Source organism: Guptibacillus algicola, assembly GCF_020171805.1.
Classification (GTDB): domain Bacteria; phylum Bacillota; class Bacilli; order Bacillales; family Guptibacillaceae; genus Guptibacillus; species Guptibacillus algicola.
The window spans coordinates 1-57671 of record NZ_JAIVAF010000006.1 but is presented as its reverse complement, the minus strand read 5'-3'; the positions used below and the strand labels follow the sequence as shown (position 1 = coordinate 57671).

Below are 57671 nucleotides of genomic sequence, written 5' to 3'. Positions count from 1 at the left end.
TTAGTTGGATGCGTTTTGTTGAATTTCTTCTACTCCACTAACCTGTCCAGTGAGAGTAACTAGTTCATTCACAACAACGGTTAATCGTTCTTTCGCTTTGGTGTCAGCCATGTCGCCTTTCTCATCAAAACATGTAGGGTCAGCACAAAACTGGTCTGGTAGAACAAGGGCATATAAGCCACGCATCACGGTTCTCATGTTGTTTAGGGCGTTGATTCCACCTTTACCACCACCGCCTACGGATGCGAGCGCTGTAGGCTTGTGTTTGAAGTGGCTACCACCGAGAAAATCAAGCGCATTTTTTAGCGCTCCACTCATCCCGTTATGATACTCAGGGGAGCAGACGAAGAATGCGTCTGCTTTTGTTGCATATTGTACGAGGCGTTTCACCTCTTGGTGCTCAAGATCAGTTGGCTCCCCTTTAAACAGTGGGAGTTCATGAAAATTAACATCAAAAGAGAGGACATTGATTCCTTTCTCATCTAACTGATCGATAATAGTATTTGTTAAATTGCGTGTCATTGAATTTTCTCTAGGACTACCGTTGATAACAAGAATATTCACGGTCAAAACTCCTTTAATCTAAAAAAATTGTATGGCTTTGTCTCTCTACTAATAGATTATCAAAAACGTAAGTGACAAGAATCCTCAGAAGGACTGAAGTGGGTCTCAGCCTTTAGTCTTAGTTAACATCAAACCAGTTCTTTCGGGTAGCCAGTAACGCTGCTTGCGTTCGATCATGTAGACCAAGTTTTGAAAGGATACTACTAACGTGAGTTTTTACGGTTTTTTCAGTAATGTACAGCGCTGCTGCGATTTCTTTGTTGCTTTTCCCACTCGTAATTTCGCGTAATACGTCTTGTTCCCTCGGTGTAAGTATGTCGATACCTTGTTCGTCTGCTTTATCTTCCGTTTCAGACATATGTGAAATAAGTTGATTCGTTGCTTGAGGGTGAAGGTGACGGTGGCCTTTAAAGGCGGCCCGTATCGTGAATATAAGCTCATCTGGATCGATATCTTTTAGTTGATAGCCTTCTGCTCCTGCTCGTATAGCAGGCAAAACGTGTTCTTGGTCTGAAAAACTTGTTAGAATGATGATTTTAGTTGTTGGTAGATTCTGTTTTACTTTCTTAGTAGCTTCAATTCCATCCATTTCAGGCATGATGAGGTCCATTAAGATCACGTCTGGCTTTAGTTCTACAGCTAAGTCAATAGCTTCCTGCCCAGTTGATGCTTCACCAACAATTTCAATATCTTTCTGTGTTTGTAGGAAGAGGCGGAGCCCCTTCCGGACCATTAAATGATCATCTACTAGAAGAAGTTTAATGTTCATATCTATCCCTTTCTACTTCATGATCGGTAGCACAACGTTAACCGCAGTGCCTTGTTTCGGACTACTAGTAATAGTTAATGTGCCATTAAGGAGGTCCGTGCGTTCTTTCATTCCCTGGATTCCTAAAGTAAGGGTAGTGAGAGCAGGATCGAACCCCTGGCCTGAATCTTGAATCGTTAGCGAGACTTCTTCGTCATGAATTTCTAGAATGATCCTAACTTCTTTCACTTTTGCATGATTGCGTACATTGTTCAAGGCTTCTTGTCCTATTCTCCATAATGCTTCTTCTACAAACCTAGGTAGTTCTTTAATTCCTATACTGTCGCATTGTGGCTCCAAGCCTAGTCCAATCGCATAGGATTTCAATGAGGTCAGAAGTCCAGCTTCCATCCCTGATGGTCTAAGCTGCCAAATCAATGTTCTCATTTCGCGCATCGCGTCCTGAGCTAACTGCTGTATGTCTTTTAGTGCATCTGTTAGGACAGGATTCTCCTCCTGTTGAGTACTACGTGCACCTTTCGCTGTCATAGATAATGAGAAAAGTTTTTGGCTAACTGAATCATGAAGGTCTCGAGCTAGCCTGTTCCGTTCATCAGAGAGAAGCAGTTCTTGTTTTTTGTAATTGATTTTTACGTGTTCGATCGCAAGCGCCATATGGTCAGCGATCGCCTTAGTCACTTCGATTTCACTCTTTTCAAATGCACTTTCTTTTTTGGAGGCGACTAAAACCCCAATATGCTCATCCCTTACTGATACTGGGAGTGAGAGTGTTGAAGTAGCATCTGGATACGGGATAAACTTATTCGAGGTTTCGTTGCTTTCCTGCTCGTGTAGTGCTTGTTTAATCATAGGAAGGTCTCTTTCAGTATATCGTTCCTTCGAATTCTTCACTTCACCATTTATAAAATGTTTGGATAACATAATGTCATTACCTTCATTAATGAAAAAGCCGACAAATGGCCATTCGTAACAATTGCCAGTGCTTTTCACAACGATGTCGATGATATGATCTACGCGTTCCATGTTCCAGAGTTCTCTAGTAATCGTTTCGAGTTTCGAGAAATTCTGACCACGCTTTTGCTCGCTTTGAAACAATCGTGTTCGTTTGATAGCGGTACCGATCTGAAAGGCAACGGATTCAAGTAACGTTAATTCCTCATCAGAAAATTGCTCTTTGCCTGGAGACCCTACGTTAAGTACCCCAAACGATTCACCAGCTGCAGTAAGAGGAACAGTAGCATGATGAGTAAGCCCTTCAGTATCTCCTATTTTCAGATTGGTAGCATCCTCAAGTCGTTTACATTCGATGATATTCACTGCCTGTTTCAATCTTCCGTCCCAATATCGATTTAAGCACCAGCAAGACCCATGACACATTAACTGTTTATCGTTTTGTGATAGAGCCTGTGGTAACTTTGAGTCTGCAGCGCAAGTGAAATTCATTTTCTCGCTTGTTAGAAAGATCCATCCTGTTTTTAACCCCGTTACATTCAGCAACTCTTCTAGCACAGATTGTAGCATGACAGTAAGGTCTGTCGAACGATTTAATGTTTCAGCGATCACCTTAAGAGTTACTAATTCTTGTTCGTGCTGCTGTCTATCTTTCACAGTCTTTCCCTCCAGATAATCGTACAAATGGTAGAGTTTATTATACTATAAATGAAGAATTTTCTAAATTCTCTATGAGAACCCTCTTATAGTTTTACAGTGCTTTGATTACTTGTACGTTATGATCTCGTAACAAATATGTCGTTATGAATACGTTTTCACAGAGAGCGTTATTTTCCTATCGGATGGGGTAAATCAATACTACTTCAATCATTGAGGAGAGTGAAAAAGATGTATTCAAGAATTCTGGTAGCCTATGATCGTTCTGAAGATAGTGAGAAAGCCTTGCATCAAGCAGTTAAACTTGCAGAACTTAATCATGCTTCGATTATGCTTGTACATGTCATGAAGGACTCGAATAAGCTTTCAACTCAGGCTGCAACAAGAATTCCTTATGGAACAGGTAGCATTGGAAATGAAGGCCATGCTGGTGTTCCTTCTCCAGTGAATGAGGAAACTAATGGAATGAACATTGAAAGAAGTAAGGGAGAAGTCATGCTTCGAGAAGTGAAAGAAACGTTACGACATATGGGCGTAAACGTCAAAACGGAAGTGCGAGCAGGTGATCCTGCGAAGGAGATCGTTGATCTCGCCATTATGGATGAAGCAGAGTTAATCGTTATAGGCAGCAGAGGGTTGAGTGGAATAAGAAAATGGATGCTCGGAAGCGTAAGCCAGAAAGTAGCTCAGCAATCACCGTGTCAGGTTTTAATCGTAAAATAATTAGCTTTTCAATGTAAGAGAGCCCTTAGTCGGGCTCTCTTTTGACTTACCAGCAAAGTTTAATCGATAGTTCACTGCAATCCCTTTCAGCCCCTGTGTGAAGGTCGATGCGAATGGCGTCAGGAGTATAGCTTGTTTTGAGTGCTGATTGAACCCCTGCACTCCTGATGAGGGAATGAACGTAAGTGTGATCATTATTTTGTGCTGCATCTTTTAGTTCGTGAGCAAAGGCATGATCGTTATGCACTTTGTTCAAGAGCTTTTTTCCGTCTTCCATGAGGTGAATACATGTACCAGCTGAACCTTGAAAGCGGGTTACCTCAACAGGTGGCATAGGTCGATTGTAATTAGCGGGAAAGCTTGGAGGTGAATATGGAGGTCTGTAATGAAAGTGGTGCATCTAGCCCCCTCCTTTTTCGTTAACATAGTTATAGGTATGGTTTTTAATTGAAATGTGTCACTGACTGGTAAGTTGAGAAAAAAGATTCAGGCGGGTTACAATATTGAAGACGACGCTTTAGAAGGGGTAGGGATACTTGAAGAAAAATGTTATTTTCGCAATTAGTTTAATTTGTTTTTATTTTATATCTAATTTGGTTATCAGTTTGATCGTGAACAAAGCTTTTCAACCTGAGTGGCTAGGGGTTTGGAGTAAAGGGCAACAACTAACAGATACCATTACGTTTGGTTTATTGTATAACCCGATCGACCTGATTAGTCTAATCCTTTCACTTATCATCAGTCTAATCATTTCATCTAAATACAAAGCATCTTAACCGTGTAGAGAACACGGTTTTTTTGTTGGTTGCCCTTTCTCGATAATAGAAAGAATAGTATGATAAATTTGGAAGATTGGAAAACAAAGGGGTGACAGAAATCTTCAAAAAAAATATACCAAAACTGCTCGTCGTGCTCGTAGTATTTGCAGGCTTCCTTTTATACATGAATTGGAGTCAAAATGAGCAACCAACATTTCAAGTTAGTGAAGAGTTCCAGCAAGTTGATACAGAGAAAGAACTGATGGATGAAATAACGAGCAAACTAACTAGGTCTGAGCTTGCGACAGACTATGAATTATTTACAGACGTAGATTACGAAAAGATCTTGATGGAAGATCGTCGTGCTCTAAGGATTGAGAAAGCATGGTTTCGTCAAGGCATCCTGCAGCTTATTTATAGCATCGACTTACGTCAAGAAGACAAAAAAATATCTGACGTTCCATATCTGATGTTTGAAGATCTTACACTCAAAGCTGGCGGGAAAAACCATAAGTTAAATCTTACAAAGCAGGAGACGAATTGGCTCGTAAAGGGCAATGTACATAATTACCGCTTATTTAGAGGAGTTAACATACGCCTTACAGGTTCGGAAGGGAATTTTGAAGAAATAAAAAAAGTGATGGAAAACGATACGATCGACCAAATCGTGATCGATCAGCCCGAAATGATTCATGGTTCATATGAAAATAAGAAGACATTAGAGCCAATGGAAATCGACGTCTCTCTTTCTACAAACCCAAATGAGGAACTCGAGAGTATTGCCCTTAACCAAAGTACGACATTATCTGATGGAAGAACGATTGATTGGGAAGCATTAACCTTATCTATCGATAATACGAAGCTATCATTTCAATTAAAAAATACGGATCGTCCGTTACAAGGTTTGAAGTTACGGATTACAAAACCAAATGGCGAAGTATTCGAAGATCAAGTAAGTGTTGGAAGCTCAAAAGAGAAAGGTCATTATGAGGTGAATATAAGAGAGTTTCAAGAATTTCCACACGAATTCAGCATCGAGGTAACAGCACTAGAATTTATGGAGGAAGGGACTCCAATGACATATACCATTTCAAAGGAAACAATTGAACAGGGGTTGGCACTAGATAAGGGCAATTCTCAATCGATCGAGAAGAAGATCGGAAGCAAGAATGGAATGGGGATTTTCTTCGAAGGGTTATCTAACAACAACACGTATGGTGGGCCAAATCAGGACGTATTAGGCATTTCGGTTGGTATTGAAGACGCCGCTGACAAGCAATTTAACACATGGTTTAATTACGTCACTGAAGGAATGCAAAATTTGAAGTATAACGTCACTGGCGAGTCTGACTCTGCTGTCTATCATTACATGCGAGGCCCGCTTATTGAAATTACAGATCAAAATGGAAGTATCATAGAACCGCATGGTAGTTCCTTATCTCCTTCACCAGATAAAGAAGTTCAAAACATTCTTATCGATCGAGAGGCTTTTCGGAATGCGAGTGAAATAAACCTGAAGATCAGCCATTTTCCTCTATATGAATCTGTAGAGAGTGAAAAAGTGACTTTTACGTTAACGAAGAGTGGAGGTGAATCATGATCGACATTACGAGAGAGACGAAATCTTTTCCATTCGATCTTCTTCTTGAAGCAGATCCATCCATCGACAAGGTAAAGGGGTATTTAGGACGTGGCGATTGTTATATCGCCAAACAAAATGGAGAAGTCCTAGGAGCATATGTGTTGTTGCAGAAGGATTCCATTGTGGAAATAGTGAATATAGTTGTTGATGAGGGTTATAGAGGTAAAGGGATCGGTAAGAAGTTGCTACAAGACGCGCTTTTTAATGCGATACAAATGGGTGCAGAAACTGTTGAAATTGGGACAGGTAACTCTAGTATAGGTCAGCTTGCACTTTACCAGAAATGCGGATTTCGAATGATGGAAATCGTTCAGGGGTATTTTGAAGAATACGAAGAAGACATAATTGAAAACGGGATTGTTTGCAGAGATATGATAAGGCTGTCCTTTTCAATAAATTAAGTTGTAAAGTTCCATTTTCTTTAAGTGAAGGTGGAACTTTTTTGCATGTCCAATCGTTGAATTATTGGAAAGAAAATGAAAAGGGGGAAGAAAAAGTGAGGAATGTACATAAAACAATAGCTATCATACTATTTCTCGCACTAGCGATTACCTTGCCTCAGTATGCAAATGCTGCAGGTGGTATAGAAGTAGAATCTGAAATTGGCATCGACGGAAAAGCACAAATCGGTAAGGGGTTTCCCGTCGAGCTCACACTTAAAAACAAGGGTGAGGCTGTAGAAGGAGATTTGATTCTTTCATCGAGTAAAGGATATTCCTCTGCCCATAATCAGGTTATTCCTGTTGAACTTGGTGAAGGAGAAGAAAAAACATATCAATTAACCGTGTCAGGGTTTGGTGAGCACGTGCAGCATTCAAACAATCCAACAAAGAAAACAGAGCATATTTATTTCTTTGAAGGAGGGTTTGAGAAAGGAAAACAAGTGGAACTTTCGGGGGATCTTGATCTCACTCCGTCTTTCTTGCCTTTCGACCGTCTCGTTGTAGGCGTTCTTAGTGATGATCAGGATGCATTTAATGCTATTAAAACAGCATCCTTTAATGGTAATTCACATGAGTTAATCCAAATGGAGTCTGTTTATAATTCGTCTGAAGCACTAGACGTTTTTGATCTTATTCTAATAAACGAATACAATGCAGCAGAGTTTTCAGAAGAACAACAACAAAACATAGCCGATTGGGTGAAAAGAGGAGGAAACCTTGTTGTTGGCAGTTCATCTGGTGTCGAACAGCGTCTTTCCGGCCTCGCTGATTTGTTACCCCTAACGCCTTCTGGCACCAAAAGCTTGCAGGAGCTTTCCGTGCTTAATTCTGAAGAACCATTACCACTATCAAACGTTGATGTGGTGACAGGTAAATTAAAAGACTCAGCATCGATTGAATTTGAGCAAAACAATTTCCCGCTTGTTGTAAGTGATTCACTTGGAATGGGAAAGGTCATCCAACTTACTTACAATCCATCATCCAAAGAACTTGTGGAATGGGATGGTAACGGCAAGTGGTGGGAAAAACTAATTCAAGCAACAGTTGATAATGGGAAAAATAGGTATGGTTCAAATGAAGATATGCTTCAACAGCTGACATATGATTCAGAGATGTTTCCGGGATCTGTCATCTCCATTCCGTTGTTAGTTGTCTTATTTGTTATCTATCTTGTAGTAGTAGTTCCAGTTCTTTATGTGATATTGAAGAAAAAAGACCGACGAGAGTGGGGGTGGTGGATCATCCCTTCTCTCGCATTAATCGCGAGTATTGGTATTTATGTCGTTGGGGCGAAGGATCGCCTTAAAGGGACTCAAGTAAATGAAATGATGGTCTTTGAACTAGGTGAATCTGGAGAAGCTTCAGGATATGGAAGTTCTTCAATCCTCACCAATGGGAGCGGGAATTATAGCCTATCTTTTGAGGGCGATAATTTATCAGTTTCTCCAAAGATTGATCACTATTATGATGATGTTGACTACAGCATATTCCCTATGAAAGAACAAACAGTGGATGGAGAAAAGATTACATTCCAGGATGTAGAATATTGGTCAACAAGGTCAGCAACCGTCACTGTTCCATCGATAGAGTTAGGAAGTCTTCAAGCCGATTTGAAAGTAGACAATGGGAAGTTAACAGGTGATATTACAAGTGAATTAAAACAAGACTTAGAGAATGTATTTCTTATTAGTGGGACAAAATCTTATGATCTAGGAAGTGTAAAAGGTGGTTCCAAAACGGATATAACGGTGGATGGGGTTCAGAATACGGTGATGACTGCTCCATCATCCTATGCAGCACAAAAGGCGTTTCCAAACGCACATAATATGGGAAGCAATGAGAACTGGAAAGAGTTTTCTATTCTTGAATTTTATTTAACGAATGGGTTACTTAATTATCAAAATCCATCTCCACTATTGATCGGATATGTAGATGAATCGATTATTAAAGCGAAGATCAATGACAAAGCCCCAAAAAGAAATAGCTTAAACATGATCGTCATGCCTGTTGAGGTCGATACAACTATGTCTGGTGAGTTTTCAATTAATTTAAGTGAAATTATTCCGAAGATCACTACTCTTGAAGGAAATGGAGAGTATTATGCGGAGCCGTTAGAAAACGGTGAAAATTGGGTGGACCTTGGTAACGGTAAATTTGAATTCAGTTACCAACTCCCTGAATCTCTTAACAAAAAAGAGGTTGCTTTTCACGAGCTATCTCTGACATTTGATCAATCTAATGGAGGTTCTGAGGTTCGAATAATGGATAAGGAAGATGGCAAGGTCCTAGAACATCAGAGCGAGAAGATAACTGAGAATGTACAGAATTACGTTAATGACGGAAAGATTGTTCTTCAGATAAATAAAACGAGCGGTATGAATGGTCAATTCTATGTTCCTCGTATGAGTATAAAGGGGGAGATTACTAGTGATTGAAATCGTTAATCTTACAAAGCGTTATGGGACGTTTACAGCGCTTGATCAAATGAATGTGACGATAGAGAAAGGAACCGTTTTTGGAGTGGTTGGACCGAACGGGGCTGGGAAATCCACAACTTTTTCTATCCTTGCTACGCTACTTGCACCAACGAGCGGCACGGCATACATCGATGGAATCGACGTGACACAAAACCCGTCCAAGATTCGAGAATACATCGGGTATATGCCAGACTTTTTCGGTGTGTACGACTCCCTAAAAGCGGGTGAGTACCTGGATTTCTATGGTGCGAGCTATGGTATACATCCAAAAGAACGAGAGGCATTGATTCCTCAGCTGCTAGAACTAGTGAACTTAGCACATAAAAAAGATACGTACGTTGATTCTCTTTCTAGGGGGATGAAACAGCGTCTTTGCCTTGCTCGCTGCCTTATTCATGACCCAGAAGTCTTAATTCTTGATGAGCCAGCTTCAGGTCTAGATCCAAGAGCGAGAGTAGAAATGCGCGACATCCTGAAAGAATTAAAAGCGATGGGGAAAACTATTTTGATCTCGTCTCATATTCTTCCAGAGCTTTCTGAAATGTGTGATTCGCTCGGAGTGATTGAAAACGGTCAGCTTGTTGCCACAGGTTCTGTTAGTGCGATTCAGCAGCAGTTAAAAGCGAACAAAGTCTTGATTGTGACGGTTCAACATGAGCTTGACCGTGCTATTCAATTCTTTGAAGATCAGCCACTTGCAGTCGATATTCGAAAAACGACTGAAACTGAAATTCAGTTTGGCTTCAATGGAAGTGACGATGATCAAATCTTGCTGCTTAAAGAAGCATTACACCACCAATTGCCGATCCTAAGTTTCACAGAAGAAAAAACCGATCTTGAGGATATCTTTATGGAAATAACGAAAGGAGTGGAATAAGGTGAAATCTTTGCTCTTGAATCCAGTCCTGAATAAAGAGTTTAAATTAAGGCTTCGTTCATTTAAAAGCTACCTTGGAATTCTCATCTATTTACTTGTCCTTGGAACCATCGGAATAGGGTTCATTTTCTTAACGACGATGAACGCAAGAATGGGTTATTTTCGACCAGAAGAAAGTCGGGTCATGTTCATGGTGTTATCGATGGTGCAGCTCGCATTGATCCTGTTCATGACACCAGGACTGACAGCTGGTGTTATAAGTGGAGAACGCGAAAGACAGACGTTAAATATGCTGCTGACGACAAAGCAATCATCAGGAAGCATAATAATAGGAAAGCTATTGTCTTCATTATCGTTCCTACTTTTAATCATAGTGGCATCACTACCACTTTATAGCATTACGTTTCTCTTTGGGGGCGTAGCACCAGGAACCATTCTAGCAACTTTTGGACTGTACTTAGTTACGATTCTCACAATTGGTAGTTTGGGCGTTATGTTTTCGACACTTATTCGAAAAACAATTGTTGCTATGATTACAACCTATGGTGTAGCACTCTTTTTAACTGCCTTTACGGCATTTCTTGCAATGCTATCGATTCAGTTTCTGTCACTAGGAGGACCGAATCAAGCACAAAACCCGATTCCGTATCTCCTGTTAATGGGTAACCCTGCTGCTGTGCTCATTACCGTTTTTGAGCCTAGTATGCAGAAAGAATTATTGGATCAAAGTGGCATATCTATTCCATTATGGATCAGCTATTTATTCACATGTGCGTTACTCATTACATCGTCGTTATGGATTAGTATTGCTAAGCTTCGTCCGAATATGAAAGGTAAAAGAAGCAAGAGGCCAAAAGAATGACAGAAAGAGAATCGTTTCTCTCGTATTTAAACGTTCTTAAGCGAAAGCTACAGATTCAATCAATACAAGAGATGGCAGGCAAGGGATTGCTTTTAGCTCTAGGGATTGCGTTTCTCATCCTTTTAATCGGTCGGATAATTGCGATTCCCTATCTAATACAAGCTTCAGCGATAAGTGCTGGCTTCATTTTCTTAGTAGTCATTGTAACAGCATGGGTAAAGAAACCTGGTCTAGGTGAAGCTGCCCGCTATTTTGACAAGTTTGTAGGAGAAGATCGGGTTGAGACGGCTTTCACTTTTTTGCAAGATGACTCAAATCAAATGATCCGTATTCAGCGAAATGACACTGTTCAAAGAATGAGACGAACGATGACAGAAGTTCATGAGATGAAACTGTTTCCTATGAACAAAAAGCGACTATCATCCTTGTTAGGGACTAGTCTCTTGATTACATTGATGGTTCTCTTTCCTAACAACGTCATGGAACAAGGACTACTTATGGAAAAAGAAAATGAATTGATGGAGAAGACAAAGAAGGATATTGAGGACCTTTCAAAAGAAAAAAGTTCCTTAACAGATGAGAAAAAGGACTTAGTAAAACAGATAGAGGAAGCAAAATCACCTGAAGAGCTTTTGCAAACACTTCTAGAAAAAGAAAAAGAGCTGAATGAATTAAAGAAAGAAGCAGAGAGAGCGAAACAACAGGTAATGAATCTCTCAAAACAGAGTGAAGGGTTGAAGGGCGTCTCAGAAGCGCTCGAAAAACTCGATCAAGAAAAGCTTTCGAAAGCGATGGAAAAGTTAAAGCAAGAAGAGCTCACAGTGGAACAGAAAAACGCTTTAAAGTCATTAAATGAACAGTTGAATGGTTCTTCAGAGTCAAAAGAACTGTCTGAAGAAGAAATGAGTGAATTGATTGAAAGCCTCGAGAAATCACTTGAACAAGCTGTAGCGAGTGCAAGCAAGTTAGAGGATGTAATAGCACTTCAAACTAGCTTGCAAAGTAATGCGCAATCACTAAACTCTGAGATGCTTGCTTCTGGTATGAATGGCGTTCAATCTCTTTCCTTCGCGAATTCAAGTGCTTCATCAAGCTCTCAATCTAGCGGAAGAGAAGGTAATGGTTCTTCACAAGGCGAGAAATCTAGTTCGAACTCTGGAGAAGGACAGGGAAGTGGAAACGGTAGCGGTAGCGGAAGTGGCTCAAGCAGTGAAGGCAATGGGGCAGGCAGCGGAAATGGAAACGGCGCAGGTGCTGGTTCTGGTTCAGGCGGATCAGGAGGTGGGACTGGTCAAGGAGAAAGAGAACTAGTGACGGTTCCTAATCGAACTGGTGGAGATGGCAAGATCGAGCAAGATAGCGGTGAATTAGGAGAAGGGAGCAGTGAGATGGAAGAAGCACCAGAAGCTCCTGTTCTCCCTGGATCAGTTAGATCTTATCAAGAAGTATATGGAGATTATGAAGAAGGGTATCGCCAAAGCGTGGAACGATTGCAGTTACCGAAGCATTTAGAAACCCTCGTGAAGCAGTATTATAGCGAAATGAATCCGGAAGGAGATTAAAAGGTGATCGATTTAAAAGAACAAGAAAATAAACTAGCATACACGAGAGAGAAAATGGATGAAATCAGAGCGGAGCTCGGCAAATACATCGTAGGTCAGGAGAAGACGATCGAGCAAGTCCTGTGGACGATTTTTTCAGGTGGACACGCTTTGCTCGAAGGGTTACCTGGTCTAGGAAAAACAATGCTCGTTCGAACTCTTTCAGAAATAATGGACTTGAACTTCTCAAGAATTCAATATACGCCGGATTTAATGCCAGGTGACATTACGGGGACGATGATGATTCAACCTGACGAAAGGGGAGGTCAATCATTCTCTTTCCACAAAGGACCGATTTTCTCGAATATCGTTTTAGCAGATGAAATTAACCGTGCGACACCAAAGACACAGAGCTCGTTACTCGAAGCGATGCAAGAAAAAACGGTTACTGTGATGGGGGAAATGAAAGAACTCCCAAATCCGTTCTTTGTCTTAGCTACTCAAAACCCAATTGAACTCGAAGGAACCTACCCTTTACCTGAAGCACAAATGGATCGCTTTCTTGTCAAAATCGATGTCGAGTATCCTTCTCGGAGTGAATTGAAAGAGATTGCAATCCGTACAACGAGTGGAGAGCAATTCGAACTCAATAAGATGATCGATGGGCAATTCATCGTTGATGTTCAGAAGCTTACGAATGAAGTACTTGTTGCAGATAGTATTATGGACTTTGCCGTTTCATTAGTATTGAATACCCACCCTGATCAAGATGGTGCACCGGAAGCTATTCAACAAAATGTACGATATGGTTCTGGCCCACGTGGCCTTCAAGGGATTATTAAAGTAGCAAAGACACGAGCATTACTAGCTGGGAGAGCGAACGTGTCGATTGGGGATATAAAACAAGTGGCTATTCCTGTATTACGTCATAGAGTGTTCCTTAATTTTGAAGGAGAAGCATCAGGTGTCGTAACGGATGATCTTATTATGGAAGTGATCAAAGGATTAGAAGAAAGATGATGCTATCTCCTCGTGTCATCCAGCGATTACCTAAGCATAGAATCCAATCTACAATCCTAGCAAAAGGAACACACCGAGGAGAAAGGAAATCTACAAAGCTAGGTACATCACTTGAATTTTCAGATTATCGTCTATATTCTCCTGGTGATGATCTGAGGCAGATCGATTGGAACGCCTACGCTAGAACAAAACGACACTATATTAAGAGGTTTATGGATGAGCAAGAACTACTGATTTCAATTTATTTAGATGCGACATCTTCTGTTGTGTTGGATCAGCAGAAGCGGGACTTAGCTCAGTCTATTGCTGGAGCTTTCGGATACATGGGGCTATGTGGAGATGATCGGGTGAGCCTTCATCCAATTGGTGATAATGTGCCATCTTTTCAATTTCGTAAAGGTAGAGCATATAGTAGTAAGCTGCTAAGCTATATCGCTTCGTTAAATCATACGGGGGAAAGGGCTACTCAATCTTTTATGAAAGACGTTATCCGCAAACTCCCAAAGAAATCAGGACTGTCGATCATCATAAGTGATTTCATGGAGCCACTAGATGACATTAAGTCTTCATTGAAACGACTGCAGGCACAAAGGCAACAAGTTCGATTGATTCAAGTCCTCACAGAGGATGAGTTAAACCCTCGTTATAGTGGTGACTTGAAGTTAATCGATAGTGAGAATTTACAAGAAACAAACGTTTCGATGAACAAAAAGGTTCTTGATTCTTATCGAAAAAGACTAAGCGCTCACCAGCATGATCTTAGGCGATTTTGTTCTGAGCGTGGAATCGGAATGGTGACATGCTCTGCCTCTGATGAAATTGAAAACGTGATGTTTCGTGATTTGCGTAAGAAAGGCTGGATTTTGTGAGGTGATGAAATGGGTTTTATAGTGCCGTCTTTTTTATGGATGTTAAGTTTAACAGCTATGATCGTCGTCTTTTATTTATTTCGAAAGCAGTTCGATAAAACACAAGTCCCCTCGACTTTTTTATGGAATCAAGTTATTGAAGAGTGGCAGGCTTCTAAATGGTGGCGGAAACTTCAACAAAACCTCTTATTCTACCTGCAGCTTTTATTTGTCATCCTCATTGTCATTGCACTCGCAAGGCCGTTCGTTGTGACCGATAAGATGTCAGGAGAAACAGGGGCAGTCGTGCTCGACACGTCAGCTACGATGTCTGCAGGTAAGGACGAAACAAAGTTTGAACGCGCAAAGAAAGAAGTGCTCGATCTTATAGATGATCTTGGAGATGAGCAGAGTTTAACGATGGTCACGGCGGGAGCTGTTCCAGAACTAATTTTTGCAAACGAAACAGATAAACGAAAAATGAAATCGTTAGTTGGAGATCTTTCGGTTACATATGAAGAAGAGAATATGACTGAATCGGTTAGTCTCGCCGCATCATACATAGCAGGTCAACAGGGGAGCATCTACATTTTTTCAGATGATGTAGAGGAAAACGAGGTTAGTGACGTTCAGTCTCAAGTGGTTGTAAGGAATATTGGTGAGGAAGTAGAGAACCTTTCCTTACTAACCTTTGGTGTGAAGAACAACCAAGCAACCGCAACAGTAAAAAATAACACGCAGGAATCTTCATCAATCAGTGTTGGAATCTATTCAAATGAAAAAAAGGTGATTGAAACAAAGAAGCACGTGGTCGAGGCTGGTGAATCCTATACATTTCGATTCGATGAATTACCTGAGCACCGTTATTACAAAGCGCATATCGAGGAAGATGATGACTACGCTATCGATAATACGCAATATGCATTTTCTAATGTAGACGTTACACCTGAAATCTATTTTGCGGGTGACGTGTCACCATTTATCAAACGAGCATTTACATTACTTGGATATGATCCTATAACCCTCACATCAGAGAACGGTTCTTTTTCATACCCAGAACGTGAAGATGCTATTTATGTCTTAAGTGGAGTGAAAAAAGCAAACTGGCCTGAAAAAGGGGGAGTATTGCTGTTTTCACCTGTAGCGGAGGGAAGCACAGACTATCACGTGAAAAAGAAAATCAAACTAGAAACGAAACTTACTGGCTCAGACCGTCCCGTTTTGAAGTATGTGAACATGGAGGACGTGTATCTTCAGTCAGCTTATCCTATTTCGATCGATCTCGATCACATTGTGAAAAGTGGTGGCGTTCCAGTCTTGCTTAGTGGAGATTTTGAAGGAAAACAAATGATGGTTGCTTCATTTGATATCAATGATTCCGATTGGCCCCTTCATCCTGGTTTTCCGATTTTTGTACAAAACACGATTCAATCCCTGAGTAAGACTCAAACCACTCTTGGTACATATGTGCCTGGTCATACAATGGAATTACCGTTTTCCTCTAGCACGAAAGTTGCTGTAATAGAAGATAGTAATGGAACAACAGTGAAAGAATTAACGGATGATTGGAGTCTCGAAGTTCCTTATCAACCTGACATGTATACGATTATTGAAGAACGTTCCGATGGGTTTTCGGAACGAAACTTCGTTGTAGGTATTCCATCAAGTGAATGGTCGCCTCAAGTAAATGAATCCTTTTCTAGTGGAGAAGAATCTGGACCTGCTGCAAAATCAGGGATAGTAGAGTGGTGGCATGTATTTGCTGGAGTAGGGCTTCTCATTTTATTAATCGAATGGGAGGTGCATCGACGTGGGAATGCAATTTGAACATCCCCTTTGGCTTTTAGTGCTTCTTCTCGTGACATTCTCTCTCTTCTTGTACTGGAAGCAAATGAGATTCGTCACTGAGGAATGGGTATTGATTTCGCTTAGGTCGCTTCAATTTATTTGTTTAATCTTTGCGCTTGCTGGTCTGCAAATTGTAACACCTGTTACAGAGCTCTCAACCGTTTTTGTAGTAGACCGGTCTGATAGTCAAAAAAACCAAAGTGATGAGATGAAGAACTATATTCAGGATGCTCTCGAAGAAAGTAAAGTTGAAGATGAGTTTGGCATCGTAACTTTTGGTGCAGGAGCGAATGTGGAACGTAACCTTCGACATTATGAAGAAGAAAAAGTTGAGTTTCTTGCAGAATCGGACGGTACCGCTACTAATCTTGCTAGTGGTTTGAGCGTTGCAGGAAGTTTACTAGATTCTACTCGTCGATCGAGGGTGGTGCTTTTAACAGATGGAAATGAGACTACTCATGACGGTGTAGCACGAGCTGAAGAACTTGCTAGACAAGGAATTACCGTTGATGTAAAAGCGTTCCAACCTGATTCACAAGAAGACGCAGCAATCACGTCTTTTAGTGTGCCGAATAACGTTTACACTGGAGAAACGGCAAGTCTTGAACTAAACGTTGAAAGTAACAAAGAAATGAAAGCGAGTGTAAGGATTTACGGTGGAAACGAACAAATTATAGAGAAAGAGGTCCAACTAGAAGCCGGGGTTAATCGGTTTACATTTAATGATGAGGTTTCAGAATCTGGATTCAAAGAATACAAAGCTGAAGTGTACGCCATTACAGATGCGATCCCAGAAAATAATGAAGCCTATGGGATATCGAATATTAAAGGTACCCCGAGGATTTTAGTAGTAGAAGGTGAAAAAGGAGAGGGCGATAATGCAGTAGCAGCACTCGATTCTACTGATTTATTCGTAAAGCAAATCACTCCAGAACTTCTCCCAACATCCCTCACAGGTCTTGCTGAATATCAATCGATCCTATTTGCGAACGTTTCTGGGTCACAAGTTAGTGAAGATCAAATGACGATGATTGAGTCAGCGGTCCGTGACTTTGGAACAGGCTTTATCATGACAGGTGGAAAGAACAGCTTTGGACTTGGTGGGTATTTCAAAACGCCACTCGAAAACATCCTACCTGTCGATATGGATGTGAAAGGAAAAAAAGAAATTCCTTCTCTCGGTTTGGTTATCGTCCTTGATCGTTCAGGAAGTATGACAGGATATAAACTCGATATTGCAAAAGAAGCAGCTGCACGTTCTGTTGAATTGTTGAGAGAAAGAGATACGTTCGGATTTATTGCTTTCGATGATCAACCATGGGAAATCATCGAAACGAAGCCAATTAAGGACAAAAAGAACGTGATTGAAACCGTGACAAGCGTGACTGCAGGTGGAGGAACTGAAATCTTCTCTTCGCTCTCCCTTGCTTATCAACGGTTATCACCTCTCGAGTTGAAAAGAAAGCACATCATTTTACTTACAGATGGCCAAGCAAACAATCAACCAGATTATGAGGGGATGATGCAGGCATCAGAAAACAGTGACATCACTCTCTCGACTGTTGCGATTGGTTCAGACGCGGATCAGATCCTTCTTGAAGACCTAGCTGGGTATGGAGAAGGAAGGTTTTATAACGTGTCGGATGCTTCGACCATTCCAAGTATCTTAGCTAGAGAGACAGCTTTAACAACGAGAACGTATATTGAAGACAATCCCTTCTTTCCTGTTGTGACTGGAAGCGAAGTGCAACCGTACGTTGAAGACGGGGTTCCGCGGATGAATGCCTATATCGCGACAACACCAAAAGGGCGCGCTTCTGTACTTCTTCAAAGTGAGAAAGAAGATCCTGTACTTGCAAAATGGCAATATGGTCTTGGAAAGACGATTGCTTGGACGAGTGACCTGAGTGGTGAATGGTCTGGAGGCTGGCCATCTTGGAAGCAGTGGTCACCTTTTTGGAACAATATCGTGACATCAACACTCCCCCAATTTGAAGGAGATACCTTTGAGCTTACTTCTACGAAACAAGGTGAACAGGCAACAGTATCAATTTCTGCTTATGAAGAAGGGGGAGGAGACGTCACTGGAAAAATAATAGATTCAGCTGGTAATGAAGTGCCTTCTCAGTTTAGAATTACTGCTCCAGGAGAATATGAACTAACATTCAAAGGAGAAACAGGCGTCTATTTTGCTCAAGTTGAACAACGGGAAAATGGCGAAGTTAGCGACGCTTATCAATCTGGGTTTGTGATTCCGTATAATGAGGAGTACCGTCCAGTAGAGCTTGATCAAAAGAAGCTTGAAGCAATTGCCGAGGCGGGAAACGGACGTGTGCTGACTGAGTCTGATCAAGTGTTTCTTCGGAATATACCTGTAGGAAATGAGCGGCAGTCAATTTGGAAGATTTTATTGTTACTAACACTTTTCCTATTTATTGCGGACATCGCACTTCGTCGTTTTGGTCTCGTAAAAGTTAACTGGAAGAGTAAGGTAGCTAGAAGTGATCATGCTCAAACGAACGTAAACACACAGAAATTTGAACGATTAAAATCTGCTTCAAAAACTAGCTCTACGAAGAGACCCTTTTCAAAAGTAGATCCTCCGAAAGAGAACGTTGATAAAAAAGCCTCGCCCCCATCGGATAAGACGAATAACAGTGATCGAATGACTAGATTACTAGATGCAAAAAACAAACGAAAGTGAAGAAAGGGCCCTTGAGGAAAACTCAAGGGTCTTTTTGATTAGGAAGGGAAGAGTGATGTTACAATAAGAGAATGATAGGAAAGAGGAGTGGCTAAAGTGAACCCTGGTGAGCTTACGATCAAATGCAATATTTTGGAGAAGATTATTGATAACGCTTACGAATGGATTGTCGTTGTAAATAGAGACGGTGTGATTGATTATATGAACAAAACATACTGCGAGTTCTTGGAAGTGGAAAGTGAAGAAGTAATCGGAAAGCATGTAACGGATGTTATCGAAAATACGCGTATGCATATCGTAGCAAGAACAGGTGAGCTTGAGCTTGCTGACCTTCAATATATACGCGGAAACTATATGATCGCCAACAGAGTTCCAATCTATCATCATGATGAACTCATCGGTGCTGTTGGTACGGTGATTTTTCGGGATACTGAACAGTGGAAGCAAATGAACACCCACGTGAAGGGACTTCTTTCAGAGCTTGAATACTATCGAAGTGGGACCGCAAAAGAAAATGGTGCGAGCTATTCCCTCTCAGATATCGCTGGGGTCTCAGATTCGATTCAAACGTTAAAAGATAAGGTTAAACAGATTGCGAGCGGCAATGTCTCCGTTCTGATTCGAGGTGAGAGTGGTACTGGTAAAGAGCTGTTCGCTCACAGTATTCACCAATTGAGTGAGCGTAGCAATCGTCCTTTTGTAAAAGTAAATTGTGGTGCGATTCCAGATCAATTGTTAGAGTCAGAGCTATTTGGGTATGAAGAAGGTGCTTTTACAGGAGCGAAAAAAGGTGGGAAACCTGGGAAGTTCGAGCTTGCGAATAATGGAACGATCTTCCTAGATGAGATCGGCGATATGCCTGTGAACATGCAGGTGAAATTGTTAAGGGTCCTTCAAGATCGAGAAGTAGAACGTCTTGGTAGCCTTCAGCCGAAAAAAGTTGATGTACGCATCATTGCGGCTACGAATAGACCGCTTGAAGCCATGGTTGAAGAACGACGATTTCGCGAGGATTTGTTTTATAGGATCAATGTGATTCAATTGTTCATTCCGCCATTACGAGATCGAGTTAAGGACGTAAAGCCTCTAGCAGAACTCTTCGTAAAGAAGATCGCTATAAAAACTGGTAAACGAGTACTCGGGATAGAGAAAGCAGCACTACAATTTCTTCTTCAACATAACTGGCCAGGAAACGCTCGTGAGCTTGAGAACGCACTTGAAGCTGCCGTACACCTCACAAGAAGTGAAACACTCGATGTTGAGTCCCTTCCTGATTACTTAACAGAAGAAAAGACGATCGTAGCAGCAGGTCGAAAGTTAAAAGACGTTATGGAAGAGGCAGAGAAAGAAGCGATCAGAAAAACGCTTATAAAGTGCTCCGATAACAAAATAGAAGCTGCGAAAATCTTAGGAATAGGCAAAACAAGCTTGTACGACAAGATAAAAAAATATAATCTTTAAAAAATTCCAGAAAACCGGAATGCGTTCCGGTTTTCTGGAATTTTCTCTTTTTCTCAGTAGTGTAGAAGGTTTTATCTATTATGTAACCTACATTAAGAACGGGATTCCGAAAAACCGGAAACGTCTAGAAGAGGACGAAGGCTATAAAGCAAGCGTTTTCAGTGTTTTTTGAAAAAAGTGAGAGTTGGCATGGCACTTGCATTATATATAGTGAATGTGAAAGGAGTGGAAAGATTGAAAAAGCAATTTGGAAATGGTTATGAAGCAGTACAAAATATTAAAGATGGTAGCACGATCATGGTGGGTGGATTTGGTTTAGTTGGAATACCTGAACAAATGATCTTAGGGTTGGTTGAATCAGGTGTAAAAGACCTTACCGTTATTTCAAACAATTGTGGAGTGGATGAGTGGGGGCTTGGCCTATTATTAAAGAAAAAACAAATTAAGAAAATGATCGGCTCCTATGTAGGAGAAAACAAAGAATTTGAACGTCAGGTTCTTTCTGGAGAGTTAGAAGTCGAATTAATTCCACAGGGAACGCTCGCTGAGCGTATTCGTGCTGGAGGTGCAGGAATACCAGCATTTTATACGCCAGCAGGAGTAGGGACTGAGGTTGCGAAAGGGAAAGAAACACGTGTGTTCAATGGAAAAGAATATGTTCTTGAACAAGCACTTCATGCAGATTATAGCCTTGTTCGGGCGATCAAGGCGGATGAGATGGGTAACTTGCTATACAACAAAACAGCAAGGAATTTTAACCCTATGATCGCCGCAGCAGGAAAAGTTACTTTTGCAGAAGTAGAATGCATCGTTCCAACAGGGCAGCTTGATCCAGATCAGATTCATACACCAGGTATTTACGTACAGGCAATGTTGGAAGCTGAACAAGAGAAACGTATTGAGCGTCGTACAGTACGCGAGGGACAGGAGATGATGAAATGAGTACAACAAAAACGAATAATAGAGAGCGTATCGCTAGGAGAGCTGAACAAGAAATTGAAAGCGGTTTCTACGTCAATCTTGGAATCGGAATGCCCACTCTTGTTGCGAATCATATCTCTGAAAACAAAGTCGTTGTACTTCAATCAGAGAATGGTTTACTAGGCATAGGAGCTTATCCTGAAGAAGGAGATGTAGATCCAGATTTAATCAATGCAGGGAAAGAAACGGTTACTGCAACTACAGGTGCTTCATTTTTTGATAGCGCAGAGTCTTTTGGAATGATTCGTGGAGGTCATATTGATTTAGCTATTCTTGGAGGAATGGAAGTTTCTATGAATGGCGATTTAGCGAATTGGATGATTCCAGGAAAAATGATCAAAGGAATGGGTGGTGCGATGGACCTTGTACATGGTGCTAAGAAAATCGCAGTCATTATGGATCATGTGAATCGAGATGGCGCACCTAAAATTGTGGAGCAGTGCTCATTACCTTTAACAGGAAAAGGAGTTGTCGATCGGATTATCACAGAACGAGCTGTGATCGACGTAACCGAAGAAGGGCTAGTATTAAAAGAAGTAGCCAAAGGGTTTACGCTCGATGACATCAAGAGCTCAACTGGTGCAGAACTAGTAGTAGCGTCAGATATTACATATGACGCATTTTAAGGGGGAGGAACAAAAATGTTAAGTATGATTGGATTGATAGGAGGTTTATTGCTACTCATTTATCTTACGATGAAAGGCATGAACTTGTTAGTCGTAGCGCCTCTTTGTGCATTGTTTGTAGCATTAATGAGTGCTCTACCATTGTTTCCACAGCTTGTAGAAGAAGGAGCAGCCAATTTTGTTGGTAATTACATGGGAGGATTCGCAGGTTTTGTTGCATCATGGTTCCCTATGTTCTTACTTGGGGCAATCTTCGGGAAAGTGATGGAAGATAGTGGAGCAGCTGATAGTGTATCAAAATGGGTCGTTGCGAAGCTAGGTATTAAGCAAGCAGTACTCGCTATCGTTCTTGCGTGTGCGATCTTAACGTACGGTGGAGTGAGCTTGTTCGTTGTAGCTTTCTCAGTGTATCCGATGGCAGTAAGTTTATTTAAACAAGCTGACTTACCGCGTCGATTCATTCCTGCAGCGCTTGCATTTGGATCTGTTACGTTCACAATGACTTCTGCTGGATCACCGGAAATTCAAAACTGGATTCCGATTGAATATCTAGGTACGAGCCCATATGCTGGTTGGGAAGTCAGTCTTATCGTTGCGTTGTTTATGGCAGGGTTTGGTTACTGGTGGCTGAAACGTATGATTTCAAAAGCTGTGGCAAAGGGTGAGAAATTTACTGCAAGAGATGAAGATCCAGAAGTTGAGGACCGTCCTCTACCACATCCACTAATGGGATTAGTTCCACTAGTGATCGTCTTGATCATTTCGTTTATTTTCCACGATAGCTTGAAGCAGTCAGCATTGATCATAGCGCTTCTTGGTGGAATCATAGCTACATATTTGCTAAACAGAAAATACTTTGCAAACTTTGGTCGAGCTGTTTCCGATGGTACTCTCGGTGCTTTGATCGCAATTGGTAATACCGCCGCAGTTGTAGGATTTGGAGGCGTTGCGAAGGCTGTTCCAGCATTTGAAACGGCAGTAGGTTTTATGACAGGAATTCCAGGCAGTCCGTTAATTGGGGGAGCGATCGCGGTAAGTGTTATTGCCGGGCTAACAGGTTCTGCTTCAGGAGGACAGGTTATTGCACTGCCAATTATTGCCCCGCACTATATTGATGCTGGAGTGAATCCAGAAGCACTTCACCGTACCATTGCTATTTCTTCTGGAGCTCTTGATTCCCTTCCACACAATGGTTATGTCGTGACGACAATTCGAGCGATTTGTGGGGAATCACACCAAGATGCATATGGTGCAGTAGGAGCATTAACTGTAATCGTTCCGCTCATAGGCTTAGCACTCGCCATTATTTTATTCAGCCTTGGATTAGGAATTTAAGGGTTAAGGAGGAATTCAGTTGTTTGTTAAAGATAAAGTAATCGTCATCACTGGAGCGGCAAGTGGAATCGGAAAAGAACTTGCTAAAGTGTTTGCAGATCACGGGGCAAAGGTTGTTCTGAGTGACCTTGATGAACAGAAGGTGAAGGATGCTGCTGAAACGATACGTAAGGAAGGCGCGACAACTCTTGGTTTACGTTGTGATGTAACGAAAGAAGAAGAAGTACAGAATATGTTGGACAAAACGTTGGAAGAATTTCATTCTGTTGATGTGTTAATAAATAATGCCGGGCTCCAGCACGTCTCAAATTTAGAGGACTTTCCTACTGAGAAGTTTGAGCTTCTCACAAAGGTAATGCTCGTTGCGCCTTTCATTGCAACGAAGCTAGTGTTTCCTATCATGAAGAAACAGGGAGCGGGTCGCATCATCAACATGTCATCGATCAACGGTTTAGTTGGTTTTTCTGGAAAGTCAGCTTACAACAGCGCAAAGCATGGCGTGATAGGTTTAACGAAAGTTGCTGCACTTGAAGGTGCTGAGCATGGTATTACCGTTAATGCCGTTTGTCCTGGTTACGTTGATACACCGCTAGTACGTGGTCAGCTCGAAGACCTTGCAGAGAGCAGAAACGTACCACTTGAACGAGTTTTAGAGGATGTCATCTATCCACTTGTTCCTCAAAAACGACTATTATCTGTTCAAGAGATTGCGGATTATACGATGTTCCTTGCTAGTGACCAAGCTAAGGGTATTACTGGACAAGCTGCTGTAATCGACGGAGGGTATACGGCTCAATAGTAGTTGTAAACGCTTTCCTTCATTTGTAAAATGAAAAAGAGGAATGGAGGAGATATTGTGAAAGATGTATTTATTTTAGAAGGTGCTAGGACCCCGTTCGGGACTTTTGGTGGCGCACTAAAAGATGTCTCGCCTACCGATTTAGGAGTAACGGCTAGTAAGGAAGCACTTAAAAAGAGTGGGGTTAGTGCCGAGGAAATCGACTTATCTGTGATTGGTAACGTCATTCATTCAACTTCGAATGCATCTTACCTTGCACGACATATTGCTTTGAAGTCAGGTGTACCGATCACTAGTCCTGCTTTAACTTTGAATAGACTGTGTGGATCAGGATTACAGTCCGTTGTGTCTGCAGCACAATCAATCATGATGGGTGAAGGGAGAACAGCTCTAGCTGGTGGCGCAGATAACATGAGCTTAGCTCCACATGTACTTAGAGGGAGCCGGTTTGGGACAAAATTAGGTGCACCAAAAGTTGACGACATGCTTTGGGCGACTTTGACTGACGAATACACGGGCTATGGCATGGGTGTTACAGGTGAAAACTTAGCTGAGAAGTACGGAATTTCAAGAGAAGAGCAGGACGAATTCGCAGCTCAGAGTCAACAAAAAGCTACACGTGCGAGAGCTGAAGGAATATTCGCTGAAGAAATTGCTGCAGTTGAAATTCAAGGTAAGAAGGTGACACAAGTAACAGAGGATGAACATATTCGAGAAGGTACAACCGCTGAGAAACTTTCGACACTTAAACCGGCATTTAAGAAAGATGGTACCGTTACTGGCGGGAATGCTAGCGGTATTAATGATGGAGCAGCAGCTGTCATTTTAGCAGATGAAGAATATGTTTCATCTAACAATCGATCTCCACTTGCCCGCATCGTTTCATGGGGAATTGCAGGAGTAGACCCTTCTATTATGGGAATCGGACCTGTGCCTTCTATTCAAAAAGCGCTGAAGAACGCTGGTCTAACCATGCAGGATATGGACTTGGTCGAGATAAATGAAGCTTTTGCAGCTCAGTATCTAGCTGTCGAGAAGGAACTTGAACTCGATCGGTCGATCGTAAATGTACATGGTGGAGCAATTGCGCTTGGTCATCCTGTTGGTGCAAGTGGCACAAGAGTCCTCTATACATTGGTCAAAGAGCTCGAACGAAGAAAAGGTAAATATGGAGTTGCATCCCTTTGTATTGGCGGAGGCCAAGGCATAGCAGTTGTTATCGAAATGGTTTAATGTTTCAGAAAACATTTACAATTCTTAAAAAGTAACATATAATGAATGGACTACTAACGGAAAGGGGCTGTGTACTATGTCAAATCACAAAAATAGCATTGTAATTTCATATTGTGCACAGTCCATTACATGAGCAAGATAGCCTGAAGATCCTTTTGATTAATAAGGCCATGGACTGTGTGCATACATGTTCATGGTTTTTTTATCCCACAAGTGTAGGGATGTGTGAAAAGCCGTGCTTAGAAGCGGCTTTTTTTTATTACATTATTAATCAGGAGGATTTAGATGAATTTAATTAATTTAGGTTGGAATGAATTTTTTGACGATATGCTTAGTGAACCAATTGTAGAAGGAAGTGACCCTGCACGAGTTATCCAAGAACATAGAGGCTCATATGTAATAAGCAACGGTGAAGAAACGTATCGTGCAGACCTCGCTGGCAAATATCGCTTTGAAGCTTCAACTCGAGATGAACTTCCAGCTGTTGGCGACTTTGTACTCGCTACGCTATTGCATGAAGAGAAGAGCGCAATTATTCACAAGCTCGTCCCACGTAAGAGTAAGTTTTCAAGAAAAGCCGCAGGAAACACCACAGATGAGCAAATCATAGCCGCTAATATCGATACTGTTTTCTTAGTCAATGCTCTTAATCAGGATTTTAATCTTGGAAGAATTGAACGCTATCTTGTTATGGCATGGGAGAGCGGTGCAAATCCTGTTATTGTGCTAAGCAAGGCCGATCTAAGTGAAGATTCAGAAGAGATGGCTTTATCTGTTGAGAAGATTGCCTGTGGTGTGCCAGTTCACATTGTGAGTTCAACGACTAGTGAAGGACTTGAGACGCTACATGAATATCTAGGGTTAGGTAGAACTGTTGCACTTCTTGGTTCATCAGGTGCAGGAAAATCGACATTAATCAATAAGTTATATGGTAGTGACATTCAAAGAGTCCAAGGTATTCGAGATGATGATGGAAAAGGTAGACATACGACAACGAGTCGAGAATTGGTGGTTTTAGAAAATGGAGGTGTGTTGATCGATACTCCTGGAATGAGGGAGCTTCAGCTTTGGGATGCGGGCGAGAGCATGACGAATAGCTTTCAAGATATTGAAGACCTTTCTAAGAACTGTTTCTTTCGGGACTGTACACATTCAGAGGAACCGAAGTGTGCGGTGCATGCCGCAATCGTTGACGGGACGCTTGATCAAAGAAGGTTCGAGAATTATAAAAAGTTCGAGAGGGAGTTAGCGTATCTTCAGAGGCAAACGGATAAGCGAGCTCAGATCGAAGAACGAAAAAAGTGGAAGAAAATAGCCGGAGATCGTACAAGGCAACATCGCAGATAATTTAATTCTGAGGGGGAGCTATCTCATGGATGATGGACGTTCTATTTTGGATCACTATGCATCTTTGCCAGATTGGTTAGAAGAAACGGTTAAACAAGTAAGTGAAGAAATGTTTTTCAGCCCGATTAAGGAAAATAAGTGGTCAATAGCTGAGATTGTAGCTCATCTTCGAGTTTGGGACAACTTTCTTCTAGAAGAGCGCCTTCCTTTTATTCAAAATGAAGCAAGGCTCGAAAAAAACTCAGTCAGTGTTGAGAATACCAATTCAAAAGCAGCTAAGTACGCGAATTCAGGAAAGTCACAGAGTGAATTGATCAAGGAAACAATTTTAGAACGTCAAAAAGTTGTAGAGAAGCTCCAGGAATTTACCCCTAAAGAGTGGGAGTATACGTTTTATATCGATAAATACCCATTGTGTTTAACGAGTTATATAAAAGGATTAGTTGAACACGATCATCACCATAAGCTTCAAATAGAAGTTTTTATGACAGAGCAGGGTTTTGAGATTCCTCATTCTTCTTTAATAAGAAGTCCATAAAAAGGAGATGCTAGGAGTGGAGGTGAGTCGTATGGCAAAGCGAAAAGCAAACCCATCTACAACAGGCCTTCCTTCTTCTCAACCTGAGGGACAGGGAACTGGCATAGAGTTAGGGCAGCAACTTGATTCCAAAAGGAAAAAGAAAAAGAAATAAATAAAAAAAGTGTGTTGCGAATGCGCAACGCACTTTTTTTTATTGAACTTGGACTAGTTCGCGCTGTTCTATTTTATTCATACTTGAAATTAATCTTTGGACACCACTGAGTAAAGGCTCCTTATCAACATAGAACAACGGGATTTTAATACGGATCGTGTTGTTGATGCCGACATAGGGAAGGAGCAGCAAGTGTTCCTCAAGAAACACTTTAACTATTTCTTTGTCTGTAGCAAGTGTTTTTATGTCTAGCCATAAGGAAGTAGGGTCATCTCTTTCAACGACTTCTATCTCCTTTAAGGAAGATTCGATCATCGATAGGAGAAGATTCCTACGTTCACGGAGCTCAATCATGACAATATCCAGATGTTCGAATATGATTTCTGAACTCAAGATATTATCGATTAGCTCCAAAAGAACTGGAGGTGGTATGAGTCCAAGCTGCATTTGGACTTCTTGAAGTCGCAGCTTCACATTGGGTGGTCCAAGTATCCATCCGACACTAATTCCAGGAGCAATACCGGTAAAATGTCCAATTTGAATAACGAATTTACGGTCCCTAGCTAGTTCATAGTAAGTAGGAATTGAATTTATTTTGGAATGGATTAGGAGTGGAGCCTCAATGATCTCAACTATAGGTATTGTGGCTTGCTCGCATAATTGCAATAGATCTTTTCTTTTTTTGATCGTAGATGGTTTGTTATAGCATTGATTGTATAGTGGGCTAGTGATTACAAGTTTTAATTTTTCTTTTCGCATTAGTTGTTCAGTAAGAGGGTTATCGATAGAAAACCATATGACTTTGATCCCTGATGTTAACAACATATTGATGTGTGCAAAGTTAGACGGTGCTTCTACAGCAATCGTGTCCCCTGGGGTAAGCAAACACTTGAGTGAGATTAGGATAGCTTGTTCGATACTTGAAGTGAGAACCATGTTCCGAGGGTCAGCTTCTTCGTTGATTAGTGAACATAATGAACGAGAAACACTATAAGGTACTGATACTGCACTGTTACTTCTAATTGTGTACGGAATAAGCTCCCGTGTTTCTTTTGCTAAACAAAGGTCGGGTGCAGCTGTTCCTGTCATTAAATTAATAAAAGAGGGATCGTTCATATATTGGTATACTTGTTTGAAAACTAGGCTGTCTTCGTTTAAGTGATGATTACGTAATTTATTCCAGGTAATTGAGTGATTGGGGAGTAGCTCTTCAGCTTCTTCGCTAACTCGAGTACCACTACCTTGTTTTGATGAAATTAAACCATTTGCTCTTAGTTCCGCATAAGCAGTCGTGATCGTACTCCTGTTTACTTCTAATTGTGTTGCAAGCTCACGCTCGGTGGGAAGAAGAGTCCCTGGTATTAGGTAGCCATTAAATATGGCATTCTGATAGTATTCTACAATTTGTTTATAAAGTGGCTTTTTACTATCAAAATCTAGGATGAGTCTCGCCATTTTTCATCACCTCATCCCCTATTATAGAGAAATTTAGAGAAAATTGTATAAATTTTTAAAAAACTTTTTAGCTCTAAAGTCCTTGATGCATAAGGAAAATAAGCCATTTGCATGAATTTATAGCATATATTTACAAATTGGCTGGTGCCAATTAGACTAAATTGGATGGTTACAGAAAGTTTTTTGAAATTTACAATAAGTTTAAACATTCAGTTAAATGGTTGTTGACTTCTTCTTTCGACATGAGAATAAGGTGTACATAACAATGAGTGACATGACCTCCCTGTTATTGAACTCATGAAGGTTCCTTTTACCATTTCGAAGTGTTAGAGATCAATAACCAATTTACCTGGATGGCAAAACAAATAGGGGGTAACACAATGAAAAAGAAGTTTTCTCTATTGCTTTCTGTCATCATGTTGTTAAGCCTTTTCCTAGCAGCTTGTTCTGGAAATTCCAGTACATCTGGAAACACGAATAGCGAAGGAAAAGCATCAGGGGATTCAGAAGGCACGGAAGAAACAAGTAAAGAACAGGTATTGAATCTGACGGATACACAAGATATTCCAACGATGGATACTACACAGGCAACTGATACTGTAGCATTCAACGTAATGAACCAAGTATTTGAAGGTCTATATCGTTTAGATAAGGATAACAAACCTGTCCTTGGTATGGCTGCTGAAGAGCCTAAAGTAGAAGAAAAGGATGGCGAAACAGTTTATACATTTACAATTCGTGAGGACGCAAACTGGTCTGACGGTACACCGGTAACAGCTGGAGACTTCGTGTATGCTTGGCAGAAAATCATTCACCCTGATACAATGGGCGGCTATGCATCTATGCTAGGAACAGCTGGTATCAAGAATGGAAATGAAATCGTAACTGAAGGTGACCCACTTTACGGTAAAGTGGAAGAGCTAGGAGTTAAAGCAGTAGATGAAAAGACTCTTGAAGTTACTGTAACTCAGAAGGTTCCATATTTCTTCGATCTTCTAACATTTGCATCATTCTATCCACAACCTGCTGAATTTGCTGCTGAGCAAGGAGAAAACTATTCTCTAGAAACAGACACTATGCTTTACAACGGACCATTTACGCTTGCTGAATGGAACCATGGTGAAGGTTGGAAACTAGCTAAGAACGATGGCTATTGGGATGCTGACACTGTAAAGCTTGAAGAAGCAAACTATAAGATCGTTAAAGATGAAGCTACAAAAGTTAACCTTTATGAAACTGGAAAAATCGATCGTGTTAGCCTAAGCGCAGACTTTGTTGATCAATTCCAGGGCAGAGATGATTTCTCTACTATTCTTGATACAGCAATCTTCTTCCTTCGTTTGAACCAGAAGAATGAAGTGCTAGCAAACAACGATATTCGTAAGGCGCTATTCCTTGCTTACGATCGTGATGGGCTAGTTAACGTATTGCTTAACAACGGATCAATCGCTGCACGTTACCTTGTACCAAAAGAATTCTTGTACCTAGATGGTGAAGATTTCAGAGCACCTGCTCCAGAAGGTTATCTTGCAGACAAGTCTGCTGACGACGCTGCTGGCTACTGGACGAAAGGTCTAGAAGCTCTTGGAAAAGATTCAGTTGAGATCGAATTCCTTACTACAGACTCAGAACTAGCTTCTAAAATTGCAGAATATGCAAAAGAACAGTTCGAATCTAAGCTAGATGGACTTACAATCACAATCAACAAACAACCTTGGAAGCAGTTCCTTGATCTTGAAGATGCTGGTGACTTTGATATCTCAACTGGTGGTTGGGGACCAGACTATCCAGATCCGATGACATACGTATACATGTTTGAAACTGATGGAGCATACAACCGTATGGACTACTCTAGCGAACAGTATGACAAGTTAGTTTCAGACGCTAAAGTTGAATCTGATCAGCAAAAACGTTGGGAAATGATGCAAGAAGCTGAGCGTATCCTAATCGAAGAAGATACTGCGATCATTCCTACTTACCAACGTGGTGGCGCACTTCTAATGAAAGAACATGTTAAGAACTACCACATCCACAAGTTTGGAGCAGATTCTACACTTAAGTGGGTAACAATCGAATAGTAAACAGATTAAGAGCCAGGCATTTGCCTGGCTCTTAATTTATTTCGTGACTGTTTTAGTTATAACCTTAGGTAATCTGCGTTGGTCGGTAAGCCGCTCGAATGTATAGCCTAGTTTAATAAGCTGAGGTTCGCTATATGGTGTACCGGTAAAGGTGAGCCCAAATGGTTTCCCGTTTGAAGTGAAGCCTGCTGGTACTGTAATCGATGGATAACCAGCCTTAGCGGGGAGTGTTGATCCATAACTTCCACCAAACAAGATAGCATCTAGCCCTTCATTTTTAAATAGCGAATCAAGGCCATTTTTCTTTGCACTTGTGATGTCGTTCAGTCTACTTTTAAGATATTCTGGTTCGGTTAATGTACCACTCGTCTTGTTTGCTTCAAGCAATAGGGACTGACCATACTTTAATGCGTCTTCTTCATTTTTCTCATTGTATTCTACGATAGACGTCAAGGTAAGGTTTGTTTTGAATCTTGTTTCGTTCGCAAGGTATGCCTCTATTCCTGCTTTGAATTCATATAACAATACATTATAGTCATTTTCTAAAGCTTCCTGATCTGGTGTTATCTCGTTAACCTCTATGATTGAACACCCTGCATTCTTCAACTCTGTAACAGCAAAATCAAACTGTTCCTGTTCTTCTGGGTGCATTTCCTCGTAGTAACCATTTTTAATTACACCAAGTTTGATATTCTCGTAGGTGGGTTTGAAAAGGTATGGCGTATAATCACTTTGTACTGGTGCTGCTAGAGTAGAAGGGTCTTTATTGTCTTGCCCTGATAAAATACCGAGTAAAATCGCAGCATCCGTAATATTTCTAGTTATAGGTCCTGCTGTGTCCTGCGAGGATGAGATCGGAATGATTCCCTGTCTGCTAACTAATCCAACTGTTGGTTTTATTCCAACTGCACAGTTTGAGCTTGAAGGATTAAGAATAGACCCGTTTGTTTCAGTTCCTATAGAAGCAGTGGCGAAATGACATGCTACAGCAGCAGCAGAGCCAGAGCTTGAACCGCCGACGTCCAGTGTTCGTGGACCATAAGGGTTTAATACTTGACCACCCCTCGAGCTATATCCGTTAGGCATCGTATCGCTCATGAAATTTGCCCATTCTGTCATGTTGGTTTTTCCAAGTATGACAGCTCCTGCTTTTCTAAGGTTGGAGACGATGAAAGCATCATCATTACCAAATGAATTAGCAAGCATGGATGAGCCTGCACTCGTATGCATGCTATCACCTGTATTAATATTATCTTTTAGAAGAATAGGGATGCCATGCAAAGGGCCCCTTGGACCTTGTAAACTTCGCTCTCGATCGAGACCCTCTGCAATAAATAGAGCATCTTGGTTCACTTCTAAGACCGCATTGATTTCAGAATTATAGTTCGAGATCTGTTCTAAGTAAAAACAAACTAGTTCGTGAGATGTTAATGTTCCTTCAAACATCGCTTGTTGAAGATCTAAAATGGTTGATTTCTCAAGCCATTCGATGGTTACCATAGTAGGAACCTCCTTTTCTACTTTTTTTACGTATTCAACAAAGGATAGTAGTTTCCCTTCATATGGTAAATATGGCAATAGAAAAACGCGCATCCTTCTGGGATACGCGTTTCATGTTGCTATGCAAGTCTGGTTTGTTTCTGAAACCATGGTTTTAATTTAATAAAGAATACGATGAATATACCAGCGACGATTGAACCTTTTATTAGGTTAAACGGCGTGATTCCTTTAAGCACAAGTGCCTGGCGAGCTGAAGCTGACATCGCTTCAAACCCCATGAACCACGTGTAAGCCGGTAGTATTAATAGATAGTTCAACAATCCCATCATTGCTGACATTAAGATAGTACCGAGAATGAGCCCAATCGTAAGACCTTTTTGGGTCTGGTTAAACTTCCTGAAAATAATGGAAGTAGGTACGATGAAGAAAATTCCAGCTATAAAGTTAGCAAGCTGTCCAATTGGGACTCCCGTAAAGCTTCCCTGGATTCCGTAGTGGATGAAATTCTTAATTGCTTCAACTAATATACCAGCGACTGGTCCATAGAGGATCGCCACAAAGAGTGCTGGAATATCACTGAAATCAATTTGAAGAAATACAGGAAAACCTGGTAGCGGAAAATCTAGCAGCATCAATAGATAAGAGATACTACTGAACATCGCTACAACAATCATGCGCTGCGTCTTTGATACAGTTTTCATTTTGACATTGCTCCTTTGATTTTTGAACCATCGAAAAGGAGATGTGGCCCTATGCACGTAAAAAAACCATGAGTATGGGGCTCATGGTAGTCGGCATGGGGAAATAAGCAAGCTTATCGTCTGTTTTTCAACAGAGGGCTTGCTACTCCACCATCTTCTCCCATCCAGACTATACTGTCGGCTCTGGATTCACACCAGATCCTGCCCAAAAAACAGGCTCGCGGGCTTAAGGAAATTGTTCCTTCACCGCCGGTCGGGAATTGCACCCTGCCCCGAAGATAGTTCGTATAATGTTTTACAGCTTTATTATACATCGCGAGAGAAGATAACTCAACAAAAACATCTTGAATTCAAGCTATTCTATGATAACGCTTTCTAGATAATTAAAATCAATCTTCCAAAGATAATAATAAAAAGCTCTCTGTTAGGTTAACAGAAAGCCTTTTACCACAATATTATTTTTTTGCAGCTAGCCATTCAGCTACCATCTCAGCTTCTTTACCTTGAATTAGACCAGCTGGCATTCCGCCACCTTTACCATTCTTAATAATGCCGAGAATTTCATCCTTAGAATACTTGCCACCTACAGCTTCTAGTGCAGGACCTGCTCCTCCACCAAGGTCTCCACCGTGACAGGAAGCACAGTTTTGAGAGTAGATTTTTTCTGCTTCTCCTCCTGCTGAGTCTCCACCAGCAGATTCTTCAGTTTGCTCACCATGGCCTCCTTCAGAACCAGCGTGTTCCTCTGTTGTAGAAAGCCAGTATGTAAAGCCAACAACTATCACTAGGAACAAAATTGTCGAAGCAATATACATCGATGATTTTCCCATTCTGTTCACCTCCCCTATCCTACCTTAATCATACTTTTCGCACATTCAATTATCAAATATATTTTGCAGATATTTTGAATGTTATACGTTTCTATCTACTATTGCTATCAAAAAAATCTTCTAATGTGATTTTTGTTTCATAGACATAGAGTAAGAAGCGGGTAGGGGAGAGAAGCGTGCATGAAACAAAATACGATAAAGCTGTTTAGTAATCCTAGTAACAAAATGCTAAGAACACTTTCATTCATTATGATCATTAGCTTGATCAGTTTGTTTATCGTTGCTGGGTTTATTTCGTCATCTGAAACGAAATATCGATTCTCATCCTCAATGATGCATGATTGGGTTACGAGCTTTTCAAATGAAGCATTGATTTATGCGATGGGCACTGAAAATCATTATTTAACGCAAGTGCTGCCAGAAGGAAGTGAGCCTCCTGCACTCTCACTTGTCGCCTTTCAATTTATCACTAGTATAAAGCCAGGAGACATTCGAAGTCTTCTTGGTAGTGAGCTTCCAGGATTTGCTTTATATGATGCAAAAATCCATGTTGCGGGTGAAGGAACGAGCTTTGCGAACCTTCCTGTTGAGTCAGTTCCACCTTTAAACGATCTACTTATAGAAAGAGATGTTCCATCCGACAAGCTGATTATTCAAGATCCGAAGAAGCCTGTAACGCCACCGATTCAGACCACAAACGGCAAAGATGTCGCTTTCATCTATCATTCTCATAGCTATGAATCATATTTACCATTGCTCGGGCTTGAAGGAAACAAGAATGGAGATCTTGCTAACGATGGAAAAACAAATATTACTTTAGTAGGGAAAATGCTTGGTGAAGCGCTTGAAAATAGAGGGATAGGGACTGTTGTGGATGATTCCAATATAGGTGCATTACTCAATGAAAAAGGGTGGCAACACGGGAAGGCGTATGATGTATCTAGAACCATCGTTCAATCTGCTATGAGTAGTAATTCGGATTATGATATGTTCATCGATATCCATCGTGATGCGCTTCGGAAGAATGATACTACGGTAACAATCAATAATGAGAAATATGCCCGTACCGTCTTTGTTATAGGTGAAGAAAACCCGAACTATGAAAAGAATCTCAAACTAGCTAAGGAACTTCATGAAGCATTGAAGGAGAAATACCCTGGGCTGAGTAGAGGGGTAATTGGGAAAAAGGGACAACGTGTGGATGGCGTATATAATCAGGATGTATCCCCTAATGCGATGCTGATTGAAATGGGAGGGGTCGATAACAATCTTGAGGAGCTAAGTAGAACGGTTGATGCAATTGCAGATGTTTTAAGTGAACATTATTGGAGTGTACTAAAAGTGAATAACTAATGTAGAAAACGCTGCTTCCGTCTGGAGGCAGCGTTGTTTTATGTGGCTTCTTTTTTAATCGTTAACAAACTCGTGGCAATTCCTACAAATAAAATCGTGATAGCAGAGTACATCGTAGAGTTCAAACCAATTGTTTTTGAGCCGATAATAATAACAACACCGTCAATAAGGAAAATTATTACTCCTACATTTAAAGAGAGAAGCTTTGAAATAAACTGTGCTAGAAGGTCAGTTCCGCCAGTACTCGTGTCAAACCTAAGCATAATTCCAATCCCTGACCCTACAAAAAACCCTCCTATCATGGCACTTATCAATGAGGGATACTGAAAGGAATGACGCATCGGGGATAGGATATCGATGAAAAAAGAGGAAAGTAACAGGCCATGAAGACTGTTATAAAAGTAATGGCGAAAATAAAGGAAAGCAAAAATATAAAGTGGAATACTTAAACATATAATCGTGAGTCCTGTTTCAAAGCCCCATATATATTTAATGATTAACCCAATTCCAATCATTCCCCCATCAATCAGATGGTTTGGGACAAGAAACCCATTGACTCCTACTCCGACCATAATACTTCCAATAAGCACAGCTACTATTTTCTTTAGCATGGTGCGATCACCTGCTTGTTCAGGGTTGTTTTAATATGTATGTGTTTGAAGAGAGTTTCATAACGTGTTTGTTATCTGCAAAAATAGAAAATGCTGCAAGACAGCATAGTGTCGGGGGTTCATATGCTTTCATTAATCGAACTGTATACGATTGAATACGCATTGTACATAGTGGGTTTTTTTATATCGTTCATTGTGTTCTACGGGGGCGTATTCATATTTTTGAAATACAAACATAAACCTTTCAGAAATAAACAATGGGTTATTACAATTACTTCAATCCTAGGCGTATCTCTCTATTTAATCAATCTATTGTTTAATCTCTCTATTCCTGCATCGCATTCTCTTAATGAGTATTTGCTTCATGCAGTTCTATTGATTTTCTTAAGTGCGGTATTTTCTTTTCTCATTATCCAAACGTTCTTAAGTCGTAAGATGAAACCTCAGTTACATGTGATCTGCTCAACACTGCTTACTGCGGGTATATTAATTACATTAATAAGTGGTAATATTGCATTTTTTAGTGAGTCGATCATGATTAGACCTATATATTTTGTACTAGCTATTATTATCACCTTGGCTTTTTCTCTATGTATCGTTCGCTTCTTGTTGTTGTTAAACCTTAATGATCGTAAGCGGTACTATAAACTATGGTTATTTGTAGGAAGCTTAGCAGCTAGTATCGTCTTTTCGTGCTTACCATACTTACTGTTTTTTGGAATGATAGATCAGTCGCTTTACCTTAATCAAGGTGATCGATTAGGTTCGTACCTTATTGCGGTGGCTTTTAACTACGTATGTTTAGGGCTTCTAGTTTATGTGCCTGATCGATACGTTATTGCAAGTCAAATCGAACAAACTGATCGGCTTGTACATAATGAGCAGCAATTTAAATCTCTTTTTCATCATAATCCTGATGCTGTCTTTTCTATTGATGCAGAAGGGAAATTTGCGAGTGTTAACTATGTAGCTGCGGAGTACACAGGATATTCGATCAAAGAATTGAAAACAAAGTCGTTTCATGAAGTCGTAGCACCAGGAGAAGTGCAGCTTGCCTTGGGTATGTTTCAACGCTCCCTACAAGGAGAGGTCCATCAATTTGATATCAAAGTAAGGTCAAAGCTAAATATAATAAAGGACTTACATATTTCTACTGTGCCAATTAACGTTGGTGACGATATAGTTGGCGTATACGGGATCGCAAAAGATATTACTGAGAAAAAGCGTGCAGAAAAAACAATCCATTTCCTCGCTTACCACGATGAGTTAACAGGATTACCTAATAGACGTTATTTCAATGAGGAGTTAGCTTCTCTCATGAATCAAGAAGTTCCGCCTCCATTTGCAGTAATGTTAATTGATTTTGATAGATTTAAGCGAATTAATGATTTATTCGGGCATGATTTTGGGGATTTAGTCATTCAATCCATAGGAAAACGATTGGAAGAAGTTTTGGATGAACGCTTATTCGTTTCACGGCTAGGGGGAGATGAATTTACGATCATCCTACCTCAATATGAAAAGAAAGAGGACGTTGAACGAGTAGCGGCAGCGATTCTAGAGGCGTTTCAGTCTCCACTTATGATTGAGAATCAAGAGTGTTTGTTAACGGCAAGCATCGGGATTGCCCTTTACCCCATTCATGGAAGTAATGCAGCTGAACTCCTAAAATATGCGGATATGGCAATGTACCATGTCAAAGAGAAAGATACGAACAATTACGCCTTTTATCAGGAGGAAATGAGTAACCAAACGCTTCATAAAATTATTCTAGAAAATGATTTGCGCAAAGCGATCGAACAGGATGAACTACTTGTATACTATCAGCCGAAAGTGAATACTGAAACGGGCGAGGTTATTGGATTTGAAGCCTTAGTCAGATGGCTACATCCTGAAATAGGTTTGATTTCTCCAAATGAGTTTATCCAAGCAGCTGAAGAAACTGGGCTTATCATCCCTATTGAGAAAATAGTCATCCAACACGCTTGTGATCAATTAAAGATATGGCAACAAAATTATGGTGAACATTATACGATGTCAGTAAACATCTCACAGCGCCACTTTTATCAAGAAAATATTGTGTGCACGATAATTAAAAATCTTGAACGTTCTGGTATCGCTCCAGAGACACTTGAGATTGAAATCACCGAAAGTATGGCGATGTTTAACGAACATACTACGATCCAAAAGCTTCAGAAGATTCGTGAACTAGGCGTTGCCATCAGTATGGATGATTTCGGGACGGGCTATAGTTCCTTGCATTACTTAACGAAACTACCTATCAATCGAGTTAAAATCGACCAAACGTTTATTAGAGGGTTGCTTAGTAGTTCTAGCAGTCTTGGGATCGTCACAACAATCATCTCATTAGCCAGGCATTTACACCTAGACATTATTGCAGAGGGTGTTGAGACTGAAGAGCAAATCGAAATGTTGAAACAATTAGAGTGTTATGATGTACAAGGATTTTATTTTAGTAAACCGCTCCCGGTAGAAGGGGTAGAAGCGTTTTTGAATTCGAAAGAGATTGAGGTTAGTTTGTAATTTATAAATACACGAGAGGCGCTGCTATATGCGCGTCTTTTTTTATTAATAGGAAAAATTTTACAGTAACCGAGAGTTGTAGATTGATTATATCACCTAGACATCCCTTTTGTTATTGGGAAATGTAATTGTAAATATCGGTTATATTCCTGTTATTTTCTATACATTTCCCAATACAAACACTAAAATATCTGTGCTATTCTACTAATGTATTAAAAATTCTAAACATTTCGAATTGGAGGAAAGCAATATGAAAAAAGGAATTGCCGTAGCACTCGCAACAGGACTTGCTTTTGGATCAGCGCTTCCAACCGCTTCAGCTGCTTCTACTAAGGATCTTAATCCCGAACAGAAGAGTGCACTCGAAAAAATGGAGAATGTGAAACAAACGTGGGAGAAAGAAAGAAACGTACCATCGTTTCTATCTGGTAAACTATCAAAAGATAAGGTAGGTAACGAGAAAGCAGTTAAAGCTTTTCTGAAATCTAATGAAGGGCTATTTAATGTTAATCAAAAGAATTTAAAGTTGGTTAACGAATCTACGGATGAGTTAGGCATGACGCATTATGAATATGTTCAAACTGTAAAGGGAGAAGAAATTGACGGAGCGAAATTTATCGTACATACGGATAAAAACGATAATATTGTAGCGATTAACGGCGATTTACACCCTAATGCTGAAAAGAACTTTAAAGGAAGTAGTAATGCAAAGCTTTCTGACAAACAAGCAATTGCTAAGGCCTGGGATCACATCGATGTGAAACCTAGTAATGTTGTAAGTGATAACCCTAGCTTTGTGAGAAAGTCCAAAGTATCAGATCAAGTAGAAAAGAGCGATAAAGTTGTCATTGAGAAAGACGATAAGTACTATCTTACTTATAAAGTACAACTTCAATTTATCGATCCTTACCCAGCAAACTGGCAAATCTTCGTTGACGCACGAGATGGCTCAGTTGTAGATGCTTATAACGCAGTTACTGAAGGTGCTACAAATGGATATGGTTATGATGTACTTGGAGACTATAAAGCTCTAAATACGTACTATTCGAACGGGACGTACTATCTTTACGATGTTACAAAGCCAATGAGTGGCGTAATCGAAACAAGAACTGCGAATTACGGTACATCGCTTCCGGGTAGTTATTCTGTAGATAGTAACAATGCTTTTACAGCTTACTCTCAAGGTGCAGATGTTAGTGCGCATTATAACGCTGGGGTAGTTTATGACTATTTTGACGATACTCATAACCGCAACAGCTATGACAACAAAGGTGCCACTATCCGATCCACAGTTCATTACGGCTCAAACTACAATAATGCATTCTGGAATGGTTCTCAGATGGTTTATGGTGATGGCGATGGCCAAACATTTGATCCACTTTCAGGCGGACTTGATATCGTAGCTCACGAAATTACTCACGCAGTCACTGAAAGAACGGCTGGTCTAGTGTATCAGGATCAATCTGGGGCATTAAATGAATCGATGTCTGATGTGTTCGGTTATTTCGTTGAACCAGAAGATTATCTAATGGGTGAAGATGTGTATACACCTGGAACACCTGGAGATGCATTAAGAAGTATGTCTAATCCAGAGGCATATGGCCAACCATCTCACATGGATGACTACTACTACACTTCTTCTGATAACGGAGGAGTTCATACGAATAGTGGTATTCCAAACAAAGCAGCATACCTAACGATCCAGAGCATCGGGAAAACAAAAGCTGAGAAAATTTACTACCGTGCATTGAGTCTCTATATGACTCCAAACACTGACTTTAGTGACGCGCGTTCTTCATTGCTACAAGCAACTGCAGACCTTTATGGTACAGGCTCTACTTATAGTTCCGTAGCAAATGCATGGGACCAAGTTGGGGTATACTAAAAATTAATTTTGTGAAGAAGAGCTCCTCTGAGAGCTCTTCTTTTTGTGTAAAAACAACAAAAAAGGACACACTAACATTCGAGATACTCTCCGTGATTTTCCAATCCTAATAAAATTTGGTTATAATAGAAACAGAATAAAGAAGCGGAGGAAGGATATGGAACATTTAGACTTGCATCATATTTTTGAACTTGGTCTCATTCTCGTCATTATGGCTGCTGGAATAACGGCAGTTGCAAAAAAACTAAAACAGCCTTATCCCATCGCTCTAGTCATAATCGGAACGTTAATCGGGTTATTGAATATTCCTGTACTTGAACCGTTAAAGATGTTTATAACGGAAGGGGATATTTTTAATTTTGTTATTTTAACGATTTTCTTACCAGCATTACTTGGTGAGGCTGCATTAAAGCTTCCGTTTTCTCATTTGAACGAAAACAAGAAGCCGATCCTTGCGCTTGCCTTTGGAGGGACATTTCTTTCCTTCCTTGTTATTGGGTTTTCAACGCACTATCTCCTAGGTCTATCCATTCCTGTTGCGTTTGTATTTGCAGCATTAATGAGTGCGACAGATCCGGTAAGTGTGCTGTCCATTTTTAAGAGTATGGGTGTAAATCATAAACTCTCTACAACGATCGAAGGGGAAAGTTTATTTAACGATGGGCTTGCGGTTGTGTTGTTCAAAATCTCTGCATTTTCCCTCCTGGCTTATATGGATATGGGCTGGGGTGGACTGACTAGCGGTGTGTTAGAGTTTGTGAAAGTTGTTGCTGGTGGTTTATTGATCGGTGGAGGGTTTGGGTATGCTGTTTCAATCCTCACAAAGTACTTTGATGATTACCCACTCGAGATTATTTTTAGCGTGATTTTATTCTATGGTGCGTATATTGCTGCAGAGAGTATTCATGTTTCGGGTGTTATTGCCGTAGTTATAGCAGCTCTTACGTTCGGTAACTTTGGATCGAAGGTTGGAATGAGTCCAACGACAAGGTTAAATATTAATAACTTCTGGGATGTTGCAGCATTGCTTGCGAATTCAATCGTCTTCTTGATGGTTGGACTCGAAATTACGAGAATAGAATTTGCGGATAAGTGGGGAACCATTGGGCTCGCTCTCTTAATCGTATTAGTTGGTCGAAGTATCGCTGTTTACGGAAGCACGATGTTTGTAAAAGGATTACCAACCTCCTGGCGTCATGTCCTTAATTGGGGAGGATTAAAAGGATCATTATCCATTGCCCTGGTACTGAGTTTGCCAGGTGACTTTGACGGAAGAGAAACGATATTGATCTTAACGTTTAGCATAGTCTTATTTTCTTTAGTCGTTCAAGGCATTACGATTAAACCATTGATTAATTATTTTGGTCTACGTGCCAAGCATAGTGGATCGAAGGAATATGAAGATATCGTAGCAAACCTACATAGACATGAAGCAGGTATTGCAGAAATCAAAAAGATAAAGTCACAGCTTTTCATACCTGAACCTGTTTATGGAGAAATGCTTTCCACTTATGAAAGAGAAATCGAGGACATTCATGACAACCTTGATCGTTTGTTAGAGGAACATCCTCATCTTAAGACGAGTCAACTTATAACATTGAAGAAACATTCGTTATACGCGCAACACGCGAAGATTACAGAGCTAGAACAAGATGAGATCATTTCTATAGAAGTAGCTGAGAAGTATAAAGAAGTCTTAAACAACGACCTTGCCAATATTGAAGAAGAAGATGTACTGAAGGATTCAAAATAAATTTACTAGGCTGCCGCACGTTTGTGGCAGCTTTTTTGTTTGTCCTGCATAACCTATAAGAGTAAGGACAACATAAATAAAGAAAATTTCGTTTATTAAAGATTTGTTAGGGTATGGTTTACAGTAAGTAAATCTGTAAGGTATAGTGATAAAAGTCATTTTCACATTACTTGAAAATAACTCACAAGGAGGACTTTTGAAATAAAATGCCTTACCTTCAGACCGATCGTCTGACCATCATTCCATTTTCCTTTGATCTTATTAAAGCAATGGCAAATAAGAAAGAACTTGAGAAACTTTTACATGTTGAGGTCCCAAGAGAATTTGAGAACGTTCAGTTTGAAGATTTTCTTCCTTTTCACTTAGATGATACCGATCTTTCTAAAGTGAATTGCAAATGGGAAGGAATACTGATCCATACCTCTGATGAAAAAGTAATCGGAACCATGGGATTTAAGAATACTGGCGACGCATCAGGAAATCTAGAAGTTGGATATCACTTGATACCAGATTATCGTAATAAAGGCTACGCTGTTGAAATGGCCAATGCTCTTGTGAGCTGGGTGTTCTCAGATAAACCAAAAGATGAGAATACTGATTCTGAGAATATGGACTCAGTGATGAAACGCTTAGGTTTATCAAGACTCAAGGTTCAGCAGAATGTTGCTAAAGATAAAATTGACGAAGAGAAATTTATTAAGAAGAATAAATATATCTAATAAAACGAACCCCGCACTCGCGGGGTTTTTGTTTTGTCATCCAGTCCAAATAAAAGTTGGATCATCCAGTGTGAAACTTTACATATCGTTTATGAAAATTGAATAGGAATTTGGTAATTATTGTCGAATTATATGCTATAATCAAGAGTGTTTTAAAGATATTGTAACTGCCTTCAATGCAGTGTTAGGAGTAGTTATGAGAGCATCATCATTGAGTACTACTATTGAGGAACAAGAAAAAAAAGCAACTCAATTATTTTTATATTTATTTGTTGGAATTACTCTTGTATCTGGTATTTTTAGTTTATTTGTTGAAAGAAGAATTTCTTCTGATATTAATCCTGGAACGCCTGAAATCATTGTTGATGAATGGGTATATTTTTTTACTGAACTGTTACTTCTTTTAATAGGTTTCTACCTTCTTAAGGTAAATAAAAGTCAATATATAAAATACGTGTTTTTGCTAGTATATTTATTTGTCGCTTTAATCACAGAACTAATAATTTATTCAATTTTCGAAATGGAATATACCAGTGGAAGTGTTATGGAGATATTTTTCGTACTGTTTACTCCAATCTTCTTAGACAGGAAATACTTCTGGTGGGTGACGTTGGGGTTAATTACAAAATATTTAATTGTCGGATTGACTTTATCAATTCCGAAGGTAATCCATCCTGTTACGATCCTTGTCTTAATTTCTATTTTGACATTCATCTTTCTCAATAGATCACTATCATATGTAAAATCTATTGAAAAAGCATATGAACAATTAGCTCAGAACGAAAAATTAGCATTCATGGGCCAAGTCGCAACAAGTATAGCTCATGAGATAAGGAATCCATTGACTTCAATAAAAGGGTTCCTACAGCTGCAAGAACTTCAGTCTCCTGGTGATTCCAAACATTCTTCAATAATGATGGATGAAATTGAAAGGATTAACTTAATTGTAAATGACCTTTTGATTCTGGGAAAACCTAGTGGGTTATCTTTAAAGAGAAAGAGTATAGAAGATATTATTAAATACGTTGTTAGGTTAACGAACAACCAAGCTCTAGCAAATGATATTACCTATAATGTTGAATTGAATACTCAAAATCCATACCTTGAATGTGATGAGAACAGAATTAAGCAAGTTTTAATTAATATTTTCAGAAATGCCATAGATGCTATGCCTAATGGTGGAAACTTAGAAATAATAGCCGATAATTATAGTGATGATGAAATTTGCATTGTTTGCCGTGACGAAGGAACTGGGATACCTGAAGAGTATATCCATAGACTTCAAGAACCGTTTTTCTCCACTAAAGAGGACGGCACAGGCTTAGGCTTAATGGTGAGTTATCGAATTGTTGAGGAACACAAAGGAAGAATAGAAGTGGAAAGCTCACCAGATGAAGGAACGACATTCAAAATATTTCTACCGTCAACAGACCTGAAAATGAGGTAATAATAATGAGGAAATTTATAAATCCAACCTTAATTTTAGAAGAGAAGAGAGCAGTTATCTTATTTGTATGGTTATTTTATCTGGTCTCTTTTTCATACGACTTTTTCTACAGCATTATTCTAAAAAACTTTATTAATGGTCAAGCCTCTCAAATATTACATGGTGGGTTGGGGATATGGTATTTCGTAATTGAATTATTAATGATTCCATTTATTATTTATTGCCTAAAAAAAAGATATACATTTCGTATAAAATATATGATTTTTATCGTTTATACGGTACTAAATTTAGTAAATGACTTTGTGGTCTATTACGGAAATGAAATTCCTTACCGATCTGGCAGTATTGCCGAATTACTAATAGTATTGTTTAGCCCCATCTTTATTAATACAAGATTCTTCTGGCTTGTAGCTACTGGGAGTCTACTAAAATACTCTCTTCTTGGACTCATCCTTCAAGACCAGACTCTATTATTGCCTATGGTTTTATTGATAGTCGTTTCATTAATAGCTTTCATCTTATTGCAACGTTTTAAGGCTTACGTTAATACTATTCAAACCACCTTCGATGAACAATTGGAAGGAATTGTGAAGGGTGTTGTGGCAACGCTAGAGTTAAAAGATCCCTATACAAGAGGACATAGTCAACGAGTGGCAGCATATTCGGTTATGCTTGCAAAGAAGATAAATGGATTCTCTTCTGAGGAACTAGCGAATTTCAACTATGCATGCTTACTTCATGATGTTGGGAAGGTAAATATTCCAGATAGAATCTTAATGAAACCATCTAGATTAAATAACGAAGAATTCAACGTAATTAAAACTCATCCTACTGTAGGAGCAGAGGCTTTATCAGGAATCAAGGGACTAGAGTGTTGCCTTGATGTTGTGAGGTATCATCATGAAAGGTGGGATGGAAGAGGATATCCCGAAGGTTTGAAGGGAGAAGAAATTCCATTTCTAGCGCGTATCACCGCAGTGGCCGATGCGTTCGATGCAATGACTTCATCAAGATCTTACCGACCAGCAATGTCTCTGACTGAAGCTTATTCACAGATAATTAATGGAGAGGGTACACAATTTGATCCTGAGATGGTGAAGATATTTAAAAAAGTATTCCCGCAATGGTCTGCTTATCATAAGGAACACTCTAATTCAGTTGAACCTACTATTAAAGGAGGTGAAATTAATGAAAATTCGTAAACTCAAAAAAGTGAAAACGCCTTGTTGGTGGTGTATTTATCTTCCTCCAGGAACTAAATGGTAGGGTGCAGTTTTGCACCCTTCTTTTTTTGAAAGGAGTTCTGTATGAATCTTCAATCTTCAATCCTATTAAATGAGTTTAAAATACATAATAGTCAAAATGAGTATATTGTTGAAATTGTAAAAGCGGCTGAGTATTACGAAATGAATGAGTCCGCAGTCGAAGCCTTAAAGCTGATAGATCAAGGAAAAAACTTGAAAGAAGTTGAGAGGATTCTCTTGGAACAATTTCCTTCAGACGAAATTGATGTTCTTGATTTTGTAGAACAATTAGTAGAGTTAGGTTTTATTTCAGGTGATGAAAGTCGTGAAATAAGTGTTTCAAACAACTCACTCTTTAATAAAATCTCTCCTACCTTAGCTCAATCTCTATTTAACTCTTTCTCATATAAATTATATTTACTTCTTTTCCTCGTTAATATAGCACTATTGACTACACATCTAGAGTTACTTCCTCACTATAGTGATTTTTTTGTTTCAAATAGTTTAGCAGTTTCAATGATGACATACTTGTTCCTATCTTTGATAATGATCTTCATCCATGAAATGGGACATGTAATGGCGGTGAGATCACATGATCTTCCTACGAACCTGTCGATCAGTCACAGACTTTTTCTAGTTGTCATTGAAACGGATATGACACATGCATGGCGATTGAGTAGAAGAGAAAGAAATCACCTCTACCTATCAGGAATTTGCTTTGATACAGTTTTGTTTTTTGGAGCGACCCTGACACAATTGTTTGTTGCACAGCCATGGGTACAAGCTGTTGCTTCACTCATCATGTTGGATTTGTTTATTAAGTTTATTTACCAATGTTGTGTCTATATGAAAACTGATTTCTATTATGTTTTAGAAAATACCAGTGGTTGCTATAACTTAATGGAAAGAAGCAAAGAGTGGCTATTGCGGAGAAGTGAAGATATACGATCAAAACGCGAACAGTTCATCCTCGGTATTTATGGTGTTATTTATATTATTGGAATAGGTTTCTCGATTTCGTTGTTTGTTTTTTATGTGATTCCACAGCTTCGCTATATGGTGCAAACAAGCCTAAACTATCTTTCTTACCCAGTTGGATCGATGTATTTCTGGGATGGATTTGTCGTTCTTGCACAAATTGCGTTAGGTGTCGGTTTACTTCTTTTCACCTGGTCACGAACACTGAAGAATAGGTCTTAAGCCTTTTTTCGACGTTTTCTCTCACAATCTCACGGGAAATATCCACAAAAATACGACAAATATCAAAGAATGTGAAAAAGCTCTCATATTCCATACAGACGTATTTCTAGTCGTTACAATGTGTATATAAACAGTTCAAGGGGAGAAAGGGTGACATAGTAATGGGATACTATGATGAGCAAAATCAAACAAGGAAAGATAAGAAAGTAACTCGAGGTATGAACTGGTTCTTACCTAGTACGTTCGGTGCAGTGATCGGGGCTTCTGTTATGCTTGTGGCAGGACCTTTTGTTACAAATACAGATCAACCAGCTATGAGTCAGTCAGCCGTTCAAAGCTCTGAAAACCAATCAGCGACAAATGTTTCTTACGATGTTTCAACAGATATTACGAAAGCAGTAGAAAAAGCTCAAGGATCAGTTGTGAGTATTACGAAATATGAAGATGGTTTTTCTCTCGATAACCAGGATGGTCAAGCAGACCAAGCAGCTGGATCTGGTTCTGGCGTCATTTATAAAAAAGAAGATGGCCGTGCTTTCGTCGTAACAAATAACCATGTGATCGAAGGGGCTTCTTCTCTTGAAGTGACTCTGAATAATGAAGAGAAGCTTGACGCTAACCTATTAGGGGCAGATCCTCTGTTGGATCTTGCTGTGCTTGAAATCGATGGAAGCAAAGTGGATACGGTGGCAGAGTTCGGATCTTCAGATAGCTTAAAAACAGGAGAGCCAGCTATTGCCCTAGGGAATCCATTAGGCTTTCTAGAGGGTTCAGTAACGCAAGGTATCATCAGTAATACGAACCGTTCTATTCCAGTTGACCTTGATAACAATGGTCAGGCGGACTATTCAGCAGATGTTATTCAAACGGATGCTTCGATTAACCCAGGGAATAGTGGCGGTGCCCTGATTAACATTCAGGGGCAGCTTATTGGAATCAACTCATCAAAAATCGCTCAAACCCAAGTAGAGGGAATTGGTTTTGCGATACCGATTAATGTAGCTGAGCCAATTATTAATCAGCTAGAAACTACTGGTGAAGTGAAAAGACCTGTTATGGGGGTAACCCCCGCTTCCTTAGCAGAAGTTCCGAAACAACATTGGAGTGGCACGCTAAATCTTCCTGAGGAAGTTGATGGCGGAGTCGTACTAATGGGGATATCTCCGTCTTCTCCTGCTTCGGAAGCTGGCTTGAAGGAAAGAGATGTGATCGTGAAACTTGATGATCAAGAGATCAAAAGCTCTGCGGAGTTAAGAAAGTATCTTTATTCTAACAAAAAAGTTGGAGACGAAATGAAAGTAACGTTTTACCGTGACGGTGAGGTTCAAACAACGACAATGACGCTTGCAAATCAAAAAGCACTATAAAAAAAGCCTCTGGATGCTTATACATCCAGAGGCTTTTTCGTATGAAACCTTTCTTCTCTACTTGAATCAATTTTAGTCAAAGCATAAAAAATTGGTGTATCAAGAAGAGCAAGAGCCATTTTTATAGCAAATTGCGATAGAATCATCACCCAAATGTTTGGCACTGTACCGATGAAAGCAATCGTGATGAAGATCGTCGTATCGATGAGCTGAGATGCAGCTGTACTAGCATTGTTTCGTATCCATCGATGTCTGTTCGCAGTTCTTTTCTTGAGTGCAGAAAAAATGTAAACATCAACATGTTGAGATACAAGATATGCTGCAAGACTTGCAAGCACGAACCGATAATTTTGTCCTAATAAGATTTCATAGGCAGCTTGCGTATCTGCTGCAAATGGTGCAACAGGTAGCAACATACCGATGAATATCATGATACTTGCGAAGATTTGGGCGGCGAAGCCATATCGAATCGTCCGCTTCGCTTCTTCTTGACCGAAACGTTCGTGAATGATGTCTGTGAAAAGAAAAGAGAATGCATACATTACGACAGCAGCAGGAATAACGAAACTTCCAATCATCACAACTTTTCCTGCAAGTACGTTAGCAACTACGATAGAAGTTGCAAAGAGTACATTGAACAGGACAAGACTGCGGTCGATTTGCTGAGACTTCATGTTATGCTTCAGCCTTTTCTCTTACTGCTGTTGTTTTCAATTCAATTCCTCCGCGTGCGGATTGGTACACTGTAATCGTGACTTTTAGTGGATCGATCGCATAGACAACATCATCAGCAATACGAGCAGCTAAAGTTTCACAAAAACTCCCTTCATCTCGGTAAGACCAAAGGTAAAACTTCAATGATTTAGATTCGATACACTTTTGGTCTGGTACGTAGGAAATTTCCACTCTACCAAAGTCAGGTTGTCCAGTTTTCGGACACACAGCTGTAAATTCAAGTGCATTGAATGTAATTTCTTGTACATTCGGTGCATCGAAAGATTCGTTCTTTATAACTTCACGGGCTTGTTCTACACTTTCTGGTCTTGGCATTGGACCAGAAGAAGGTAGCCAAGCGTTATCCATACTATTCATTATTATTCCTCCTTAGTTTTGTTAAAGCAGGAAGGTTTCGAACTGCTCTAATATAACGCAGTCTATTATAACAGAGGACTTTCGGAAAGCGAAGTTATTTTTGTTTCTAACAAGTTAGTTTAGCTTTTGATGGAAAGGGAATGACAGAACTAGAGTCAACAGTTAGGAAATAATTTCGTTATATAGGAGGAAGAACTCATGCAAACGACAACTGTGAAGGAAGAAAAGAACAGTAAGTTAATGAAGGGAATCGTAGTTGGAGCGATTGTTGGTGGAGCAGTCGCGATGCTAGATTCAACAACTAGACAAAAGGTGAAAAGAGCGACTGGTAGTGCGGTTGATTCTTCAAAAGGATTCTATACGAATGTAAAAGAAAATCCTTCTGAATTCAAGAACGACTGGATGGAGCGCATTAATTCAGCATCTGAAGTGTTGAAGGAAGCAGTTAATGATGCTCAATCGCTATATGAGAAAGTAAACGAAGAGGTTGTGGACCAAGTTAATCAAGTGAAAGAGGACTCCAGCGAAGTAATATCTTCTGCGAAAGAAGCTGGGGAAGATATTCAGGAAATTGGTTCTAAAGTAAAAGAAGCTGGACAAGAAGTAACTGATTCTGAAAGCACTTCTTCTGAATCAACAACAAACATTCCAGGCGGTGAAACACGCACACCAGGAAGTATGACAGCTAACCCAAGAACTAACTAAACAAATGCTCGATCATATAAAAACAAGCCAGCACTAAGCCGGCTTGTTTTTTTAGTTAATTAGTATAGCCAAGATGCTCCGATGATAATTAGCAAAATAAACAGCACGACGATTAGAGCAAACCCCTGGTTGTATCCATATCCACCCATATAAAACGACCCCTTCGTAGTTTTCTTTGTTTCAGTATTAACCTATGTCGTCATTGGGTGAAGCGGAAGTAGGCTAACGCACATTTTTAGTGAATTCGCCCTGTAGCCCTTACCGATCGCTGTTAACAGCAAGTGTTGGATAATCCGTAAAGATTCCATCGCACCCCATTCCATCAAGTTTTCGCATCTGTTCAATTGTATTTACTGTGAAAACTCTGACAGGGATTTTACGTTTTGTTGTTTGCTCCATAAGGTATTCATCTAAAACTTGATACTCAATATGGATACTACTTGCTCCGATGCTTTTCATGTATTCCCACGGATGTACGATTTTATCTCTGAGGAGGATAGCCGTCTCAATAGAATTGTTCAGCTCATAAATACGTTTCACACTATAATGATTGAACGAAGAAATAACCGACCGATCGGTTAGATGATACTTATTCAAAAGAGAATTTACTTTTTCTTCAATACCTGGGTAAGGAAGATAACCAGTTTTTAATTCGATATTAATGAGTAGAGAGGTCGTCGAGAGCCAAGTTAACACTTCTTCTAGGGTAGGAATCCGTTCACCTTGATATCTTTTCGAATGCTTCCCACCAGCATCAAGTTTGCATAAATCCTCATAGCTATAATCTTTTACCCACCCGACGCCATTAGTTGTTCGATCTACTTTTTCGTCGTGAATAACTACTGGAATGCCATCTTTAGATAGTTGTACATCACATTCGATTCCGTTAACGCAAGCTCTTTCAGCTGCTTTAAAAGAGACGAGTGTATTCTCAGGATGTGTGCCCGCAGACCCACGATGGCCGTATACATTTAAGGATGAATGCATAAGTCACCTCTTTCTATTCATATGATAGATGTACTTAATCTTCTTTCTAGTTTAGAAGCTTTTTCCCCTTCTAAAAAAAGAAAAATGGAAGAGGTGTCAGATGAATGAACAAAGGAATCACTCAACTACCTTTTGCGCATACTCATCATTATAAAACGACGACTTCAGAAAAAGAGGAACATGAACATAGTGTCGTAGGATTTAGCTTCCCGGCAAACGGGTGTGATCGTGATGAACACGTTCATAGATTGGAAGGAGTAACGCTGGTCAATGACCATCAGCATCGGTATAGTTTGAAAACAGGGCCACCGATCCCTCTATCTAGAGGAGGGCATTATCATGAGTTTGATGGTGAAACTTTTTCACATACTAAGCACGAACACTCTTTTTATGGCAGAACAAGTCTGCCTTTAGGATACTATCCACCTAATTGGTAAAGAGGCGAAGAACGCCTCTTTTTTTAATTCGCATCTGTACTATATGAAAGGCGACAAATGCACTAAGGGAATCTTTCGTCGACAAGCCTTTACATAAGCGTGTATTCAAGATAACATGAATTACTAGAATTTATAGAAAATTATAAATGGGATGTGAGTTGTTTGAAACAGTTTGAGCAATCTGACGCAATAAAAAGATTACCGGAACAATTTTTCGCAAAGCTAGCTGGCAAAGTGAATCAATTTAAAGAAGCTGGTCACGATATCATTAATTTAGGACAGGGCAATCCCGACCAACCAACACCAGAGCACATTATTCAGTCTCTACAGTCTGCTGCTGAAAAACCAGAGTTTCATAAATATCCTCCTTTTAGAGGACAACCTTTTCTTAAACAAGCAGTGGCGGATTACTATAAGCGAGAGTTTGATGTAACTGTAGATCCTGAACAGGAAGTTGCTGTGTTGTTCGGTGGGAAAGCTGGATTGGTAGAGGTTAGTCAATGTCTATTAAACAAAGGTGACAAAGCTTTAATGCCTGATCCTGGCTATCCAGATTATTGGTCTGGAGTAGCGATGGCCGAGGCGGAAATGCATCCCATGCCATTATTAGATGAAAATGATTTTTTGCCAGACTATGATGCGATTTCTGAGGAAGATTTTGAGAAAGCAAAGCTCATGTTTTTGAACTATCCGAACAACCCTACAGGTGCGCAAGCAACAGAGTCGTTTTTTAAAGATACGATCAAGCTCGCAAATCAACATGACTTCTGTGTAGTTCATGATTTTGCTTATGGCGCCATTGGCTTTGATGGAAATCGACCGATCAGTTTTTTAGAAGTAGAGGGAGCAAAAGATGTAGGGGTCGAAATTTATACGATGTCCAAAACCTTTAATATGGCTGGATGGCGAGTGGGCTTTGCGATTGGAAACCGATCTGTCATTGAAAGCATTAATCTTTTACAGGACCACCTGTATGTGAGTTTGTTTAGTGGGATACAAGAAGCTGCGGCAGAAGCGCTTTTAGGTTCTCAAAAATGCGTAGAAGAGTTGGCTCAAACCTATGAAAGAAGAAGAAGCGTCTTAATTGAAGGGTTAAGAGGAATAGGCTGGGACGTTAAGGCGCCCGCTGGATCATTCTTCTCCTGGTTGAAAGTTCCAGACTCATTTACCTCTGAGGAGTTTGCGGATTATCTATTAGAAGAGGCAAAGGTAGTGGTAGCGCCTGGAAATGGATTCGGGGAGTATGGCGAAGGCTATGTCAGAGCTGGACTGAATACCTCTGAAGCTAGATTGATAGAAGCGGTTCATCGCATTGAAAAGCTAGATATGTTTGGGTGATAGGCAGAAAGAAGGTCGCATTGTATTGCGACCTTCTTTCTTTTAAGGACAAACTGTTAAAATATCATCGATCTCGTTCCAACCATACGCTGTTTCTAGAAGCATCTCCCCTCCAATCGAAATCTCCTTTTCCGTAACAACGGAAGGATTGAAATGAAGATAAAACTGATCAGCGGGATTTCCGTTAAGCACCCAGACAAGCATAGAGTGGAATCCTTCATCCTTAAGTTCCTTTGCTACATTGCAAAAGAGTTGCTTACCAGCTCCCTTTCGATGCGCACTTTCTAATAGATAAATCGCGTAAAGTTCCCCATCATATGGAAGCTCTTCACTTCGATTTTTCCCACCATTCGCAAAACCGACAATTTCGTTTTTGTTATTTTCTGCTACAAATATACTATTTCCTGCTTCTAGTCCTTTCTTCCAGCGGGCTTCTCGAACTTTCATATCGAGTGATTCTAGAAAGATGCTAGGTACAATGCCCTGGTATGTTGTGCGCCAGCTGTTCACATGAACCCTTGCAATATCAGTCGAATCTTCTACCACAGCTTTTCGTATTTTCATAATTGTCCTCCATAAAAATAAGTCTCAAATAGTGCATATTCCTTAATTTGTTTTCTACATAAAGGGGATAATTCCCTCTCAGTCGAAATAGGTTTAGGAGGGGAAGTATGAAAGGAAGGTTAAGATGAAAGAATTCGAAATCACTCTGGATGGCCAATCCATTCATGGAGTAAAGTGGGGGAACCCTGAAAATCCTCCGGTTGTATGCATGCATGGATTAACCAACAATGCGTTAGGTTTTATTGAGGTAGCAGAAGAGTTACAAGATCAATTTCATTTAATTGCTTTTGACTTACCTGGTCATGGAAAAACGGATGCGTTTATGGATGAGAACTCCTATCTCTTCAAACCCTTTTCGGAATGGCTCAATGCGATCATAACTAAAGTATGTTCTAGCCCAGTTTATATGCTAGGTCACTCATGGGGAGCAGCAATTGCTGTTCATTACGCAAGCTTGTATAAGGAAGATGTTAAAGGAATCGTGATGTTGGATGGCGGCTACATTTGTCCTTCTGACGAGCCTTCAACAAATCTTGATGAGCATCTTCAAAACATCTCTAATTGGATCAATGATTCTAATTTTAAATCTATTACGAAATATGAAGAGAAGAAGAAAGAGGAAGTAGGAAGGTGGTCTGAGGCATTACAAAAAATGGTTCGGGCTGACATGACTGCAGATGGCGGCGGTGTAAGAATGAGAACGAGAGAGGAAACTGCGCGAGCGATTATGAAAGCGCTCTACAATGAACCCTCGAGCAAATTGTTTAAAGACATCACTGTACCAGTTTATTTGTTAAGAGGTACTTTACCAGAAGAAGCAGAACCAGTGAGAGTTGATGCGGTGGATTCAATGCGAAGTGCGATTAAGAGTGAGTGTCGAATTAGTGCAATTGAAGATGCAGGGCATGTTCTTCATTGGCAAAAGCCTACGGAAGTCATAAGTGATATTCGTGGGTGGTTAGCTGCACAGGAAGATCTTACGTCTATTGAAAACACCCCTCGATCGTTTTAATACATGAAAAGGTAGAAAAACACCACCTGAGTCGTATCGTGATAACGACCTAAGGGGGTGTTTTTTATTAAGTAAAATTGATTGGTAGGATAACTGTTATTTCGGTTCCATGACCGATTGAACTGTCTATTACCAGCTGTCCTTTATGTTTTTCGATTATTCTTTTGCAAATTGCTAACCCAAGGCCAGTACCATGTTTCTTTGTAGTGTAGAAAGGTGAGCCGAGTTTATTGATATCTTCCTTTGAAATTCCCTCGCCATGATCTCTAATTGATACTTGTATATGTTCTCCGCTAGTGTTGATGCTGATTGTGATGTTCCCACCATCATCGCTTGCTTCTATAGCGTTTTTGATAATGTTAATAAACACCTGTTTTAATTGATTGCTTTCGCAATAAACCTGTGGGAGTGTATCGGGATATTCTGTAGTTAATACAATCGATTCCATATTTGCCTGAGCGTTTAGTAATTCGATCACTTCTTCAATAATGTCATCGATACGATGGTGGCAGAAATTGATTTTATTAGGCTTTGCTAACACTAAAAATTCCTCGATAATCTGCTCGATTCGAGTGAACTCCGTATCCATCACTTTTATATAGCGCTCAATGTCTGGGTTTTTATTCTCAAAATCTATTAACTTTAAAAAGCCTTTGAGTGAAGTGAGTGGATTTTTCAATTCATGCGCAATTCCAGCAGCTAGCTGACCAACTACGGAAAGCTTCTCAGATTGAACGAGCTGTTCTTCGTTAATCCGCTTTTCCGTTATATCTTTTGCAGTCCCGATTAGGTTAGCAACAGTGTTTCCTTCTATAATAGGAACGAGGGTAATATCAAACATGCGGTAGCCTTGCTCTGGAAAGGTATAGGCTTCTTCAAATTGCAAGGTCTCTCTCCGGATGATTGCTTCTTGAAAACGTCGAATTGCTTTAATCCCTTGATCGACACCTAGAAACTCCTCGATTCGTTTTCCTGATATATCTTCTTTCGTTGTTTGGTAATTTCCTAAGTACCCCTCATTGATTGCTTCGATCTCATAATGCTGTAGATCCACAACTCTGATGAGAAAAACAAGATCTGATATATGGTGAAAGATTAGCTTAAGATTGTTTATGTCTAATGCGCTTTTCTTTTCCATCACAAATCCCCCATTTATCTCCCTAATTTTGATTGCTTAAATGGATTGTTCTTCAACTAGTGAAAATATCCTCTTAATAAAACAAAATCATATATGAAGGTAAGCCGATAGCATTCTTTAATCCTTTTTATTAATGATTGCTTTCGGGGAAGGGATACTATAAAGTTATAAAAAAGTTCCTTCGGCAGTCGAGAGTTTTAGTATGATAGCCACTTTGATAGGGTGTAGCAGAAATGCGAGTTCTTTCGGCGGAATTTTGATAGAAGGAGAAGTAGTAAAGGTGTTTCACAAGTTCCGCAGCGTGCAAAACTCGCAACAAACTGATGCAGAAATCCATTAAATAAATTACCCTGTTATGGAACATATAAACAATACGTCCGTTGAAACAAAATCATGATCATCATTAACGAGAAATTATGTTTGAACTTCCAAGTGATTGTTATTGATATTCTTTCAACATGGCAATTGTTGAAATAGTGATGGGAGGAGTAATTTGATGGACTTAGAAATAAAGGGGAAACCGATTGATCAAGAAACAAGATGTGAGCATTACCATAGTGAAAAAGACATCATTGCGATCAAATTCTATTGTTGTAACTCTTACTTTCCGTGTATAACGTGCCATGAAGAGACGGCTGATCACGACATAATACGATGGCCACCAGAGAAGTTTGATGAGTTAGCGATTTTATGCGGAAAGTGTAACACGGAGTTCTCGATTCACCAATATCTTACCTGTGGTTCAACTTGCTTATCTTGTGGTGCGACCTTCAACGATAAATGCTCGCTTCATCACCATTTATATTTTCAAATGTAGCTTCACCTGTACTTTACAGTTTTTATACTAACTCTACGTTTAAGTTAATAGGGTTACTTATCGAAAGAAGGGAAGCTTAATGAACCCGTTAAAGTCATTACTCAACCCACCACGTACACTCTTGCTCATTTTTATCGTGGTGAGTACCGTAGGAATGATTTTGCTAAAGTTGCCCCAGTCTACTACAACGTCAATTACCTGGACGGATGCATGGTTTACAGCAGTTTCGGCTATTACAGTTACTGGTCTTGCTGTCGTTGATACAGGAACGACCTATACGACGTTTGGGCAAATAATCATTCTATTGCTCATTCAAGTAGGTGGCCTTGGCATTATGACGTTTGCTGCTCTTGTCTTCATTTTAATAGGGAAAAAGATAGGCGTCTCTCAACGATTATTAATCATGCAATCGCTGAATCAAGGGAAGATGGGGGGAATTATTAAGCTGGTCCAGAGCCTTTTGCTATTTTCACTCTTCATTGAAGCGGTAGGAGCTTTATTCCTTTTTATTAGGTGGATTCCAGAACTCGGGATTAGTGAAGGAATGTATGCAGCAATTTTTCATTCTATATCAGCTTACAATAATGCTGGGTTTTCAATATGGACAGACAGCCTTACAACGTATGTTTCTGATCCTATCGTAAACCTTGTGATCACGATGTTGTTCATTCTTGGAGGAATAGGCTTTACAGTGTTGGTCGATTTGAAGAATAAAAAGCACTTTCGAGAGTTTTCTCTCCATACAAAGCTTATGATTGTCGGTACTGTTGCGATCAATATCATTGCGTTCGTGGTTATTTTGTTATTGGAATGGAATAACAAAGCGACATTGGGTTCATTAGATATGATGGGTAAAGTTTGGGCAGCATTCTTTCAAGCTGTTACCCCAAGAACTGCAGGTTTTAATTCTATCGATATTACTAGTATGGAAGAAACGTCTTTATTTTTTATGATTATCCTTATGTTTATTGGTGCGGGGAGTGGTTCGACCGGTGGAGGAATTAAGTTAACAACCTTTATCGCAATGATTCTATCAGTTAACACGTTCTTAAAAGGTAAAAATGAAATCACTGTTTTTCATAAAACAGTACCTTTCTCAATAGTAGTAAAAGCGCTAGCAATAACGGTTATCTCATCAGGAGTTGTGCTTACGGGCGTGTTTTTATTAGACTTAACACAACGTGCCCCTTTCTTACCTATTCTGTTTGAGGTTGTTTCTGCGTTCGGAACTGTAGGGCTTTCGATGGGATTAACAGGCGATTTAAACGAAATAGGAAAAGTAACCTTAATCTTCTTGATGATGATCGGTAAGCTTGGTCCCTTAACCCTTGCATTTAGTCTCGCCTCAAAGAAAGTCTCTAAAATAAGGTACCCTGAGGAAGAACTGTATACAGGCTGAACCATCTCCCATAGAAGTGGGAGATTTTTTTAGAATAAGTTATTGACGATGTTTTGAGCCCGTGGTAAGATATTACTTGTCACTTCGAAAAGCGACGCCAACCAATTTTATAAATTATAAAAAAGTGTTGACACATTACAACGTTGCTGTTAAAGTAGAAGTTGTCACTCGGCAAAACAAACGAGTAAGGCAAAATGATAGTTTACTAGAATCACAATCGATCTTTGAAAACTGAACGAAACGCCATGCAAGAAATTGTTTCTACGGAAACAACAAGTTTTAAAGCTAGATTGAACTTTCTATCGGAGAGTTTGATCCTGGCTCAGGACGAACG

52 protein-coding genes and 1 riboswitch are annotated in these 57671 nt (G+C 39.9%); of the genes, 37 read left to right on the top strand and 15 right to left on the bottom strand.

Annotated features, from left to right (window positions below; all coding sequences use genetic code 11):
• The 3 genes from LCM09_RS17360 to LCM09_RS17350 form a co-directional block, all read right to left on the bottom strand.
• On the bottom strand, window positions 1–564 hold the full coding sequence (locus tag LCM09_RS17360) for an NADPH-dependent FMN reductase (RefSeq protein WP_224884527.1): 564 nt from the start codon (window positions 562–564) through the stop codon (window positions 1–3).
• A 118-nt stretch (window positions 565–682) separates the two neighbouring features.
• Complete coding sequence (locus LCM09_RS17355) at window positions 683–1333, bottom strand: response regulator (RefSeq protein WP_224884525.1); 651 nt, start codon at window positions 1331–1333, stop codon at window positions 683–685.
• Window positions 1334–1345: 12 nt separating this feature from the next.
• Window positions 1346–2941 carry a GAF domain-containing sensor histidine kinase gene (locus LCM09_RS17350; protein WP_224884523.1) on the bottom strand — a complete coding sequence of 532 codons (1596 nt, stop codon included), beginning with the start codon at window positions 2939–2941 and terminating at the stop codon, window positions 1346–1348.
• 231 nt (window positions 2942–3172) lie between these two features.
• On the opposite strand from LCM09_RS17350, the gene LCM09_RS17345 reads away from it, so the two are divergent.
• Complete coding sequence (locus tag LCM09_RS17345; protein ID WP_224884521.1) at window positions 3173–3664, top strand: universal stress protein; 492 nt, start codon at window positions 3173–3175, stop codon at window positions 3662–3664.
• Between the two features lie 46 nt (window positions 3665–3710).
• Here LCM09_RS17345 and LCM09_RS17340 read toward each other — a convergent pair whose 3' ends face one another.
• On the bottom strand, window positions 3711–4064 hold the full coding sequence (locus tag LCM09_RS17340; protein ID WP_224884519.1) for a YuzC family spore coat inner layer protein: 354 nt from the start codon (window positions 4062–4064) through the stop codon (window positions 3711–3713).
• Between the two features lie 136 nt (window positions 4065–4200).
• On the opposite strand from LCM09_RS17340, the gene LCM09_RS17335 reads away from it, so the two are divergent.
• From LCM09_RS17335 to LCM09_RS17240, 20 genes are all read left to right on the top strand, one after another.
• On the top strand, window positions 4201–4440 hold the full coding sequence (locus tag LCM09_RS17335; RefSeq protein WP_224884517.1) for a hypothetical protein: 240 nt from the start codon (window positions 4201–4203) through the stop codon (window positions 4438–4440).
• A gap of 91 nt (window positions 4441–4531) precedes the next feature.
• Window positions 4532–6022, top strand: a complete 1491-nt coding sequence (locus LCM09_RS17330; protein ID WP_224884515.1) for a hypothetical protein — start codon at window positions 4532–4534, stop codon at window positions 6020–6022.
• Window positions 6019–6465 (top strand): GNAT family N-acetyltransferase, encoded by a 447-nt coding sequence (locus LCM09_RS17325; protein ID WP_224884513.1) that lies wholly within the window; start codon window positions 6019–6021, stop codon window positions 6463–6465. The genes LCM09_RS17330 and LCM09_RS17325 overlap by 4 nt, the downstream gene beginning before the upstream one ends.
• Window positions 6466–6521: 56 nt before the next feature.
• A complete protein-coding gene (locus LCM09_RS17320; RefSeq protein ID WP_224884511.1) occupies window positions 6522–8942 on the top strand; it encodes a DUF8725 domain-containing protein in 2421 nt (806 codons plus the stop codon).
• Window positions 8935–9861: an ABC transporter ATP-binding protein gene (locus LCM09_RS17315; RefSeq protein ID WP_224884509.1), complete on the top strand. Its 927-nt coding sequence runs from the start codon at window positions 8935–8937 to the stop codon at window positions 9859–9861. Before LCM09_RS17320 ends, LCM09_RS17315 begins: the two co-directional genes overlap by 8 nt.
• Before the next feature lies 1 nt (window position 9862).
• Complete coding sequence (locus tag LCM09_RS17310; RefSeq protein ID WP_224884507.1) at window positions 9863–10723, top strand: ABC transporter permease; 861 nt, start codon at window positions 9863–9865, stop codon at window positions 10721–10723.
• Window positions 10720–12285, top strand: a complete 1566-nt coding sequence (locus LCM09_RS17305) for a DUF8809 domain-containing protein (RefSeq protein WP_224884505.1) — start codon at window positions 10720–10722, stop codon at window positions 12283–12285. The genes LCM09_RS17310 and LCM09_RS17305 overlap by 4 nt, the downstream gene beginning before the upstream one ends.
• Window positions 12286–12339: 54 nt before the next feature.
• Complete coding sequence (locus tag LCM09_RS17300; RefSeq protein ID WP_263623069.1) at window positions 12340–13284, top strand: AAA family ATPase; 945 nt, start codon at window positions 12340–12342, stop codon at window positions 13282–13284.
• Entirely contained in the window at window positions 13281–14153 is an 873-nt protein-coding gene (locus LCM09_RS17295; RefSeq protein WP_224884500.1) for a DUF58 domain-containing protein, read from the top strand. The genes LCM09_RS17300 and LCM09_RS17295 overlap by 4 nt, the downstream gene beginning before the upstream one ends.
• Before the next feature lie 9 nt (window positions 14154–14162).
• The gene (locus tag LCM09_RS17290; RefSeq protein WP_224884498.1) at window positions 14163–15959 is read left to right on the top strand and encodes a vWA domain-containing protein; all 1797 of its coding nucleotides are present in this window, start codon (window positions 14163–14165) and stop codon (window positions 15957–15959) included.
• Window positions 15949–18684 carry a VWA domain-containing protein gene (locus LCM09_RS17285; protein WP_224884848.1) on the top strand — a complete coding sequence of 912 codons (2736 nt, stop codon included), beginning with the start codon at window positions 15949–15951 and terminating at the stop codon, window positions 18682–18684. Before LCM09_RS17290 ends, LCM09_RS17285 begins: the two co-directional genes overlap by 11 nt.
• Before the next feature lie 96 nt (window positions 18685–18780).
• A complete protein-coding gene (locus LCM09_RS17280; RefSeq protein ID WP_404800862.1) occupies window positions 18781–20145 on the top strand; it encodes a sigma-54 interaction domain-containing protein in 1365 nt (454 codons plus the stop codon).
• Window positions 20146–20379: 234 nt separating this feature from the next.
• Window positions 20380–21087 carry a CoA transferase subunit A gene (locus tag LCM09_RS17275; protein WP_224884494.1) on the top strand — a complete coding sequence of 236 codons (708 nt, stop codon included), beginning with the start codon at window positions 20380–20382 and terminating at the stop codon, window positions 21085–21087.
• Window positions 21084–21752: a 3-oxoacid CoA-transferase subunit B gene (locus tag LCM09_RS17270; protein WP_224884492.1), complete on the top strand. Its 669-nt coding sequence runs from the start codon at window positions 21084–21086 to the stop codon at window positions 21750–21752. Before LCM09_RS17275 ends, LCM09_RS17270 begins: the two co-directional genes overlap by 4 nt.
• A gap of 15 nt (window positions 21753–21767) precedes the next feature.
• Entirely contained in the window at window positions 21768–23087 is a 1320-nt protein-coding gene (locus LCM09_RS17265) for a GntP family permease (RefSeq protein WP_224884490.1), read from the top strand.
• Between the two features lie 19 nt (window positions 23088–23106).
• On the top strand, window positions 23107–23886 hold the full coding sequence (locus LCM09_RS17260) for a 3-hydroxybutyrate dehydrogenase (protein ID WP_224884488.1): 780 nt from the start codon (window positions 23107–23109) through the stop codon (window positions 23884–23886).
• 57 nt (window positions 23887–23943) lie between these two features.
• Window positions 23944–25119, top strand: coding sequence for an acetyl-CoA C-acetyltransferase (locus LCM09_RS17255; RefSeq protein ID WP_224884486.1), 1176 nt, complete (start codon window positions 23944–23946; stop codon window positions 25117–25119).
• 285 nt (window positions 25120–25404) lie between these two features.
• A complete protein-coding gene (rsgA, locus tag LCM09_RS17250) occupies window positions 25405–26466 on the top strand; it encodes a ribosome small subunit-dependent GTPase A (RefSeq protein ID WP_224884484.1) in 1062 nt (353 codons plus the stop codon).
• 25 nt (window positions 26467–26491) lie between these two features.
• Entirely contained in the window at window positions 26492–27004 is a 513-nt protein-coding gene (locus LCM09_RS17245; protein ID WP_224884482.1) for a DinB family protein, read from the top strand.
• A gap of 31 nt (window positions 27005–27035) precedes the next feature.
• Window positions 27036–27158: a YuzL family protein gene (locus LCM09_RS17240; RefSeq protein ID WP_224884481.1), complete on the top strand. Its 123-nt coding sequence runs from the start codon at window positions 27036–27038 to the stop codon at window positions 27156–27158.
• 39 nt (window positions 27159–27197) lie between these two features.
• On the opposite strand, the gene LCM09_RS17235 is transcribed toward LCM09_RS17240, so the two are convergent.
• Window positions 27198–28613 carry an aminotransferase-like domain-containing protein gene (locus LCM09_RS17235; RefSeq protein WP_224884479.1) on the bottom strand — a complete coding sequence of 472 codons (1416 nt, stop codon included), beginning with the start codon at window positions 28611–28613 and terminating at the stop codon, window positions 27198–27200.
• Window positions 28614–28993: 380 nt separating this feature from the next.
• Here LCM09_RS17235 and LCM09_RS17230 point away from each other — a divergent pair, with 380 nt between their 5' ends.
• Window positions 28994–30691 (top strand): peptide ABC transporter substrate-binding protein, encoded by a 1698-nt coding sequence (locus LCM09_RS17230; protein ID WP_224884477.1) that lies wholly within the window; start codon window positions 28994–28996, stop codon window positions 30689–30691.
• Between the two features lie 39 nt (window positions 30692–30730).
• On the opposite strand, the gene LCM09_RS17225 is transcribed toward LCM09_RS17230, so the two are convergent.
• From LCM09_RS17225 to LCM09_RS17215, 3 genes are all read right to left on the bottom strand, one after another.
• Entirely contained in the window at window positions 30731–32194 is a 1464-nt protein-coding gene (locus LCM09_RS17225; protein ID WP_224884475.1) for an amidase family protein, read from the bottom strand.
• A 119-nt stretch (window positions 32195–32313) separates the two neighbouring features.
• Window positions 32314–32895 (bottom strand): ECF transporter S component, encoded by a 582-nt coding sequence (locus LCM09_RS17220; RefSeq protein ID WP_224884473.1) that lies wholly within the window; start codon window positions 32893–32895, stop codon window positions 32314–32316.
• A gap of 148 nt (window positions 32896–33043) precedes the next feature.
• Window positions 33044–33179: riboswitch (FMN riboswitch) on the bottom strand.
• A gap of 171 nt (window positions 33180–33350) precedes the next feature.
• Window positions 33351–33725 carry a c-type cytochrome gene (locus tag LCM09_RS17215; protein WP_224884471.1) on the bottom strand — a complete coding sequence of 125 codons (375 nt, stop codon included), beginning with the start codon at window positions 33723–33725 and terminating at the stop codon, window positions 33351–33353.
• Between the two features lie 180 nt (window positions 33726–33905).
• Here LCM09_RS17215 and spoIIP point away from each other — a divergent pair, with 180 nt between their 5' ends.
• The gene (gene spoIIP, locus LCM09_RS17210) at window positions 33906–35078 is read left to right on the top strand and encodes a stage II sporulation protein P (protein ID WP_224884469.1); all 1173 of its coding nucleotides are present in this window, start codon (window positions 33906–33908) and stop codon (window positions 35076–35078) included.
• A gap of 38 nt (window positions 35079–35116) precedes the next feature.
• Here spoIIP and LCM09_RS17205 read toward each other — a convergent pair whose 3' ends face one another.
• On the bottom strand, window positions 35117–35689 hold the full coding sequence (locus LCM09_RS17205) for a YitT family protein (protein WP_224884467.1): 573 nt from the start codon (window positions 35687–35689) through the stop codon (window positions 35117–35119).
• A gap of 123 nt (window positions 35690–35812) precedes the next feature.
• On the opposite strand from LCM09_RS17205, the gene LCM09_RS17200 reads away from it, so the two are divergent.
• The 8 genes from LCM09_RS17200 (at window position 35813) to LCM09_RS17165 (ending at window position 47848) form a co-directional block, all read left to right on the top strand.
• The gene (locus tag LCM09_RS17200) at window positions 35813–38233 is read left to right on the top strand and encodes an EAL domain-containing protein (protein WP_224884465.1); all 2421 of its coding nucleotides are present in this window, start codon (window positions 35813–35815) and stop codon (window positions 38231–38233) included.
• A gap of 250 nt (window positions 38234–38483) precedes the next feature.
• Entirely contained in the window at window positions 38484–40118 is a 1635-nt protein-coding gene (locus LCM09_RS17195; protein WP_224884463.1) for a M4 family metallopeptidase, read from the top strand.
• A 157-nt stretch (window positions 40119–40275) separates the two neighbouring features.
• Window positions 40276–41871 carry a cation:proton antiporter gene (locus LCM09_RS17190; protein WP_224884462.1) on the top strand — a complete coding sequence of 532 codons (1596 nt, stop codon included), beginning with the start codon at window positions 40276–40278 and terminating at the stop codon, window positions 41869–41871.
• Window positions 41872–42077: 206 nt separating this feature from the next.
• Entirely contained in the window at window positions 42078–42590 is a 513-nt protein-coding gene (locus LCM09_RS17185) for a GNAT family N-acetyltransferase (RefSeq protein WP_224884460.1), read from the top strand.
• A 196-nt stretch (window positions 42591–42786) separates the two neighbouring features.
• Window positions 42787–44037 carry an ATP-binding protein gene (locus LCM09_RS17180; protein ID WP_224884458.1) on the top strand — a complete coding sequence of 417 codons (1251 nt, stop codon included), beginning with the start codon at window positions 42787–42789 and terminating at the stop codon, window positions 44035–44037.
• Between the two features lie 5 nt (window positions 44038–44042).
• Complete coding sequence (locus LCM09_RS17175; RefSeq protein ID WP_224884455.1) at window positions 44043–45239, top strand: HD-GYP domain-containing protein; 1197 nt, start codon at window positions 44043–44045, stop codon at window positions 45237–45239.
• Window positions 45240–45344: 105 nt separating this feature from the next.
• Entirely contained in the window at window positions 45345–46481 is a 1137-nt protein-coding gene (locus LCM09_RS17170) for a PqqD family protein (RefSeq protein WP_224884453.1), read from the top strand.
• A gap of 161 nt (window positions 46482–46642) precedes the next feature.
• Window positions 46643–47848: a S1C family serine protease gene (locus LCM09_RS17165; protein WP_224884452.1), complete on the top strand. Its 1206-nt coding sequence runs from the start codon at window positions 46643–46645 to the stop codon at window positions 47846–47848.
• Between the two features lie 17 nt (window positions 47849–47865).
• Here the strand turns inward: LCM09_RS17165 and LCM09_RS17160 are convergent, their stop codons facing one another.
• Both LCM09_RS17160 and queF read right to left on the bottom strand, forming a co-directional pair.
• Window positions 47866–48522 carry a queuosine precursor transporter gene (locus tag LCM09_RS17160; RefSeq protein ID WP_224884450.1) on the bottom strand — a complete coding sequence of 219 codons (657 nt, stop codon included), beginning with the start codon at window positions 48520–48522 and terminating at the stop codon, window positions 47866–47868.
• 1 nt (window position 48523) lies between these two features.
• On the bottom strand, window positions 48524–48940 hold the full coding sequence (gene queF, locus LCM09_RS17155) for a preQ(1) synthase (protein WP_224884448.1): 417 nt from the start codon (window positions 48938–48940) through the stop codon (window positions 48524–48526).
• A 198-nt stretch (window positions 48941–49138) separates the two neighbouring features.
• Here queF and LCM09_RS17150 point away from each other — a divergent pair, with 198 nt between their 5' ends.
• On the top strand, window positions 49139–49645 hold the full coding sequence (locus LCM09_RS17150; protein WP_224884446.1) for a YtxH domain-containing protein: 507 nt from the start codon (window positions 49139–49141) through the stop codon (window positions 49643–49645).
• Between the two features lie 59 nt (window positions 49646–49704).
• Here the strand turns inward: LCM09_RS17150 and LCM09_RS17145 are convergent, their stop codons facing one another.
• A complete protein-coding gene (locus tag LCM09_RS17145) occupies window positions 49705–49794 on the bottom strand; it encodes a YjcZ family sporulation protein (protein WP_224884444.1) in 90 nt (29 codons plus the stop codon).
• Between the two features lie 109 nt (window positions 49795–49903).
• Window positions 49904–50632 carry a glycerophosphodiester phosphodiesterase gene (locus LCM09_RS17140; RefSeq protein WP_224884442.1) on the bottom strand — a complete coding sequence of 243 codons (729 nt, stop codon included), beginning with the start codon at window positions 50630–50632 and terminating at the stop codon, window positions 49904–49906.
• A 104-nt stretch (window positions 50633–50736) separates the two neighbouring features.
• Between LCM09_RS17140 and LCM09_RS17135 the strand changes: the two genes are divergently transcribed.
• Both LCM09_RS17135 and LCM09_RS17130 read left to right on the top strand, forming a co-directional pair.
• Window positions 50737–51069, top strand: coding sequence for a YmaF family protein (locus tag LCM09_RS17135; protein WP_224884440.1), 333 nt, complete (start codon window positions 50737–50739; stop codon window positions 51067–51069).
• A 162-nt stretch (window positions 51070–51231) separates the two neighbouring features.
• The gene (locus tag LCM09_RS17130; protein ID WP_224884438.1) at window positions 51232–52407 is read left to right on the top strand and encodes a pyridoxal phosphate-dependent aminotransferase; all 1176 of its coding nucleotides are present in this window, start codon (window positions 51232–51234) and stop codon (window positions 52405–52407) included.
• A gap of 42 nt (window positions 52408–52449) precedes the next feature.
• On the opposite strand, the gene LCM09_RS17125 is transcribed toward LCM09_RS17130, so the two are convergent.
• The gene (locus LCM09_RS17125) at window positions 52450–52971 is read right to left on the bottom strand and encodes a GNAT family N-acetyltransferase (RefSeq protein WP_224884437.1); all 522 of its coding nucleotides are present in this window, start codon (window positions 52969–52971) and stop codon (window positions 52450–52452) included.
• 124 nt (window positions 52972–53095) lie between these two features.
• On the opposite strand from LCM09_RS17125, the gene LCM09_RS17120 reads away from it, so the two are divergent.
• A complete protein-coding gene (locus LCM09_RS17120) occupies window positions 53096–53983 on the top strand; it encodes an alpha/beta fold hydrolase (protein ID WP_224884435.1) in 888 nt (295 codons plus the stop codon).
• A gap of 67 nt (window positions 53984–54050) precedes the next feature.
• Here LCM09_RS17120 and LCM09_RS17115 read toward each other — a convergent pair whose 3' ends face one another.
• On the bottom strand, window positions 54051–55121 hold the full coding sequence (locus LCM09_RS17115) for an ATP-binding protein (protein WP_224884433.1): 1071 nt from the start codon (window positions 55119–55121) through the stop codon (window positions 54051–54053).
• 496 nt (window positions 55122–55617) lie between these two features.
• On the opposite strand from LCM09_RS17115, the gene LCM09_RS17110 reads away from it, so the two are divergent.
• Together LCM09_RS17110 and LCM09_RS17105 are read left to right on the top strand one after the other, a co-directional pair.
• Window positions 55618–55938, top strand: a complete 321-nt coding sequence (locus LCM09_RS17110) for a CHY zinc finger protein (RefSeq protein WP_224884431.1) — start codon at window positions 55618–55620, stop codon at window positions 55936–55938.
• 79 nt (window positions 55939–56017) lie between these two features.
• Window positions 56018–57337: a TrkH family potassium uptake protein gene (locus LCM09_RS17105; RefSeq protein WP_224884429.1), complete on the top strand. Its 1320-nt coding sequence runs from the start codon at window positions 56018–56020 to the stop codon at window positions 57335–57337.
• Window positions 57338–57671 lie beyond the last annotated feature (334 nt).

Bases quoted from the DNA above. Each gene is read 5' to 3' on its own strand.
- LCM09_RS17125 (WP_224884437.1), bottom strand. From the start codon at position 52,971: ATGAAAATACGAAAAGCTGTGGTAGAAGATTCGACTGATATTGCAAGG.
- LCM09_RS17265 (WP_224884490.1), top strand. From the start codon at position 21,768: ATGTTAAGTATGATTGGATTGATAGGAGGTTTATTGCTACTCATTTAT.
- LCM09_RS17295 (WP_224884500.1), top strand. From the start codon at position 13,281: ATGATGCTATCTCCTCGTGTCATCCAGCGATTACCTAAGCATAGAATC.
- LCM09_RS17325 (WP_224884513.1), top strand. From the start codon at position 6,019: ATGATCGACATTACGAGAGAGACGAAATCTTTTCCATTCGATCTTCTT.
- LCM09_RS17215 (WP_224884471.1), bottom strand. From the start codon at position 33,725: ATGGGAAAATCATCGATGTATATTGCTTCGACAATTTTGTTCCTAGTG.
- LCM09_RS17345 (WP_224884521.1), top strand. From the start codon at position 3,173: ATGTATTCAAGAATTCTGGTAGCCTATGATCGTTCTGAAGATAGTGAG.
- LCM09_RS17160 (WP_224884450.1), bottom strand. From the start codon at position 48,522: ATGAAGTCTCAGCAAATCGACCGCAGTCTTGTCCTGTTCAATGTACTC.
- LCM09_RS17220 (WP_224884473.1), bottom strand. From the start codon at position 32,895: ATGAAAACTGTATCAAAGACGCAGCGCATGATTGTTGTAGCGATGTTC.
- LCM09_RS17235 (WP_224884479.1), bottom strand. From the start codon at position 28,613: ATGGCGAGACTCATCCTAGATTTTGATAGTAAAAAGCCACTTTATAAA.
- LCM09_RS17145 (WP_224884444.1), bottom strand. From the start codon at position 49,794: ATGGGTGGATATGGATACAACCAGGGGTTTGCTCTAATCGTCGTGCTG.
- LCM09_RS17230 (WP_224884477.1), top strand. From the start codon at position 28,994: ATGAAAAAGAAGTTTTCTCTATTGCTTTCTGTCATCATGTTGTTAAGC.
- LCM09_RS17105 (WP_224884429.1), top strand. From the start codon at position 56,018: ATGAACCCGTTAAAGTCATTACTCAACCCACCACGTACACTCTTGCTC.
- LCM09_RS17205 (WP_224884467.1), bottom strand. From the start codon at position 35,689: ATGCTAAAGAAAATAGTAGCTGTGCTTATTGGAAGTATTATGGTCGGA.
- LCM09_RS17180 (WP_224884458.1), top strand. From the start codon at position 42,787: ATGAGAGCATCATCATTGAGTACTACTATTGAGGAACAAGAAAAAAAA.
- LCM09_RS17190 (WP_224884462.1), top strand. From the start codon at position 40,276: ATGGAACATTTAGACTTGCATCATATTTTTGAACTTGGTCTCATTCTC.
- LCM09_RS17355 (WP_224884525.1), bottom strand. From the start codon at position 1,333: ATGAACATTAAACTTCTTCTAGTAGATGATCATTTAATGGTCCGGAAG.
- LCM09_RS17165 (WP_224884452.1), top strand. From the start codon at position 46,643: ATGGGATACTATGATGAGCAAAATCAAACAAGGAAAGATAAGAAAGTA.
- LCM09_RS17245 (WP_224884482.1), top strand. From the start codon at position 26,492: ATGGATGATGGACGTTCTATTTTGGATCACTATGCATCTTTGCCAGAT.
- LCM09_RS17185 (WP_224884460.1), top strand. From the start codon at position 42,078: ATGCCTTACCTTCAGACCGATCGTCTGACCATCATTCCATTTTCCTTT.
- LCM09_RS17300 (WP_263623069.1), top strand. From the start codon at position 12,340: ATGGATGAAATCAGAGCGGAGCTCGGCAAATACATCGTAGGTCAGGAG.
- LCM09_RS17140 (WP_224884442.1), bottom strand. From the start codon at position 50,632: ATGCATTCATCCTTAAATGTATACGGCCATCGTGGGTCTGCGGGCACA.
- LCM09_RS17290 (WP_224884498.1), top strand. From the start codon at position 14,163: ATGGGTTTTATAGTGCCGTCTTTTTTATGGATGTTAAGTTTAACAGCT.
- LCM09_RS17175 (WP_224884455.1), top strand. From the start codon at position 44,043: ATGAGGAAATTTATAAATCCAACCTTAATTTTAGAAGAGAAGAGAGCA.
- LCM09_RS17285 (WP_224884848.1), top strand. From the start codon at position 15,949: ATGCAATTTGAACATCCCCTTTGGCTTTTAGTGCTTCTTCTCGTGACA.
- LCM09_RS17150 (WP_224884446.1), top strand. From the start codon at position 49,139: ATGCAAACGACAACTGTGAAGGAAGAAAAGAACAGTAAGTTAATGAAG.
- LCM09_RS17340 (WP_224884519.1), bottom strand. From the start codon at position 4,064: ATGCACCACTTTCATTACAGACCTCCATATTCACCTCCAAGCTTTCCC.
- rsgA (WP_224884484.1), top strand. From the start codon at position 25,405: ATGAATTTAATTAATTTAGGTTGGAATGAATTTTTTGACGATATGCTT.
- LCM09_RS17110 (WP_224884431.1), top strand. From the start codon at position 55,618: ATGGACTTAGAAATAAAGGGGAAACCGATTGATCAAGAAACAAGATGT.
- queF (WP_224884448.1), bottom strand. From the start codon at position 48,940: ATGAATAGTATGGATAACGCTTGGCTACCTTCTTCTGGTCCAATGCCA.
- LCM09_RS17120 (WP_224884435.1), top strand. From the start codon at position 53,096: ATGAAAGAATTCGAAATCACTCTGGATGGCCAATCCATTCATGGAGTA.
- LCM09_RS17270 (WP_224884492.1), top strand. From the start codon at position 21,084: ATGAGTACAACAAAAACGAATAATAGAGAGCGTATCGCTAGGAGAGCT.
- LCM09_RS17225 (WP_224884475.1), bottom strand. From the start codon at position 32,194: ATGGTAACCATCGAATGGCTTGAGAAATCAACCATTTTAGATCTTCAA.
- LCM09_RS17305 (WP_224884505.1), top strand. From the start codon at position 10,720: ATGACAGAAAGAGAATCGTTTCTCTCGTATTTAAACGTTCTTAAGCGA.
- spoIIP (WP_224884469.1), top strand. From the start codon at position 33,906: ATGAAACAAAATACGATAAAGCTGTTTAGTAATCCTAGTAACAAAATG.
- LCM09_RS17135 (WP_224884440.1), top strand. From the start codon at position 50,737: ATGAACAAAGGAATCACTCAACTACCTTTTGCGCATACTCATCATTAT.
- LCM09_RS17195 (WP_224884463.1), top strand. From the start codon at position 38,484: ATGAAAAAAGGAATTGCCGTAGCACTCGCAACAGGACTTGCTTTTGGA.
- LCM09_RS17240 (WP_224884481.1), top strand. From the start codon at position 27,036: ATGGCAAAGCGAAAAGCAAACCCATCTACAACAGGCCTTCCTTCTTCT.
- LCM09_RS17200 (WP_224884465.1), top strand. From the start codon at position 35,813: ATGCTTTCATTAATCGAACTGTATACGATTGAATACGCATTGTACATA.
- LCM09_RS17115 (WP_224884433.1), bottom strand. From the start codon at position 55,121: ATGGAAAAGAAAAGCGCATTAGACATAAACAATCTTAAGCTAATCTTT.
- LCM09_RS17170 (WP_224884453.1), top strand. From the start codon at position 45,345: ATGAATCTTCAATCTTCAATCCTATTAAATGAGTTTAAAATACATAAT.